The sequence below is a fragment of the Photobacterium japonica genome, assembly GCF_050337005.1.
Classification (GTDB): Bacteria; Pseudomonadota; Gammaproteobacteria; order Enterobacterales; family Vibrionaceae; genus Photobacterium; species Photobacterium japonica.
Genome location: NZ_JAKJSN010000044.1, coordinates 1 through 51,820, shown reverse-complemented (window position 1 = coordinate 51,820; position 51,820 = coordinate 1). Strand labels below are relative to the sequence as shown.

48 protein-coding genes and 1 riboswitch are annotated in these 51,820 nt (G+C 47.6%); of the genes, 27 read left to right on the top strand and 21 right to left on the bottom strand.

The annotated features are described in order from the left end of the window. The first annotated feature begins 180 nt into the window (after positions 1–180). The gene (locus L4C36_RS16870) at positions 181–969 is read left to right on the top strand and encodes an EAL domain-containing protein (RefSeq protein ID WP_428478973.1); all 789 of its coding nucleotides are present in this window, start codon (positions 181–183) and stop codon (positions 967–969) included. 88 nt (positions 970–1,057) lie between these two features. On the opposite strand, the gene L4C36_RS16865 is transcribed toward L4C36_RS16870, so the two are convergent. Then, on the bottom strand, positions 1,058–2,443 hold the full coding sequence (locus L4C36_RS16865) for a class II fumarate hydratase (protein WP_428478969.1): 1,386 nt from the start codon (positions 2,441–2,443) through the stop codon (positions 1,058–1,060). A 356-nt stretch (positions 2,444–2,799) separates the two neighbouring features. Between L4C36_RS16865 and L4C36_RS16860 the strand changes: the two genes are divergently transcribed. Continuing rightward, the gene (locus tag L4C36_RS16860; RefSeq protein ID WP_428478968.1) at positions 2,800–3,075 is read left to right on the top strand and encodes a PepSY domain-containing protein; all 276 of its coding nucleotides are present in this window, start codon (positions 2,800–2,802) and stop codon (positions 3,073–3,075) included. A 116-nt stretch (positions 3,076–3,191) separates the two neighbouring features. Here L4C36_RS16860 and L4C36_RS16855 read toward each other — a convergent pair whose 3' ends face one another. Beyond that, positions 3,192–4,622: an alpha-amylase family glycosyl hydrolase gene (locus tag L4C36_RS16855; RefSeq protein WP_428478967.1), complete on the bottom strand. Its 1,431-nt coding sequence runs from the start codon at positions 4,620–4,622 to the stop codon at positions 3,192–3,194. Positions 4,623–4,998: 376 nt separating this feature from the next. Here L4C36_RS16855 and glgC point away from each other — a divergent pair, with 376 nt between their 5' ends. Further along, entirely contained in the window at positions 4,999–6,222 is a 1,224-nt protein-coding gene (glgC, locus tag L4C36_RS16850) for a glucose-1-phosphate adenylyltransferase (RefSeq protein WP_428478966.1), read from the top strand. Continuing rightward, entirely contained in the window at positions 6,206–7,726 is a 1,521-nt protein-coding gene (gene glgA / locus L4C36_RS16845) for a glycogen synthase GlgA (protein ID WP_428478965.1), read from the top strand. Before glgC ends, glgA begins: the two co-directional genes overlap by 17 nt. Before the next feature lie 162 nt (positions 7,727–7,888). Here glgA and L4C36_RS16840 read toward each other — a convergent pair whose 3' ends face one another. Both L4C36_RS16840 and L4C36_RS16835 read right to left on the bottom strand, forming a co-directional pair. Next, positions 7,889–9,334, bottom strand: a complete 1,446-nt coding sequence (locus tag L4C36_RS16840; RefSeq protein WP_428478964.1) for an MltF family protein — start codon at positions 9,332–9,334, stop codon at positions 7,889–7,891. A 58-nt stretch (positions 9,335–9,392) separates the two neighbouring features. Further along, complete coding sequence (locus L4C36_RS16835) at positions 9,393–10,502, bottom strand: sensor domain-containing diguanylate cyclase (RefSeq protein WP_428478963.1); 1,110 nt, start codon at positions 10,500–10,502, stop codon at positions 9,393–9,395. Positions 10,503–10,816: 314 nt separating this feature from the next. Here L4C36_RS16835 and nrdD point away from each other — a divergent pair, with 314 nt between their 5' ends. The 5 genes from nrdD to L4C36_RS16810 all read left to right on the top strand — a co-directional run bounded on the left by nrdD (position 10,817) and on the right by L4C36_RS16810 (position 18,718). After that, positions 10,817–12,943 (top strand): anaerobic ribonucleoside-triphosphate reductase, encoded by a 2,127-nt coding sequence (gene nrdD / locus L4C36_RS16830; protein ID WP_428478962.1) that lies wholly within the window; start codon positions 10,817–10,819, stop codon positions 12,941–12,943. A 69-nt stretch (positions 12,944–13,012) separates the two neighbouring features. Then, positions 13,013–13,480: an anaerobic ribonucleoside-triphosphate reductase-activating protein gene (gene nrdG, locus L4C36_RS16825; protein ID WP_428478961.1), complete on the top strand. Its 468-nt coding sequence runs from the start codon at positions 13,013–13,015 to the stop codon at positions 13,478–13,480. A gap of 765 nt (positions 13,481–14,245) precedes the next feature. Then, entirely contained in the window at positions 14,246–16,249 is a 2,004-nt protein-coding gene (locus L4C36_RS16820) for an EAL domain-containing protein (protein WP_428478960.1), read from the top strand. 185 nt (positions 16,250–16,434) lie between these two features. Further along, on the top strand, positions 16,435–18,420 hold the full coding sequence (locus L4C36_RS16815) for an EAL domain-containing protein (RefSeq protein WP_428478959.1): 1,986 nt from the start codon (positions 16,435–16,437) through the stop codon (positions 18,418–18,420). Positions 18,421–18,454: 34 nt separating this feature from the next. Further along, on the top strand, positions 18,455–18,718 hold the full coding sequence (locus tag L4C36_RS16810) for a DUF2960 domain-containing protein (RefSeq protein WP_428478958.1): 264 nt from the start codon (positions 18,455–18,457) through the stop codon (positions 18,716–18,718). A 76-nt stretch (positions 18,719–18,794) separates the two neighbouring features. On the opposite strand, the gene L4C36_RS16805 is transcribed toward L4C36_RS16810, so the two are convergent. From L4C36_RS16805 to L4C36_RS16795, 3 genes are all read right to left on the bottom strand, one after another. Beyond that, on the bottom strand, positions 18,795–19,220 hold the full coding sequence (locus tag L4C36_RS16805) for a globin (protein ID WP_428478957.1): 426 nt from the start codon (positions 19,218–19,220) through the stop codon (positions 18,795–18,797). A gap of 246 nt (positions 19,221–19,466) precedes the next feature. After that, on the bottom strand, positions 19,467–20,366 hold the full coding sequence (gene rarD, locus L4C36_RS16800; RefSeq protein ID WP_428478956.1) for an EamA family transporter RarD: 900 nt from the start codon (positions 20,364–20,366) through the stop codon (positions 19,467–19,469). Positions 20,367–20,486: 120 nt separating this feature from the next. Further along, positions 20,487–21,083, bottom strand: coding sequence for a class I SAM-dependent methyltransferase (locus tag L4C36_RS16795; RefSeq protein ID WP_428478955.1), 597 nt, complete (start codon positions 21,081–21,083; stop codon positions 20,487–20,489). 243 nt (positions 21,084–21,326) lie between these two features. Here L4C36_RS16795 and L4C36_RS16790 point away from each other — a divergent pair, with 243 nt between their 5' ends. From L4C36_RS16790 to L4C36_RS16775, 4 genes are all read left to right on the top strand, one after another. Beyond that, positions 21,327–21,680, top strand: a complete 354-nt coding sequence (locus L4C36_RS16790; RefSeq protein ID WP_428478954.1) for a DUF2750 domain-containing protein — start codon at positions 21,327–21,329, stop codon at positions 21,678–21,680. 273 nt (positions 21,681–21,953) lie between these two features. Then, complete coding sequence (locus L4C36_RS16785) at positions 21,954–22,202, top strand: hypothetical protein (RefSeq protein WP_428478953.1); 249 nt, start codon at positions 21,954–21,956, stop codon at positions 22,200–22,202. Between the two features lie 152 nt (positions 22,203–22,354). After that, complete coding sequence (locus tag L4C36_RS16780) at positions 22,355–22,945, top strand: TetR/AcrR family transcriptional regulator (protein WP_428478952.1); 591 nt, start codon at positions 22,355–22,357, stop codon at positions 22,943–22,945. A 153-nt stretch (positions 22,946–23,098) separates the two neighbouring features. After that, complete coding sequence (locus tag L4C36_RS16775; protein WP_428478951.1) at positions 23,099–23,947, top strand: alpha/beta hydrolase; 849 nt, start codon at positions 23,099–23,101, stop codon at positions 23,945–23,947. A 143-nt stretch (positions 23,948–24,090) separates the two neighbouring features. Here L4C36_RS16775 and L4C36_RS16770 read toward each other — a convergent pair whose 3' ends face one another. After that, positions 24,091–24,852 carry a 1-acylglycerol-3-phosphate O-acyltransferase gene (locus L4C36_RS16770; RefSeq protein ID WP_428478950.1) on the bottom strand — a complete coding sequence of 254 codons (762 nt, stop codon included), beginning with the start codon at positions 24,850–24,852 and terminating at the stop codon, positions 24,091–24,093. Between the two features lie 244 nt (positions 24,853–25,096). On the opposite strand from L4C36_RS16770, the gene L4C36_RS16765 reads away from it, so the two are divergent. From L4C36_RS16765 to L4C36_RS16755, 3 genes are all read left to right on the top strand, one after another. Then, complete coding sequence (locus tag L4C36_RS16765) at positions 25,097–26,788, top strand: amidohydrolase (RefSeq protein ID WP_428478949.1); 1,692 nt, start codon at positions 25,097–25,099, stop codon at positions 26,786–26,788. A gap of 539 nt (positions 26,789–27,327) precedes the next feature. Continuing rightward, positions 27,328–27,870: an NlpC/P60 family protein gene (locus L4C36_RS16760; RefSeq protein WP_428478948.1), complete on the top strand. Its 543-nt coding sequence runs from the start codon at positions 27,328–27,330 to the stop codon at positions 27,868–27,870. Between the two features lie 65 nt (positions 27,871–27,935). After that, complete coding sequence (locus L4C36_RS16755; RefSeq protein ID WP_428478947.1) at positions 27,936–28,454, top strand: aminoacyl-tRNA deacylase; 519 nt, start codon at positions 27,936–27,938, stop codon at positions 28,452–28,454. Positions 28,455–28,587: 133 nt separating this feature from the next. On the opposite strand, the gene L4C36_RS16750 is transcribed toward L4C36_RS16755, so the two are convergent. From L4C36_RS16750 to L4C36_RS16730, 5 genes are all read right to left on the bottom strand, one after another. Next, positions 28,588–29,133, bottom strand: coding sequence for a protein disulfide oxidoreductase (locus L4C36_RS16750; protein ID WP_428478946.1), 546 nt, complete (start codon positions 29,131–29,133; stop codon positions 28,588–28,590). A 9-nt stretch (positions 29,134–29,142) separates the two neighbouring features. Then, on the bottom strand, positions 29,143–31,212 hold the full coding sequence (locus L4C36_RS16745) for a protein-disulfide reductase DsbD family protein (RefSeq protein WP_428478972.1): 2,070 nt from the start codon (positions 31,210–31,212) through the stop codon (positions 29,143–29,145). Between the two features lie 145 nt (positions 31,213–31,357). Then, positions 31,358–31,780, bottom strand: coding sequence for a hypothetical protein (locus tag L4C36_RS16740; RefSeq protein ID WP_428478945.1), 423 nt, complete (start codon positions 31,778–31,780; stop codon positions 31,358–31,360). Between the two features lie 366 nt (positions 31,781–32,146). After that, positions 32,147–33,094, bottom strand: a complete 948-nt coding sequence (ylqF, locus tag L4C36_RS16735) for a ribosome biogenesis GTPase YlqF (RefSeq protein WP_428478944.1) — start codon at positions 33,092–33,094, stop codon at positions 32,147–32,149. Positions 33,095–33,356: 262 nt separating this feature from the next. Further along, the gene (locus tag L4C36_RS16730; RefSeq protein ID WP_428478943.1) at positions 33,357–33,527 is read right to left on the bottom strand and encodes a hypothetical protein; all 171 of its coding nucleotides are present in this window, start codon (positions 33,525–33,527) and stop codon (positions 33,357–33,359) included. 153 nt (positions 33,528–33,680) lie between these two features. Between L4C36_RS16730 and L4C36_RS16725 the strand changes: the two genes are divergently transcribed. From L4C36_RS16725 to thiE, 8 genes are all read left to right on the top strand, one after another. Next, positions 33,681–34,064, top strand: a complete 384-nt coding sequence (locus L4C36_RS16725; protein ID WP_428478942.1) for a VanZ family protein — start codon at positions 33,681–33,683, stop codon at positions 34,062–34,064. Positions 34,065–34,142: 78 nt separating this feature from the next. After that, positions 34,143–34,240, top strand: a riboswitch (TPP riboswitch). A 72-nt stretch (positions 34,241–34,312) separates the two neighbouring features. Then, complete coding sequence (thiD, locus tag L4C36_RS16720) at positions 34,313–35,164, top strand: bifunctional hydroxymethylpyrimidine kinase/phosphomethylpyrimidine kinase (RefSeq protein WP_428478941.1); 852 nt, start codon at positions 34,313–34,315, stop codon at positions 35,162–35,164. Between the two features lie 19 nt (positions 35,165–35,183). Continuing rightward, on the top strand, positions 35,184–35,996 hold the full coding sequence (locus L4C36_RS16715) for an ABC transporter ATP-binding protein (RefSeq protein ID WP_428478940.1): 813 nt from the start codon (positions 35,184–35,186) through the stop codon (positions 35,994–35,996). Beyond that, a complete protein-coding gene (locus L4C36_RS16710) occupies positions 35,989–36,816 on the top strand; it encodes an ABC transporter permease (protein ID WP_428478971.1) in 828 nt (275 codons plus the stop codon). Before L4C36_RS16715 ends, L4C36_RS16710 begins: the two co-directional genes overlap by 8 nt. Positions 36,817–36,865: 49 nt before the next feature. Further along, on the top strand, positions 36,866–37,840 hold the full coding sequence (locus L4C36_RS16705; RefSeq protein ID WP_428478939.1) for an ABC transporter substrate-binding protein: 975 nt from the start codon (positions 36,866–36,868) through the stop codon (positions 37,838–37,840). A gap of 30 nt (positions 37,841–37,870) precedes the next feature. Continuing rightward, entirely contained in the window at positions 37,871–38,542 is a 672-nt protein-coding gene (locus L4C36_RS16700; RefSeq protein ID WP_428478938.1) for a TenA family protein, read from the top strand. Positions 38,543–38,544: 2 nt separating this feature from the next. Further along, positions 38,545–39,354, top strand: coding sequence for a hydroxyethylthiazole kinase (gene thiM, locus L4C36_RS16695; protein ID WP_428478937.1), 810 nt, complete (start codon positions 38,545–38,547; stop codon positions 39,352–39,354). Between the two features lie 13 nt (positions 39,355–39,367). Next, positions 39,368–39,997 (top strand): thiamine phosphate synthase, encoded by a 630-nt coding sequence (thiE, locus tag L4C36_RS16690; protein WP_428478970.1) that lies wholly within the window; start codon positions 39,368–39,370, stop codon positions 39,995–39,997. A 103-nt stretch (positions 39,998–40,100) separates the two neighbouring features. Here thiE and L4C36_RS16685 read toward each other — a convergent pair whose 3' ends face one another. From L4C36_RS16685 to L4C36_RS16660, 6 genes are all read right to left on the bottom strand, one after another. After that, positions 40,101–40,832 carry an HAD-IIB family hydrolase gene (locus L4C36_RS16685; protein WP_428478936.1) on the bottom strand — a complete coding sequence of 244 codons (732 nt, stop codon included), beginning with the start codon at positions 40,830–40,832 and terminating at the stop codon, positions 40,101–40,103. A gap of 109 nt (positions 40,833–40,941) precedes the next feature. After that, positions 40,942–41,739 (bottom strand): RecX family transcriptional regulator, encoded by a 798-nt coding sequence (locus L4C36_RS16680; RefSeq protein WP_428478935.1) that lies wholly within the window; start codon positions 41,737–41,739, stop codon positions 40,942–40,944. Between the two features lie 144 nt (positions 41,740–41,883). Beyond that, positions 41,884–42,651 carry a ribonuclease H1 domain-containing protein gene (locus L4C36_RS16675; protein ID WP_428478934.1) on the bottom strand — a complete coding sequence of 256 codons (768 nt, stop codon included), beginning with the start codon at positions 42,649–42,651 and terminating at the stop codon, positions 41,884–41,886. A 285-nt stretch (positions 42,652–42,936) separates the two neighbouring features. Then, complete coding sequence (locus L4C36_RS16670) at positions 42,937–43,377, bottom strand: hypothetical protein (RefSeq protein ID WP_428478933.1); 441 nt, start codon at positions 43,375–43,377, stop codon at positions 42,937–42,939. A 155-nt stretch (positions 43,378–43,532) separates the two neighbouring features. After that, positions 43,533–44,189, bottom strand: a complete 657-nt coding sequence (locus L4C36_RS16665; protein WP_428478932.1) for an NAD(P)H-dependent oxidoreductase — start codon at positions 44,187–44,189, stop codon at positions 43,533–43,535. A 188-nt stretch (positions 44,190–44,377) separates the two neighbouring features. Further along, positions 44,378–44,641 (bottom strand): hypothetical protein, encoded by a 264-nt coding sequence (locus tag L4C36_RS16660; protein ID WP_428478931.1) that lies wholly within the window; start codon positions 44,639–44,641, stop codon positions 44,378–44,380. Between the two features lie 336 nt (positions 44,642–44,977). Between L4C36_RS16660 and L4C36_RS16655 the strand changes: the two genes are divergently transcribed. Beyond that, positions 44,978–45,346, top strand: a complete 369-nt coding sequence (locus tag L4C36_RS16655) for a hypothetical protein (RefSeq protein ID WP_428478930.1) — start codon at positions 44,978–44,980, stop codon at positions 45,344–45,346. A gap of 141 nt (positions 45,347–45,487) precedes the next feature. On the opposite strand, the gene pflB is transcribed toward L4C36_RS16655, so the two are convergent. Continuing rightward, entirely contained in the window at positions 45,488–47,785 is a 2,298-nt protein-coding gene (gene pflB / locus L4C36_RS16650; protein ID WP_428478929.1) for a formate C-acetyltransferase, read from the bottom strand. A 488-nt stretch (positions 47,786–48,273) separates the two neighbouring features. Here pflB and L4C36_RS16645 point away from each other — a divergent pair, with 488 nt between their 5' ends. After that, on the top strand, positions 48,274–49,917 hold the full coding sequence (locus tag L4C36_RS16645) for a phosphoethanolamine transferase (RefSeq protein WP_428478928.1): 1,644 nt from the start codon (positions 48,274–48,276) through the stop codon (positions 49,915–49,917). Positions 49,918–49,986: 69 nt separating this feature from the next. Here L4C36_RS16645 and L4C36_RS16640 read toward each other — a convergent pair whose 3' ends face one another. Next, positions 49,987–50,247 (bottom strand): hypothetical protein, encoded by a 261-nt coding sequence (locus L4C36_RS16640; protein WP_428478927.1) that lies wholly within the window; start codon positions 50,245–50,247, stop codon positions 49,987–49,989. Between the two features lie 496 nt (positions 50,248–50,743). On the opposite strand from L4C36_RS16640, the gene L4C36_RS16635 reads away from it, so the two are divergent. Beyond that, a complete protein-coding gene (locus L4C36_RS16635) occupies positions 50,744–51,667 on the top strand; it encodes an arginase family protein (protein WP_428478926.1) in 924 nt (307 codons plus the stop codon). Positions 51,668–51,820 lie beyond the last annotated feature (153 nt).

The window sequence follows — 51,820 nt, the reverse complement described above, 5'->3', positions numbered from 1 at the left end:
GTCATATTAAACGCATTGAATAATGTTTTTGTTGTGTAAAATGTGATGTGTTTTTGAATTGGCGTTATTATCCCTTTTGTACAAAAGAATAGCGTTTATTTTGATTAGTTAGTAACCAAGGGAATTGGATCTCGCGTGCAAAAAATATTAAGGACGAGGCAAGAGTTAGAGCACTATGTGATGTGCCTTGAGGACGAGTCATGTTGTGCTCAATACCATCATTTATTGCTAAAAAGCGCTTTTCAGCCGATCGTGACGCCAACCGGCGAGCGATATGCGTATGAAGCGTTAGTGCGTATGTATACGCAAGACGGTGAATTAGTGAATACCGGTGATGTGATCAATCTTTGTCAAAATGTCGAACCGCATTTAATCAATATCGATCGCTTAGCGCGTGTTATTCATTTAAGAAACTTTGCCCGTTTCCTGCCTGACTCGAAGTTGTTCATTAATATGACCCCGGTGGCGATTATCGACAGTTTGAGCCCTGCCTTTGAGCAATCCTTACTGATTCCCCGCATTCTTGAATTAGGTTTGTCTCCTGATCATATTTTTATCGAGGTTCTCGAGCATTATTGTGGTGACGATATCAACCTAGTCAATGCCATTCGCACCATGCACCAAGAAGGGCTGCAAATTGCGATTGATGATTATGGAACGCATGCCTCATCGGAGTTTCGTACTCGTGCCGTAAAACCGGGACTGATTAAAATTGATCAATCCCTGCTGCAACAGCACCTTGATGGCAACTCGGTGCCCATTTTTGATGCGATACAGGTGGCACGTGACATCAATGCCAAGGTTTTGATCGAAGGGGTGGAGAACAAGCGAGCGTTTCAGGCCGCGGTCGCGTTAGGCGCCGATTTACTGCAAGGGTATTATACCGGTCGCCCAGAACTGGTTTGCCCGCCTAAACCGTTATCCCCCCCGCGAGCGGCTCCCGAGGCCCTGCTGACGACTTTCCCTTAACGGCGAGCTGACCATGTTTTGGTCAATCATGGCGCTGATTCACTCATTTTATATTTGTGTGTTCCTCTGTTTTCTATTTCGCTACTCGCTACTTCGCCACACCACCTTGTGTCAGGTGGTAGGGGTTAAGCAATTCGGTCAGTTGTTCGTGTGTCATGTCGGTTTCTTCAGCGGCTACCTCAATAATATTGCGTTGTTCGGCATACGCTTTTTTCGCAATACTGGCAGCCTTGGCGTAGCCAATAATAGGATTTAATGCGGTGACCAGTATCGGATTTCTCGCCAGTGCATTCTGTAAGGTGGCTTCTTGAACGGTGAACGTTGCTAGGGCTTTATCGCTCAGTACGGTCAGGCCATTGGCCAGCAATTCAATACTCTGCAAAATGTTATGGGCAATTAACGGTAGCATCACATTTAATTGAAAGTTCCCTGACTGACCAGCCACGGTAATCGTGGTGTCGTTGCCGATCACCTGCGCTGCGATCATGGCGGTGGACTCCGGAATCACCGGGTTCACTTTCCCCGGCATGATGGATGATCCTGGCTGTAATGCCTCCAGCTCAATTTCGCGCAATCCCGCCAAAGGCCCCGAATTCATCCAACGTAAGTCATTGGATATTTTCATGAGTGCGACAGCGGTGGTTTTCAATTGGCCTGACAGGGCAACGATGGCATCTTGGCTGCTGAGGTTATAGAAGAAATTGTCGCTAACGGTAAACGCCACTTCGGTGGAGATGGAAATATTATTGGCGAAAATGACGGCAAACTCCGGTGCGGTGTTGACTCCCGTTCCGACCGCCGTGCCCCCTTGTGCCAGCGCTGTCACGGCTTCCAAGGAGTGTTCGATACCACGTCGTGCTTTAATCAATTGTGTTTGCCAGCCTGCCAATTCTTGCCCAACGGTGATAGGCATGGCATCCATCAGGTGCGTCCGGCCGGTTTTAACCGTATCGCCAATGTCAGCAATGCGTGTATTGAGTACGTCAACGGTATGGTCGATGGCGGGAAAGAGCAGGGTATGGCAGGCCAAGGCACTGCTGACTTGTATCGCCGTGGGGATCACATCATTGCTGCTTTGCCCTCGATTCACATCATCATTCGCATCCACTTTTGTGCCTAACAGGATGCTGGCGAGTGTGGCGATCACTTCATTAGCGTTCATGTTGGAACTGGTGCCTGAGCCGGTTTGAAAGGTATCAACAGGGAATTGGTCGAGGTGATTCCCTTCAATGATCGTTTGGCAACTGTCGATGATGGCGTGGGCAGTATCATGCTCGATGAGTCCCAACTCGAGGTTACTGCGGGCGGCGGCTTGTTTGATAAATCCCAGCGCTTGAATAAACCGCGGGGGTAAGGGAATACCACTGAGCGGGAAGTTGTCGATCGCACGTTGGGTTTGCGCGCGAAATAAGGCATTTTGGGGCACATTGACTGTCCCCATGCTGTCTGTTTCGGTGCGAAATTTAGAGGTCATGGTCTCTCCCTATTGTTTCCCCGATTATCTCCCTATCAGGGAGAAGGGGGTGTCTAACGCATGCGAATACCTACATCATAGGTGAGGATGTTGGCTGAAAAGGTGAAAGGAGCCAAAATACTGCGCGATCTCGGTCATTTCTCTGCTGAAATCTAATCAATGGCGCATAGCGACACCCTATCATGGGTTAGAATAAGGCGATTGCGTGATGTAATTCACAATCCATAGTGTACTAATTGCAGATAATACAAGGTATCAGTGTTAGGGATGGTGCTTTAAAATCTGTATGCGTAACACAGAGGCGACCGGGTAAGCGGGAAGCGATTCTCAAGTAAGATCAAAAGGCAGGTGAATGTATGATGCAAAAACTAAAATTAATGCCTGTGCTGCTGGTGGCAAGTACGGTGGGTTTCCCTGCATGGGCTGATCCGGTGGAACCGACAATGCAGGAATTGACGGTTCCCAAAGCCTTGCGTTTATTGCAAAGTCAGGGGTATCACGATTTTCGCAAGATCAAAGTCGAACGTGATGAACATGAAATTGAAATCGAAGCTCGCAATGCCGATGGGCATGAAGTGGAGGTCGAGTTAGATTTGTTCAGCGGCAAAGTGCTGGCGGTCGAACGCGATTGAACCAGCGTGATGCAACAAGCATCATTACACACAGCAATTACGGTATAAGTATGTTGTGGTTTAAGCCGCTATGCTGAATAAGCCTCGCGGTATGAACGCGAGGCACCATTATTGCGTTAGCGTAGAGCCGCTGGTTTCCCGTAACTCGCCACGTTAATCAACATGACGCAGTCTTTCCCTGCAAGCGTGATGCTGCCTGCTACGGTATCGCTACCAACGCGCGCTTCATCAACGGTTGCACCTGTGCCTGAAAGGGGAGCGAGCGCATTGCGGTAGTGTTGCCCTTCGGGTAGCGGCAGCGTTATTGCGCTCTCACCGCGATTGATTGCCACAATCCCCTGTTCGCCTCGGCTAAATAGAATATAGTCCTCGCCCGCCGCTAAGAGTGTCATGGGGTAAGGGTGCATTTGGTTGTGGAAGGCAATCATGCACTGCAGTTCGGGATTTTTCCAACTGTCCATCCAGCGTGGTGCACCAGCTTTATCCTCAATGCCACTGGTATCAAGATCGCTGTATATCAACGGCACACCGCCATCTCGTCCAAGAATATAACAATATGCCAGCCGCTCGTGTTGCTCTGTCATCACCTGATTGATGAACACCGCATTGTTGGGGATATCATGCGTGATAGCAAAGGTAATAGCGCGATCAAACGCCAGTGCCTCACCCACGGAATAGGCATGATCCAAACTGGTCATCGGGACGTTTTTTTCAAACACATTAAACAGTGAATGAAACAATGGAAAATCGTACGCGCCGAGCCGAGTGTCTGTCAGATACGGATCCAGATAGAGAGCATACTCAGCTTTGCTAACCCCGCCATCGGTAATAATTTCTCCAAACACATGCATCCCTTCACAAATCGCCGGTGTCCAGACCGCTTGAATGTGTGCCAGTGTTAAGTGCTTGGCGGCATCAATTCTAAATCCCTTCACGCCTAACGCTTTCAGCGCGCGCAGGTAATCTTGTTGTTTTTTTACTACGTTATCGTGGCTATTCAGGGTCGGTAGACCGGGATCGCTTTTACCACCACTGAGGCGACCGTGTTGTACCTCCCACGGATTGTCCCAGTCTTCGATGGGAAACGCCTCGACAAAGTCGCTATCGGTGAATAGCGGCTGTGAAAGATCGCCAAACAGCGTGAGGGGCTCGTAGTACCCACGGCGATCACTGTAATCCTTGAGTACGTCTTTGGACGGATACGTGAGGTCGGTGCGGATGGCTGATTCATTAGCCATGTGATTGAACACGATGTCGGCGTACACATCGATACCACACGCTTGCAGGGTGTTAATCATGCGTGTGAAATCGGCCGTGTTACCGAGCTGGTTATCAATGACGCGGTAATCTTGGGGTTGATAGCGTTGCCACCACGGTGTGCCCTCTGGGCGGTGTAGTGACTTCATGGGCGGGGAAACCAGTACTGCTTTAAATCCGGCTTGATAGAGCGCCAACGCGTGTTCCGTGACACGGGTGTAGGGCCAGTCAAAGGCATGAAGAATGACATTGGTGGCCGGTGGCGTCAGTGAGAGAGAAACAGTTGTCATCATGAGATCCTAGCTATGCACTGCGGCCAGTTTACTGACAGATGTTCAGGAAGTACTCAGCTTTTTGATGTGGTCGTAGGGCGTAGATCAAGGGGGGAGGGGACGGCGTAGTCACTCACCCTAAACGCGTAATATGTCGCGGTGGGGAGGAGATTATCGCCGTATTTTGTGAGAGCAGTTATTTGTGACTGAATTTAATATTCTCTTAACAAATGTATGTGTTTGCACCGAGTGTGATCCCTGTCGAGTAATTGCTGATCACTCAAAATGGGTATTTTTGTAAAAAATTAACGAAGTTTTAAGGAAATACCATTCTCAAAGAGTATTWGTTTATGGTATATATGTATTCAGTTGCTTACTAACAAGGAGTCACACCATGGCTGGTGTTTTAGGAATGATTTTGGCAGGCGGAGAAGGTTCTCGTCTACGCCCTTTAACGGATTCAAGAACGAAACCCGCGGTGCCATTTGGTGGTAGTTACCGGTTAATTGATTTTGCATTGAATAACTTTCTGAATGCAGATTTGATGAAAATTTATGTGCTAACCCAGTTTAAATCGCAATCTCTGTATTTGCACATGAAGAAAGGGTGGACTATTTCCGGCATTTCAGGGCGTTTTATTGACCCTGTTCCGGCACAAATGCGCATGGGTAAGCGTTGGTATGATGGTACGGCTGATGCCATTTATCAGAACCTGCGTTTTGTGGAATTGGAAGAACCTGATCAAGTGTGTATTTTCGGCAGTGACCACATCTACAAAATGGATGTGAAGCAGATGCTGGACTACCACTTAGAAAAAGAAGCTGACCTGACCGTATCTGCGCTGCGCATGCCGCTGCATGAAGCGAGTGCCTTTGGGGTGATTGAAGTCGATGAGCAAGGTTGCATGATCGGCTTTGAAGAAAAACCGGCCAATCCGAAATCGATTCCGGGTGAACCGGATTTCGCGCTTGTCTCTATGGGCAACTATATCTTTGAAACAGGCGTTTTGCGTGACGAATTGGAAGCTGACGCCGTGAATGAAGCGTCGAGCCATGACTTTGGTAAAGACATCATTCCTAAGCTGTTCCCACAAGGAAAAGTGTTTGTTTATGACTTCACAACCAATGTGATCCGTGGTGAGAAATCGACCGGTTACTGGCGCGATGTCGGTACGATTGAATCTTACTGGCAGGCTCACATGGATCTTCTGTCTGAAGATGCGCCGTTCTCGCTGTATAACCGTCAATGGCAGCTTCACACGTACTACCCGCCGCTTCCACCTGCGACCATCCTCGATAGCGACACCTGCAAAGTGGATATCAACAATTGTATGATCTCTGCGGGCAGTTATATCCGTGGTGCGACAATACATAAATCGGTGTTGGGCTTTAGAACCAACGTTGAACAGTGTACAACGATCACTGAATCGATCATTTTAGGCGATGTGAAAATTGGGGCGAATTGTTCGATTCGTCGCGCTATCATCGATAAAAATGTGCAGATTGCACCGGGTACCGTTATTGGTGAAAACCTTGAAGCAGATAAGCAAAAATATCATGTTTCAGACGAAGGAATTGTCGTTATTCCAAAAGGAGCGAAAATTGGTTACGAGGAATAAGCCGAACAGTCAGCCACTGCGTATTTTGTTTGTGGCGTCTGAGGTGGATGGTTTTGTGAAAACAGGTGGATTGGCGGATGTCGCCAAATCCCTGCCTGCAGCATTGCATGAGATGGGGCACGATGTGCGCATCGTGATGCCACTGTACCGACAAATTGCACAGCGTGAAGACGGTGAAAGCGTGCTTTCGACCGAGCTGCATGTCCCTACGCAACCACAAGCAATACCGTATCAGGTTAAAACACTGGCAAGCGGTAATATCCCTGTGTATGCCGTGGACGCGCCACAGTATTTCGACCGTTCTGACATTTATGCAGAAAATAACCAAGGTTATGCCGACAACGGTGAGCGTTTTGCCTTTTTCAGTGCTGCCGCACTGGACCTGTGTGAAAAAGTCGGTTTCCAACCGGATGTGGTGCATTGTAATGACTGGCATACTGGCTTGGTGCCGTTCTTACTGCGAACCCGTTATGAAGACAATGCGTTTTTTGCGCAAACGCAAAGCGTGATTACTATTCACAATGCGGTGTTCCAAGGGATTTTCAATTACGACCAGTACAGTTTGATCCCTGAGCTTATTCAACAGCGTTATGTGCAGATCGAAGCGGATCCTGCCCATATCAGCATGCTGAAAGCTGGCGTGGCGTATGCGGATAAAGTGAATGCCGTTAGCCCGAACTACGCCAAAGAATTGGTGACTGAGTTGGGTGCGCATGGCATGTCGCAAGATTTCCAGCAGCGTGCGAGTGATCTGTATGGGATTGTGAACGGTTGTGATTATGGTGACTGGAACCCAGAAACAGATCCGTACATCAAGCAAAATTTCAAAGCCAACAAAGTGAGCCTCGCCCGTGGCAAAAAAGCGTGTAAGCGTGATTTGCAACAGCAGGTGAATTTGCCACAAGCCGATGTGCCACTCTATGGGATGGTATGCCGTTTGACGGAACAAAAAGGCATTCATTATTTATTGCCGATTTTGCAAGACTTCTTGCTTAACGATGTGCAGGTGGTGATTGTGGGCAGTGGTGATCCAACGTTAGCGGCTGCGCTGCGCGAGATCAGCGAGGTATACTGCGATAAATTTGCGTTTGTAGAAGCTTACAACAATCCGTTGGCACACTGTGTCGAAGCGGGTGCAGATTTCTTCCTGATGCCGTCTGAATTTGAGCCATGCGGTTTAAATCAAATTTACAGTTTGGCCTATGGCACACTGCCGATTGTGCGCAGTGTGGGTGGCCTGAAAGACACCGTGATTGATTACGATGTAACGCCACAAGTGGCAACCGGCTTTATGTTTGATGCCCCAACGCCTGAGGCTTTGTTGATTAAACTGCAGCGTAGCTTATTGCTTTACTGTCAGAAACCACAAGAGTTTAAGCGTTTGCAGCAAAATGCCATGGCATGCCGCTTTGAATGGTCTGAAGCCGCAGAGCAGTATGTACGCATGTATGTAGGCGAAGAACAAACCGCGCACGTTGTCGAAACTGACAGTGAGCAGGTGTGATGGTTTGAAGCGGTAAATATTGTCAGTGAATAATAATGGCGCGCTATCTGAATCAGACTGCGCGCTTATAAGCTAGGTATCGTGCTTTTTGACCCTCAATACGTTGGTGTTGAGGGTTTTTTATTGCCACCGTTTATGCGGCAGAAAGCAGGAGCAGGTATTTTAGCGGCTGATCATGTACTGCAAGCTACTGGCTTTTTGTGCCATTTGTTGGCTGGCGGCATTTTGCAGTGAGAATATTTGTTTGTAGATCGTATAGTAACGATTGATATTCCCGACGTACGTGATGGGCTCCATACCGACTTCTTCTTTCACGATCACTTCCACATTGTTGAACCACTTCGTGGGATCAAACCCTCGCTCCTCTGCGACGCCACGCAGTCGCCTAATGCGATTGGGCCCCGCGTTGTAACTGGCGAGTGCAAAATAAAGCTGATTAAGTGCATCGGTTTCGTCATCTGCTACATAATGCGATCGGATATAGTCCATGTATTTCACGCCCGCATGAATATTGTTGTCGATATTTCTGCTGATATTTGGAATGTTGATATACGGCTCTGCCGCCGTTTGTGGTAGTACTTGCATGATACCGACGGCCCCCGCGTGCGAACGCTTTGATTGATCAAATTGTGATTCCTGAAAGGCTTGTGCCGCGATAATCAGCCAGTTCATGTCATACATCTCTGAGTAATGCATGAATTTGGACTCGAGTTGCTTGAATTTCTTGATGTTGCTTGGGCTGACAACGCGTTGAAACCAGGTTTTGCTGTTGAGATAGCGATTGAAAATGATGTTGCCATTCAAGGTGCCACGGCGGTTTTTTTCAATAAAGGCATCCACAAGGGCGGCCAATTTTGGGCTTTTCTGGCGAAAACACCACCCGATAGCACTATGTTGACGCACTGGAAATTCGTAATGAATTTGCAGATCATGCGTGACCAAATCCCAAAACTCCGCTTTGTGCGAGTCCAGCACCGTCATGGGCACTAATCCTTCTTGGATCATTTTGAGCAACTCGTAGTCTTGCAGGGTTTCTTCCAGAAAATGGACATACATGGGTTCCTTGCCCGCTTCGGTGAGCTGATGATTGATGCGGCGAACACTTTGGTAATAACTCGAACTGGCGCGCACCCACACGCTTTTTTCGGAGAGTTGATCGATGCTAGTGATGGGATCCATCATCGCGTGGGTGATGAAGAGTTCTTGAATATCGCTGATGATGGGGGAGCTGAAGGTGACTTGCTGTTTGCGTTTGGCTGTAATTGTTAAGTTGGCTGCCGCAATATCCCCCAAGCCAGCGTTCAGTGAGGGGATCAAACGGTCTCTGGGAACGGGGATGATTTGAATGCGAAGATGCTGCTGGGTTTTGGCCAGTACAAATTGTTCAAAAAGAAGCAGCATTTCTGATGTCATGCCTTTGGGCTGGCCGTGATCGAGGTAGTAAAACCCGAGATCGGCAGAGACCAGTATGCGGATCACGCCTTTTTCTTCCATGATCGATAAATCACCGGTGTACGTTTCCGGCGGAACAGGGGCGACTTCAAAAGCGTGGCCGAAACCACTCCAAACCATGAAGAATAATATGCAATAGCGCCACATCGTTCGCATAGATCCTACTCATTCGCGTAATGCCATTGAGTATAGGTGATGAGACAAGACGAGACGGTTATTGGGCGTAAAAGGCGTTACGGCCCTGCGCTTTGGCAAGATATAAGTGATTATCAGCCCGTTCAATCAGTTGGCTGGACCACCGATCATCATGCATGGTCGCAATGCCTTGGCTCACCGTTACCCGAGGGCTGACCGTGGAATGTGGATGAGAAAGGTTAGCTTCTGCCAATTGGGATTGAATGCGTGTTGCTACTCTTTTGGCTCCGTGTAAATCGGTTCCAGGCAGCAAGACAATGAATTCTTCACCGCCGTAGCGCGACACACTGTCGGTTGGGCGTAAAATACTGGATTTTAAGCGGTGTGCGACCTGTTTTAAGCACACGTCACCTTGAACGTGGCCGAGGTTATCGTTGTATAGCTTGAAAAAATCGATATCTATCATGATCACGGAAAGCGGTTTTTTCTCACGTTTGCTCGCACGAAATTGTTTCTCTAATTCATACTCAAAAAAACGTCGGTTGTTGATGCCAGTGAGCTGATCCAGTGAGACCAGCTTATTTAATTGGTTGAGCAGGAGTTGTTTGTCGTGTTCTTTGGTGATGCTGTTCACAAACCAGTGATAGAGCGTTTTACGGCCGGTATATAACACCAATAGCGTAATCACAAACTGCTGGCAAGCGAGCGACAGTGATTCTCCAGCGCTGAGGTAGGTGATGTAACTGCTGATGGTTAATACCGGTAAAACGGTGATAAGAGTGGTTCTGGCTGAGGCATAAAAGCCCAGTAGACTCATCATGATCATGAGTTCTGCCAGTAGCTCTGCGCTTGTCAGCGTAAGACTAACGAGCGAGACGTGATAAATCACCGCCGTCCAGGTCAGGCTGAAAAGGCCGGTAAAGATAATAAGGAGTGGTTGCCAGTGCGTGAAGGGTTGGGGGTGTTTACGTGAAAAGAGGACACCACAGGCACACAACAAGGCATGGCAGCTATAAAGCAGATAGCTACTGGTGCGATAGTGCGTATGTGACTCGATGTAATTCAACAGCATAGTGGCCAACATGACCCCCATGATGAGCAGTGAAATCCCCGATACCCAGCGCACGCCATAACTTAATCGCAGGTAAGATGCATACTCTAATCGGGCTTGTCGTGTATCAAATTCCATCTGCTTCTTCTTCTTTAAACCGTGCAGCAGGTAGTGTACATGAAGATAAAATTGCAAGGGAAAAATTTGTGTTTTCTTTGATTCTCGTAGAATAAATCGGTTGACTTTGAAGGGGTATAGAACTCACTTTTTTTGAAAAGTGAGAGCGTGTTGGAAACATCGGTCGCAAGGTGTACGGCCTTGGTGAAAGATTGATTTAGATCAATGTTTCCTTTTTCGATTTCTCGCCTAATACCCCGCATCTAGTACCACTCTCACTGTTATACCCTATATGTTGTGTTTTTAGTGACAGTGTCATTTTTTAGGAGCGTTGTGTGAACCCTGTTGTGATTAAGCGTGATGGATGCCGTGTCCCATTCAATACTAAGCGTATTAAAGAAGCTGTATTGGGTGCAGCCGAATCGGTAGAAGCGATGAATGACACGTATGCCGAGTCTGTGGCAGAGCAAGTGTTATCTCAGTTTGCTGGCCAAGATCAGGTTGAGATCCATGCTATCCAAGACGCCGTTGAAAATCACCTAATGACGGGTCCACACAAAGCCGTTGCGCGTGCGTACATTGAGTACCGCCATGACCGTGACATTCAGCGTGAAAAAGCGAGTGCGCTAAGTGCTGAAATCACCGGTTTGGTGGAGCAGAGCAATGCTGACCTATTGAATGAGAATGCGAACAAAGACAGCAAGGTGATCCCGACTCAGCGCGATCTTCTTGCCGGTATTGTGTCTAAGCACTACGCAAAACATCACATGTTGCCACGTGACATTGTTCAGGCGCATGAAAGCGGTGAGATCCATTATCACGATCTTGACTACTCACCGTTCTTCCCAATGTTCAACTGCATGATTGTTGACTTGGAAAACATGCTGACCAATGGTTTCCGCATGGGTAATGCTGAAATTGACACACCGAAGTCTATTCAAACCGCGACGGCTGTAACGGCACAAATCGTTGCACAGGTGGCAAGCCACACTTATGGCGGTACAACGCTAAACCGTTTGGATGAAGTGCTCGCCCCGTACGTGACGGTTAGCCACCAGAAGCACCTTGCGACGGCAATGGAGTGGGCGATTCCTAATCCAGAAGATTACGCGAAAAAGCTGACGGAAAAAGAAGTGTACGATGCATTCCAATCACTGGAATATGAAATCAACACACTGTTCTCAAGCAATGGCCAAACGCCGTTCCTGAGTGTGAATTTCGGCTTGGGCACGAGCTGGGAATCGAAGCTGATCCAAAAGTCAATTTTCCAAAACCGTATTAAAGGTTTGGGCAAGAATAAGAAGACAGCTGTTTTCCCTAAACTGCTGTTCTCGATCAAAGATGGCATCAACCATAAGCCTTCTGATCCTAACTACGACATCAAGCAGCTTGCGCTTGAGTGTGCGACCAAGCGTATGTATCCCGATATCCTGAACTACGAGAAAGTGGTTGAAGTGACAGGATCATTCAAAGCGCCAATGGGTTGCCGTAGCTTCCTGGGCCGTTGGACCGATGAAAACGGCAATGAAGTACACGAAGGCCGTAACAACTTGGGCGTAGTGAGCTTGAACCTGCCACGCATTGCGATTGAAGCCAAGGGTGATGAAGCGAAGTTCTTCGAGATCTTGGATGAGCGTACCAAGCTGGTTCGTCGTGCATTGGAAACACGTATTGATCGTCTGCGTGGCGTTAAAGCGTGTGTTGCTCCGATTCTGTACACAGAAGGTGCGTTGGGTGTACGTCTTAACCCAAATGATGAAGTGCTTGATATCTTCAAAAATGGTCGCGCCTCTATTTCAATGGGTTACATCGGTATCCACGAAACCATTAATGCACTGTATGCACAAGATGGTGAGCATATCTATGACAGCGAAACCCTTCGCCAGAAAGGTATCGCCATTGTTAAGCGTTTGAAAGATGCTGTTGATCAGTGGAAAGAAGACACCGGTTGGGGTTACAGCTTGTACAGCACGCCGTCAGAAAATTTATGTACGCGTTTCTGCTCGCTGGATACCAAAGCTTTTGGTGTGTTAGACAATGTGACGGACAAAGGTTACTACACCAACAGCTACCACCTTGATGTAGAAAAGAAAGTGAATCCTTACGATAAGATTGACTTTGAAATGCCATACCCAGAACTGGCAAGCGGTGGTTTCATCTGTTACGGTGAGTTCCCTAACATGCAGCGTAACGTTGAAGCGCTAGAAAATGTGTGGGACTACAGTTACAGCCGTGTGCCTTACTACGGCACGAATACACCGATTGATGAGTGTTATGGCTGCGGTTTCACCGGTGAGTTTGACTGTACCAGCAAAGGCTTTACGTGCCCGAAATGTGGCAACCATGATCCTAAGAAGGTGTCAGTAACCCGTCGTGTTTGTGGTTACTTGGGGTCGCCGGATGCGCGTCCATTTAACTCGGGCAAGCAAGAAGAAGTGATTCGCCGCGTCAAACACATGTAATCACACACTAAGTGAATTGTCATAAAAGTGCCGATCTTGATCGGCACTTTTTGTTTTGGAGTTAAGTGCATGAATTATCATAACTACTATCAGGTTGATGTGGTGAATGGCCCAGGGACGCGCTGCACCTTGTTTGTGTCTGGCTGTGAGCATAACTGCCTAGGCTGTTACAACAAGTCTACCCTGAACCCCACCTCTGGGCATTTATTCACACAAGAGATGGAAGATCAAATCATTGCTGATTTGAACGATCCCCGCATTAAACGCCGAGGCTTGTCGTTGTCAGGCGGTGATCCGCTACATCCTGCGAACGTGTCGACAGTGCTTAAGTTGGTTAAACGTGTGCGTGATGAGTGTGAAGGAAAGGATATCTGGCTGTGGTCTGGCTATAAGTTAGGAGACTTGACCGATGCGCAACAAGCCGTGATTGAATGCGTGGATGTGCTGATTGATGGGAAATTTGAGCAAGATTTACATGATCCTGAGTTATTGTGGCGTGGCAGCAGTAATCAAATTATTCATCAATTCACGTTGTAATCAGCGGCGCCCAGCCGACTATTTTCCATAGTTATCCACTGTTTCTGTGTATAACTATGGGAGAAATAGGTGAGTTATTTCTAACATTCCTCTGACAAGGCATCAGAAGGCTTCTCTTCAAGCATGCTGAAATAAATACTTACACTTTTATTCCTCGTGGGTTGTCGATTGTTTTATCGTCTATTCTCTGCTGTTGAGCGTCAATTTCCTTCTTGTTTCTGCCATTCATTGCGATTTTTGATCATAAGGCATAAATTCCAAGTTAACGATAAAAATCATTTATCGTTAACGTCTGTGTTTTGAATGAATAAGTAAAAATCGACACGTCGTCCATGAATTATTACTAGCAAAATAAAAATCAGGGTGTTGATGTAGCATGAATTTGTTATGCTTAGCCGGCTATCGTGTTCTGCGATGGATAGATTGACAGACATAGAGTGATAAACTTCATTATTACGCCAAAATATTCCCGTGCATTTCACGGTACATTTCTTATGTCTGTAATCTGATAGCTTTAATTAATTGAAATAGAACCGCATGCCTGTTTTTTGACGCTATGTGGTTGATATTATTTGACGTTTTAGTTTAGTAATAATATGAAATATATTGCATTGAATATAAATGAATGATGAATAACTGTTTATATTTAAGTGGATGCATTGGTGCTCTTGCATGACGTCAAGCGTATTATTTGGTTGGAAGTGAACTTTGAATTCTATTAAGCCGTTATTGAAAAAGTTGATACCTGTTCGCGCGGGATACCATATGTATCTGCGTGATATATCCGCTATTGCAATTCTGTTGTTGCCGCTGACGTTGGCGAATGCGCTTGCGGTGCTGCTAGGACATGGTTTTCGCTATGGCGAGTTTCCGGAAATCGCGGGCATGTTCTTCCGCTTGTCGGATATGCTGATCAATATTTATCCACTCTCGTTGTGCGTGGTGACGAGCTATTACCTCTCCCATAAAACGAACGTGAATAGCGCCATTTTCATCATTTATTCGGTGGCGTTGTTATATATTTTCTCTATCGCGAATGAAAGTTTATCTGCCGCTTATCATTTGCCGAACAATCCGCTGGTGGCGATGCTGAGTGCGTTTGTCACATTGGCATACTGTACGCGGATCAATTTGCAAACGTTAGAACCGCAAGCGGTGAACTTCGCACCGACGTTATTTAAACACGTCATACACTTCTTTATGTTTAGCGCATTGGCCCTTGCGTTATCCACATTGAGTTTGCAGTTGGTGCAGGTTATTTCAGCGCAAATAAAAGCGGTGCAGCCTGATCCATTGACGTTCAGTGGCGGCCTGATGTATCAGAGCATCCTTGGCTTATTAGGGGCGATTGGCATTAACGGCCACAACCTATTATTTTCTGTTAAGCAAATGCTGTATGCCGTGACACAAGATAATCTGGCCGCATGGCAAGCGGGGGAAGCTTCGCTGAATGTGATCAGCCAGGGGTTCTATGATGCCTTCTTGTCGATGGGTGGCTCGGGTAACAGTATCAGTTTGCTGCTGTGTATTTTGCTGTTTTCCAAAGAACGTAATCACATCATGCTGGCCATTGCGGCAATGCCGATGGTGATGTTTAACATCAATGAAGTATTGCTGTTTGGTTTACCGATCATTTTTAACCCGATTTTGATTGTCCCCTTTGTCTTGGTACCGCTTGTTAGCTTCGTGATTGCGTATTTGTCGATGTCTTATGGCTTAGTGAGTCCGGTTACGACGATTGTTGACTGGATGACACCACCGCTCTTGAGCGGATACATTGCGATGGACAACAGCCTTGAAGGTACATTGCTGCAATTGGTGATCATTGTGGTGGGTATCTTCATCTATCGCCCGTTCTATTTGGCGTTTGCGGGGCAGGGGTTATCATCGATTAAATCGGTGGCGCAGTTCTCAAGCGTTGAGCGCATGACGTTCAGAAACTTGCTGAGCAGTATTCGAGCCTCGGCAGAGTCGAGCATCAGCAAGGCGACAGCGCAACAACGCATGGTGAACATGCTGCGTGAAGGGGACTTGGTGATGCACTATCAATTGCTGCATAACTTAGCGGAGCCTCATAAAGTAGAATTTGAAGCCTTGCTGCGTTATCGCGATCCAAGCGGTAAAGTGTATTTTCCAACCTTCATTCAGGATTTCCAATTACTGGACGCGATGCCCATTTTGGATAAAGCCGTGCTTGAGCAAGTGCTGACAGATATGCAAAATATGCCGTTGGATCATGTTCGTCGTGTGGCGATTAATATGTCAGTGGCCTCAATTTCTGAAGCGGATTTTGTCATGCATTTTAAATCCCGTCTGACGCATTACAATATTGCACCGACGTCGTTAGCGATTGAAATCACCGAAGAGGCGATTTTGAGTGACAGTGTGCATTTGCGTAAAACCATGGAAGAGCTGCAAGCTATCGGTACCATGGTGGTGATGGATGACTTTGGTGCCGGTTATGCGTCTTTTCCGCACTTGTTGAAGTATCCGTTTGATAAAATCAAACTTGATCGCTCATTGCTGGTCGATGCCACGACGCAAAAAGGCAAAGGTTTGTATCACCTAGTGGCACAAATCGGTCAAATCGCCCAGTGCACAGTGGTCGCGGAAGGGGTGGAAGACGAGCATGAAATGGCCTTTGTCGCTCAATGCGGTGTGGATGTGATTCAGGGATACTATATCGCGCGTCCACAGCCTTTAGTGGATGTATTAGCGTTGGTAAAAGAAAAATATGTTAAAAATGAAACAATTGCACAGTCTGCCTAGGCATTGTAAATTAATATAGTGTATTGAGGTGACACGAGATGACATCCTATCGCCATGGGGTATAGGGTGTCATCTGTGTGAGCGTTATAGGGAATGTAAAATGTTCAGGATGAAAGTGTGTGACTCAACTGTTATCTAGGTTGTCAACAAACCCATATATAGTAGCGATCAGTAATGTGTTTATTATGGCCTTACCGATCTCGCTATTAGCGGCATTTTTTAACTTGCTGGCGATTTTTTTTGCCAGCGTTGGGTATGGCACACTCAGCCTGACCTTAGGGTATGCAGGAAACATGACTGCGCACATGTTTCCTGTGCTACTGAATATTTATCTCGCGACGTATTATGCTAATCAGCGGCGACTGCCTAAGGCCGCCGCGATATCGTGCTCATTAGTGGCCTTCTTTATTATCTCCCAGCAGTGGGGATTGATCGCCTCGGAGATCATGCTGCCGAATAATTTTGCGTTGTCCTTGGCCTCTGCGTTTGTTGTTTGCATCATCATTCATCATCTCAAGAAAGTCCGTTTACTCAATCTTTCCAGTTATAACAATGTCATCGACACATCCGCCAATATGTTGGTGGCGTGTATGATAGCACTGGGTGCGTTATTGGTTTTTTGCTACTTCATTGAGTTACTGTTCAGTCAGTACATTTCGCCGTATTTAACCCTCCCTGAACTGGATCCGACCTCGTTTTACGATGGCTTGCTGTATGAGTTGATTCGCGGACTATTCTGGAGTGTGGGCGTGAATGGCCATAATGTACTCCACATGTTCAAAACAGAATTGTATGAACTGAGCATGGCTAACATGGCGGATTGGCGTAATTTTGGCACCGATCTCAACATTATCAGCACGAACTTTTATGATTTCTTTACCGGGATAGGGGGAAGTGGCAATACGCTTTCGCTGGTGTTGTGCATGTTGTTCTTTGCCAAGAGCAAGGGCTACCAACTCTTGGCGCGGACGGTATTGATTTTGACTATTTTCAATATTAACGAGCCCGTATTGTTTGGCGTGCCTATCATCTTTAATCCGATCATGATTTTACCGTTCTTAGCCGTGCCTTTGGTGAGCTTTACGCTGGCGTATGCGGCGATGGCGTACGGCATTATTCCGCCATTGAGCGAAGTACACAGTTGGATCACCCCCCCGATCATCAGCGGCTACATGGGATCCGGCGGATCATATGCTGTGGCAGGTTTTCAAGTGTTTTTGATTGGGGTAGGGATGCTGATGTATTACCCTTTCTTCAAGATGATGGATCAGCGTTCTACGGGTATTGATCTGACGGACATGTTCAAAAACCGTTTCTTTACCAGTAGTGAAATTGAAGTGCGCACTAAACTCACCAGTTTCATTCCTTCCATGCAAAGTAACTTTGAAGCCCAAAAGGAAGTGGAAGCCCTGCAAAGCAATGGTTCATTCTTGCTCTATTATCAACCACAGATGGATATTACTACGGGGAAGGTGGTGGCTTTAGAAGCGCTAGTGCGCCATCAAAGCCATAATGGAAAAATTTCACCTCCGACGTTCTTGCCATCATTTAATCAACTCGGACTCATGCCTGATTTAGACTTTTGGGTGTTGGAACATGCGATTGCTGACGCTGAATTGCTCTCGTTAGCGCCTGATTTTTGTTTGTCGATTAATGTATCGTCTGAAACCGTATTAACCAAAGGGTTCGTCAAATCCTTAAAGCGGGTGATTGATAACAGCGCGTTTGATTACGCACAGATTGAAATTGAAATCACGGAAGATTTGTTGATTAAAGAAGAGCAGCGCACAGCAGCGATAATCAATGAAATTAAACAGTTAGGCGTCTCTGTTGCGCTGGATGATTTCGGGACGGGCTACTCGTCACTGGCGTATTTGTCGCGTTTTGATTTCGATAAGATAAAAATCGACCGTTCTTTAGTGACCGCATTGGATACCGAGCGGGGCAAAAGCTTGTTTGAAGTGGTGGTGCAGCTAGGGCAAATTACCCAAGCTAAAATTGTGGTAGAAGGGGTGGAAACAGAGGCCGAATTGGCGTTTGTGAATAGCCGTGGTATACGGTATGTGCAGGGCTATTATTTTTACCGTCCGATGTCGGTGGCGCAGTTAATGAATGCGGAGATAGTGTGTGATAGCCAGAATGTCCTTTCATCTGACGCTGATCTAAGGTAAATTCGCCCCCCTAAATCGTGCTGTTGGAGGCGTTATGTCGCGCACTATTCTTTATACGTATAAAACAGAAGAGAAGACGCTGTCGTTTTCCTATTCTCAATATCGTTCTATTCAGGAAGCCGTGGCGGCAGCCGAAGGGATTGATCTTACTCAGTACCTAAAAATGGAACAGCAGGTCGAGATGGTATCATCCGGCAGCAAAGCGGTTCGTGATTTCCGCGATAGCCATTTCCGTAAGCTGGGCTTTAGTAAAATCACCTTAGCGCAGAAGGAAAACCGCGGCGTTGGTGAGAAGTAAGCATCGGGCTTTCTCACTAAGACACGGCGGAACCAAAATACGAAACCCTGTCACGTTGTGACAGGGTTTTTTATTGTCAGTGGTTCGTCGACGTTGGACTGTGTGGCTCACAGGCGGCTTTCATTAACGCGAGCCCTCGTTGAAAACAGGCGCGCCACGCTGTGTCGACATCCGCATTAAACAGGGGATCGCTGATCGCCACCGTTTCCAGCAAACTGTCTAACCAGATATCAAAATCGATAGGCGATACATTTAAGCCACCACGGCCATGTCGCTCTGCATAGGTGTTAAATAATTCACGGCTTTCTTTTGACGAGGTGGAGAGCATCAGCAGCACAATGGAGAGCTTGAGCATTTTTATTTGTTTGCCCATATCTGTGCTCGCAAACATGCGGCGGAACTTCTCATCTTTCTGCCAGAAAATGTCATAAAACGTATAAAAAAATTGTTTGTCTTTTGTGCAGCGTTGATAGCTATCATTAAACACTTGCTGTGTATCCATACGGCAACGTTCCTTCCTAACCCTTCAGTTGTTTTACAGTGATTTTTCCGTGTTTTTTATTGTGTTTTATAGTGGTTGTTTGAGGACTGTTGTTTGATCGTGAGAGATCATTTATGCACTAAGTATGGTGCGAGACAAGAAGCATGCAATGGAAATGATGCCAATGGCGAGAAGCGCGTGAGGAAGTTGTGATAGGTATCCCCCAGCAGCGCCTACTGCTGAGGGATTGACCGTGATACGGCCGTTTTACACCGGACGTATACGACGGCGGTGGAACATGTTGCTGATGGCCTCAAGGCTGCACAGGATAAGTCCGAGCCAGATAAAGCCAAAACTGATGGCTTTCACGTCATCAAACACTTCACCAAACAAGAAAATCGCCAGTATGAACTGGAGAGTAGGTTCGATGTATTGCATTAACCCGACCATGGTGAGACTGGTACGGCTGATGGCCAAGGCGAAGAAAATCAACGGTGCCAGTGTGATAGGGGCTGAACCGATATACAGAAGCAAGGTGGAGGTATCTGCACCGAGTGCAGTACTGGTGCCCGCAAAGCCCGTCATGAGTACATAGATTAACGCAAACGGTGCGAGCAAAGCGGCTTCTAGCGTTACTGAGGTTAACGCATCATATTTGATGAACTTCTTACACAAGCCATAGAGCGCGAAGAAACTGCCCATGATCAGGGAAATCCACGGCAGTTCACCATAACTCCATACCTGATAAGCGATGCCCATTGCCGCAAGCACCACGGCCGCTTTTTGTGCGGCAGACAATTTTTCTTTCAGAAACAATACGCCTAATGCGATAGCAAACAGCGGGTTAATGAAAAAGCCCAGGCTGGCTGCGAGCACTTGATCATGTGTCATCGCCCATGTGAAGGCATACCAAGATACGCACATGATCAAACCGGCTAACGCCGTCATGATCAACGAACGTTTGTCTTGCCAGACGGTGGAAAAACTAGGCATTGGTCGACGTAGGATCACCATGACGGCAAACATAAACGGCACTGAAAAAATAATGCGTAATGCTAATAAGTCATTGATATTGGCTTGGGGCAAAAATTGGTAATAAAGCGGTAAAAGACCCCAAAGCATAAAAGAGAACGCGGCCAGAGCATTGCCGACACGGTGCGTTTGCATAGATGAAAACCTAACAAAAGAGAGGAAGAATTAGGCAGTATTTTGTCACGAATATTTCGCGGCAAGAACAGAAATCTATGCTTTACCCATAATATTTTTGTGGCTTATTTGTTGTGTTTATTACTTTTTCATTGCGATGATGGTATGAACCAGCCAAAGACGTTTTTTTCCTGTTAAATTGGCCGAATATTCTTGCTTTTTCTTCCAAGATATAATGTAAAAGGAGGCGAGGAGTCGCTCTAATTCGGCTTGGCTATGCGTTAGGATGGGCAGGCTTTCTTGTGGCTCGAGTGTTTCAGCACCCAAGAAATGGCCGCAAAAAATCCCGTTGATTTGTAAGCTGTGCTCGATGCGAGCCCAGAGCGTTTTAAAGTCCTGCGGTGTGCAAAAAAACAGGCAGGCACTGGCATTGATCAGGTGTGCTTTGGGGAATTGATATTCAGCAAAACTGCTGATTTGAATATCCAGGTTCGGGTTTGCGCCTAGCAGCGGGTGTTCAGAGAGTAGATTGAGGCGGGGGACGTCATTGTCGAAGGCAAATACCCGATACCCTTGCTCCAATAAGTACAGGGTGTCTCGTCCGGTGCCACAGGCACAATCGACGGCGACGCGGTGCGTCAAATCCTCACCTAAGAAGGTATGGGCTTCCACCAAATGTGAACGGGGTGTCAGCACGGGTTGATTATTAAAGTGCGTTAGCCAATCGGCGGTTGCCATAGACACCTCTTAGTGGATGAAAACGTTTCAGATGAAATATCACGTATGAAGACAACGAAGGCCAAAAACAGTTTGGTGGACTGTGAGCCCGCGATAACAAATCAAGTATAGCGAATGGTTTTTCATTAAAACGTCATCCTCTCAGGGAAGTATAATTAGCATAGGTATACCTGATGTAAACTCTGGTATTATAGGCCGACATCAAGCTGTTGATGTCATATATAAAAGACAAGAGAGAATAGAATGACTAAGTTAACCACAGATATTAAAGCGAACTGTGATCTGTTTGTTGCAGAGACAAAAGAAACCCTACAGGTTTGGGGCCTTTGTAATGAAGAGGGTGACTGGCTTTCTGTTGACTCAAGTGAGTTTGAAGCATCAGAAGTGATGCCATTCTGGTCAAACCAAGCAGATGCAGCATTGCATTGTGTTGATGAGTGGGCTGAATTTGTCTCTGTGATGATCCCATTGGATGTGTTCGTTGAAGATTGGATGATCACATTGTCTGAAGATGGCGTACTGGTTGGCCTTAACTGGACAACTGAACTACTTGGTTCAGAGTTAGAGCCATCTGACGTGGCGAAACTATACCTGTAATTTTTACCGGTTTAGCGCTGCAAAGAAAGGCTACGAGGCATAACTGCCCGTAGCCTTTCTTGTTATTCGTCGATATTCACCTCGCGGTTTCCCCCTCTTTGTTCCGCCTTCCGCTGCGCTGTGTAAGCGTCATGACTCCTGTGAAGGTCCTCTCTTCTCTGCTATTTTGTTGCCACCACCACCGTATGACGATCAGCTATACTTTTGCTAGAACGGCGTTGTCGAGCGCGATAACCACGCGGAATAATCAAGTGAAGTAATGGGAGGTGGCGTATGGTGCTGTCAGAATGTCGCCAGCTAATGGCTGATCAAGCCATCGTGGAAGCGAAGTTGGTGCACGATTTTCTTAGCGCGGGCTGGAGTGTGCATTTCATTGATCACGAAGGTAATGATTACCCCATTACCGATACCTACGGCATTCCTTGCAGTTACGATTCATTGAAGCAAGCGCAAGATATGGTGCAGCAAGTGGGTAAGTGTCCAATCACCATTGATAGTTTATTCCGCTTTGCAGAGCGTTAACGTTAAGATAATGGGGGCTGCAAGGTGAGTGATAGTCTGGCCTCGATCTGAAACGCGGGCAGTGGTCGGAGTTGAATTAAAAAGTACGGTCGTGCTAAAACTGTATGAGATGAAGAATACTGATCCCGAATGCGTGATCACCCAAAGGTGCGATGAACAAAAAACAGCATACCCGCGAGCACATTTTAACCACGGCCTTTGCCCTTGCAAGCCAAGACGGGCTCGATAGTTTAACTATTGGTGAATTGGCGAAGGCAGCAGGGTTATCCAAGAGTGGGGTATTTGCCCATTTTCACTCTAAAGATAACCTACAGCTTGCCGTTTTGGCATTTGCTGGTCAGCAGTTCGTTGAGCGGGTGATTCAACCGGCCCGACAGGTTGAGCACAACAGCATAGAAGCCAAATTGCGTCAGTTACTGTCGCTATGGCTCGCATGGAATCGTTCATTTCAAGGCAGTTGCATGTTTCTTGATGCGTGGAAAGACGGCGCACAAAGTGATGATCCAATTCAGCAAGGTTTGGCGAATTTGACGCACCGTTGGTTGATGTATCTTCACCATCAAATTGAAAAGGCCAAAGCCAGCGGGGAGTTCTCGGCGCAATTGGATAATTGGCAGTGTGTCTACCAGTTGTACGGTGTGTATTTGAGCAGCCATTTGTTCCGCTCCTTGGCGCTTGAAACGGAAGACCACCAGCGGTTTTGGTGGGGTATCGATGACTTATTACAGCAATGGCGAGCGTAAGATCGCTGCTGTAGCACCGTGCCGCGTAGCACTACACAGCAAAGCATAGCACTATGCAATAGCACTCAGTGCGATTGGCTTACTACAAAAAAGCACGATCGTTCTTTTTTGTGCGGTGAATTTTATTTATGTTTTTGGTTTAGAGAGGTAAGGATGAGTAGCAAGATTTACTTCCAGAAAGACGCAACATTTAATGTCCGTAAAACAATGGTCAACCTATCGACCCGTTTACATCACCGCCTTGCTCCTCAGCATGCCAAGAAGATCGCAATGAAAGTGTTGCTGACGCCTGAACGAAGCCATCGTCAGGTTGATGCGCCCGACGGTTTGGTTCGTCAACCCATCATGACCTCAGAAGGCACTATGATGACGTACCGCCTCGGAGAGGGGCCAACATGGGTATTAGGGCAYGGTTGGTCAGGGTCTGCGACACAATTTTTGCCGTTAATGGCACACATTGCAGCTGCAGGGTACACCGCATTAGCCTTTGATAACCCTGCCCACGGCGAAAGTGAAGGGCTGTACGGCCACTTACCGGGGTTTATTCGTGCATTGGATGATGTGCTTGAAGCACAGACGCAGATCGCAGGGGTCGTAGCACACAGTATGGGGGGCGCCATGGTATTGGAAAGTGCGCATGCTTGTTTGCAGGGTAAGCCGGTACTACTGGTGGCACCTGTGCTGAACTATACCGATAATCTGGTCTCTGCGGTGCAGCATTCTGGGTATTCCATGAAGCTGTTTAATGCGGTGGTGGAGGACATTGCCCAAGCGTACCAATGCCCATTGAATTCGATTGATCCGGTGGCGAAATTGCATCAATGGCAAGGCAAAGTGGTGATTGTGCATGATCGCCAAGACCGATTTGCGGCTTTTACCGAATCAGAAACGGCTTCGGCGTTGAATCACGTCACACTGATTGCGACAGAAGGACTCGGCCATGGGCGTATTTTGCAAAGTGAACAATTGCGTCAAGGCTTCGATCTGTTGTTGGCGTCGTGATGCTTTCTGTCTGAAGCGGTATGACGAACAAAAAAACGTGTGTTGTACGCGATGCATAACACGCGTTTTTTCTTTTTAGCGTATCGCGCTGGTGGTCGACGGTAGTGCTGAGGCGGGAATGACAACGACGGTTGGTTATACCCTCATCCGTTAACCTGTGCATTCTGTGTGGCAAGGGCGTGTTCGCGTTGTGCCACTTCTTCATCTAATTCGGCAATTTTCGCCGCCATCAGCTGATGGCAGTGTTCCGCTAATGCTCGTGCATCTTTCAGCGTATAGCCTGACACATCAATCGGGTCGAGCATTTCCGTGATCACAATGCCGTTGTTTCGCTTGGATAGCGCTATCTTATGGTGAATAGAGCTGACACAGACCGGTACAATAGGTACACCTGCTGCAATGGCCATACGAAATGCCCCCGTTTTGAAAGGCAGCAATCCACGGCCTTTACTGCGCGTACCTTCTGGATACATCCAAATAGACAAATCACGTTCATGAATGGCGGTGACAACTTGCTGGATGGTGTCACGGGCTTTGGATTTATTTTCTCGGTCAATCAAGATATTGCCGGTGATCCAGTACAGTTGTCCAAAAAATGGGATCCAAAGTAGGCTCTTTTTCCCGATAGACACTGTGCGGGGGGGCAACATGCCGGGTGAGGTGACGAAATCAAACACGTTCTGGTGGTTGGATATGTAGACGGCACGCGGCACGGTTTGGGCTTTTTCTAATCCGCGTTGGATCAGAGTGACTCCAACCAGTTTATGAAGTTGGTTGAACCAGCGGCAGAAAAAGTAGACATGCTTGGGATCGCGGGGTTTGAAGACGCTGCAATAGATCAGAGCAAAAAGGCTCATCACTATCATAAAAACAGCAGCCAGTAAAAGTCGAATAAACGTCAGCACGCGCACTCCTTAGCATATGGAACAAGAGGATGTTTATTATGTGTTTTTTTGATCAGCGTGACCAGCCTAATACTGTTACTTTGAGGGGGAAAAGGCAATAAGTGTCAGTTGTTGGTCGAAAATGACGTTCTTGATAAGGTAAAGTGTTGTAGATTCACAAAAAACAGGGTATTCATAAATCTCATTTCTGTTTTGAGAGTCACCTATTATACGCTAGCGGTGACATTCTGCTTATGGGTGAACAATGACATCAAAATTACGCCATTTACTGCTTGGAATGCTGCTGGCTGGGTTGTGTGCAAAACCAGCTATAGCACGGTCATCATTAGATATGATGATCACGGGCGGACAGGTTTACACCATGCCACCAGATACCGTCATTGGCATTACTGATGGTAAATTCAGTTACTTGGGGCCATCAGAAGACGCGCAGTCATTAGTGACCGCGACAACTGAGCACATCGACGCCCAAGGCAGTGCGATTTATCCTGGCTTCATTGATTTACATACTCACCTTTTTGATACGATTGGGTTTGAAAAGGTGGCCTGTAAGTTGGATTTGGCTGCGGAAACGGTATCTATTGGAGCATGTCGCCAAACGGCAGCAACGCTTTCGCAAGGACAATGGTTAATTGGGTTTGCGCAAGGTTTGTTAACCATCGATTTAGATGGTTTGACACCAAGAGAATGGCTTGATGCCCATTTTACACAAACCCCAGTGGTGATTAGTGAGCCACATTCCTCGGTGATTTGGATGAATTCAGTGGCGTTAAGTCTGATGAAGATCACCAAGCACAGTGTGGATCCTATAGGTGGAAAAATTATTCGCACGGCTGAAAATATCGCTAGCGGTATAGTATTGGGTTCATTGTCAGAGCTAGTGTTAGAAGAAGCGTTAAAAACCTATCCGCTAGACATGCCGAAGGTCTTGTCGCGTTTTGGCACTTTGTCGCTGGAACTACAACGCTTGGGCATCACCAGTATTGGTGAGTCAGGTGGATTTTGGTGCGGGGGAGGGATGAAATTCTGGGAAGAGATCTCACAGCAGTATAACCAAGGGTTACGATTGTCGGTGCGACCCCGCTTATCGCCGTTTAAAGGTGTGAATGATCAGCTGGCGCAACTCAGGCATATGTACCGTAATGATTTAAACGCGCGTTATCTGCTTAATCAGGTAAAAATCAATGTTGATGGTCAGTATCGCTTAGGGACTGCTCGGTTGAGCTATCCTTACCATGAACCCGCTGTTAAGTCGGAGCCGAATGGCCTTTTCTATTTTACACCCACAGAATTGAACTCATGGCTTATGCGCTTGAAAGAAATTGGTTTTAGCGCGTATATCCACGCTGAAGGGGATTCTGCAGTAGAAGCGTCGCTATATTCGATTCAAAATGCGCGTCGTAATAGCGATGATCAACGCTTTACGGTGACAGGTATGCAGTTCATTAAGCCAGTGCAATATCCACTGTTCAATGAGTTGGGTGTGACGGTCAACTTTTTGTTCAATGCCGCGGAAGACGCTGAACTTGCACATAGTGCAACGAATCATGCCAAGGTGGTCAGCGTGAAAGCGCTGGAGAAGTTTTCAACCAGTATCGCATTAAGCAGCGGGGGGATTGGAGCTCAATATGTTTCGCCTCTTGAGCGTATTAGTGAAAACTTACAGCAGCCAGAACGCTATGCGCTGAATGATATCCATAAGGCGATCGAGAGCTACACGATTGAACCGGCTAAATCGCTCGGGATTGAATCGGTCACTGGCAGTATTGTGATTGGCAAGTCGGCGGATTTAGCATTTGTCGATAAGGATTTAACGAAACTGAATGCAGAACAGATCGCAAAATCCACCGTTTTAATGACCATGTTACAAGGGGAGATTACCTTTGTGCATGAGAAAATGAAATCGGTCAATCAAACTACTAATTCCTTGTTTTGACCGAGTTTTATTGGCAATAAGAAGGAGAGCGTGAAGCCTGTCGCAGTTGTTTCTTGCTTGGAAAAAAACAACTGGATAACACCACGGATACAGGCGATAACTACCCTCAGTAGATACAGTCATTAACCCATAGGTTGTGTTTTCGTATCTATTTCTTCTGTTGTGTGGAGTTTATGGGCTAGCATTTTTTGCTAGCCTTTTTTTTGTTTTTCGCTGCATAACCTTTCTCATTTACTCCTTTTCTCATCCTTTCATTATTCCTTTACCGCTACTACCTTACCGTAATCTTAGCGCTGCATTTTTGCGCGTTCGGATTATGTGATGCAGGCTATTTTTTGTGGTTCAGCGTCATAACGAGACAAATAAAAGGGTGTGTTTTTTCATATGAAGGGCTGGAAAAAACAGGATGTGCATATTTTGCCATCAATGTGCCTTTTCTTGTGAGGATTACATGGTTGATAGGGTCTAAACTTGATAGAATCCACAATTATCCACCATAAATAATTGTCATTTCGATTGCAGTAAAGGAAGCGTGAGCGGTGAAAATAGCAGTATATACGATGTTAGTGGCAGGCTTGGTCACAGGTTGCAGTTCTGCCCCGGATCATGATCAATCAAACTCCCAGACACTGGAATCACAGAAGCACTCAGCAAACCACCGCACCAGTGGTAACGATCCCCGCTATACCTATATACCGATGGACGTGCCACTGTCATCAACCCCGACGTTTGATACGGTCTATCGTCAGTGGCAAGGCACGCCGTATAAATTAGGCGGCACCAGCCGTAAAGGCATTGATTGTTCAGCATTTGTACAAGTGGGCTTTTCTGATGTCCTGAAAATGCAATTGCCGCGCACGACGTCTGAGCAAGTGCGTAAAGGCAAATGGGTGGATATAAAAGCACTCAAAAAAGGGGATTTGGTCTTCTTTAAAACGGGTCGTAACCTGCGCCATGTGGGGATCTATGTCGGTGATGAACAGTTCCTGCATGCATCAACCTCACAGGGTGTCATGATCTCTAGTCTGAACAATCCATACTGGCAACGCACCTATTGGCAAGCCCGTCGTATTACCCCGTAGGTGAGATGCTGATCTCGATAGACCGCTATACTCTAGGAGCACCAAAACGTAAACGAGGTGATCCTATGGCTATCGCAATGACTGTCGAGCAGTTCCTGGACAATAACAATATCGATTTTAATCTCACCCAGCATAAGCACACTGACACATCTTTTAGTTCCGCTATTGCGTCTCACGTTCCGACGGCGCAAGTCGCTAAAGCGGTAGTGCTAAAAGATCAGCAAGGCGAATTTTTAATGGCGGTCGTGCCCTCTAACCGACGCGTGATGATTGATAAAATCAGTCGCATGCTCGGCAAACCGTATTTCTTGGTCGGGGAGCATGAGTTATCGCAGCTCTTTCAAGACTGTGAACCGGGTGCGGTGCCCTCATTAGGACCTGCTTATCAGGTGGATATGCTGGTGGATGACATGTTGCTCGAACAAGACGAGTTGTACATTGAGTCCGGTGACCACAAGCACTTGATCCATGTGGATCAAACGCAGTTCCAAAAGATCATGAAAGACGTACCGCACCAAAACATTAGCGGCTATCGCATGATGTATTCACAAGGGCATGAAGGGCGACACTGGGAGTGGGAGTGAATCACGTCGCAGTGTTTATCGATTGATGATCGTACTAGACAGACTGTACAAGACTACTTCGAGACAGGTCTAAAAAAATAGCCCACGGCATGATGCCGTGGGCTATGTCTATATTGGGCGGAGTGTGTGGCGGTTATTGCAGTCTTAGCCACAATCCAGGCAGGCTGGTAAAGCCGGTGGTCACACTGGCGACCTTGCCTTTCTCTATGATCACCACCGTGGGTACTGCCGTGAATCCCCACGCTTTCATGATATTACCTCGTTGATCATTGATCGTTGTAAAGCGGTAATCATGATGATCCAGATAGGCAGCTAACCGGCGATCATCGCCAGAGTTTAACGCCACAGTGATCACGCGATAGTCATCCGCCAACCAGTTAACGGCGGGACTCACAAAGCGGCATACAGAACACCATGATCCCCAGAAATACAGCATGACGGGTTCATCTTGGCTGAGAGCGGCTAAATCCATCTGCTCACCAAGTAACGTTTGCAGGTGTGGTGTTGGTAGCGTGTCCGTCGGCAGATTGCGACTGCGCCACATGTCCACCCCCATACTGACAACAGTCACCAATATCAGCATCCATACTGCTTCTTTCAACCAGCGTTTCCAACGGGGTGAAGAAGGGGGATTCGCACCCGTTTGTGCCGATGCGTGTTTATCTTGAGATGTCGTCATCAGCTTGCCTTACTGTGTGGCGGACTGTGCAGCTGATGATAGCGCATTGAGCACATCATCATTGGTCAGGATCACCGGTAGGGGGATGCCTTTCGGTGCTTTCGGACCATAGACGATATTAAACGGTACCCCGTAACGGCCATTTGAGCGTAGGTAGCCGGTGATGTAATCTGACGGTTTGGTCCAGTCACCACGCATAAGCACGATGTTGTCGCCGGCAAGTTGGCTGTGTACCGGATCTTGCAATAGCACACTGACTTTATTGACCTTACAGGTGATACACCAATCGGCCGTGACATCCACCACCACGGTTTTGCCTGCTTTCACATAGTCATCAATCGCTTCTACATCCAGCGGCTGCCATGCATGATCTTGCGGGAGTGGCGTTGACCAGTTATCGGCGGTCATGCTGCCCGCGATCAAACCACCACCGCTACCCAGTACCACCATGGCGAGTGCGAAGATCACCGGTTTACGGCCTTTCGTTTTGCCCAATCGCCATAGCAACACGGTTAGCATGAGTGCACCAATAATGGCTACCACAGGCGTGCTGAGGAAGTTGGTCATCAAGCTCAGTAACCACACGCTGGTCGCAAGCATCATGAAGCCAAACAGGGTTTTGACTTTGTCCATCCACCCCCCCGGCTTAGGCAGCATTTGTGCCAAGCGTGGGAAGAGGGCAATCACCAACCACGGCGCTGCCATACCGATGGCCAGCGCAGTGAAGATAGCGATCAAGGTCAGCATATCGGCGCCCAAGGCAAAGGCCACGGCGGTACCTAAGAATGGCGCGCTGCACGGCGTTGCCAGTAGGGTCGCGAACATGCCTTGCACAAAGTGACCGACGTAAGACTCATCCCCTTGGGTGGCCAACCAGGTATTGGTATTGCTCGACAGGCGGATCTCAAACAGCCCCAGCATGTTGGCCGCGAAAAGGGCGGTGATCACCACCATCGCACCAATGAAAAACGGACTCTGGAACTGAATGCCCCAGCCGAGCGCTTGCCCTGATACTTTCAGTGCGATCAGGAAGCCTGCCAGTAGCCAGAATGAAGTCACAATGCCAGCTGCCGACGACAAAAACTGCAAGCGAATTTGTTTTCGTGCCAACCCTTCTGCCGCAATCACGCTACTCAGTTTCATCCCCAAAACAGGAAGCACACAAGGCATGATATTCAGGATTAAGCCACCCAGCAGGGCAAAGCCGATGATTTCCCATAAGTTAGTGCTGCTATCTACGGGGATCGCAAGGGGTTGATGGCTGGCAACCGCCGTTTCTTCGACCGCAAAACCGTTATCACTGATGGTGATATTCAAGGTTTCATTGTTCAGTTTTGGTGTGCCAAACCAGCTGTTTACCGGCATTGTTGCGATCAGCGTGTTGCCATTAATGTCGACAGTCGGCTTTAAGAATGAAGCGTCTTTCACGTTCTGGGTGTCGCCATCGACAAACACATCCGGCTGCTGCCAGCCTAAGCTGTTGGTAGCAACCAGCGTGAGCTCACGACTTTTTTCATCCCAACTGGCGGCATCAATGGTGACGGACGGTTGCGCTTGTGGGACGTGGCTCATGCCTTGGTTGTACAAGTGCATGGCTTCTTCGTTATAACGTACCGCGTTCGGTTGGAAGTTTAGCGTGATCTCGTAGTCGGTCAGCACACAGATATTGGTACACGACGACATGGTTAATTTGCCGGACACAAAAACCGGCTTCTCCATGTCTTCAATGTGCAAAGTCATGGGGAAATTAATGTGGTGCTTATAGCCAAGGGTTTCTACGCCTAAGAACTCATAGCGTTTTGGCATCGGCCAATGCCAGTCGACATCGCTGACATTGCTGGACAATGCCCAATCAATCGAGGGGGCAACACCACCTTCGCCCGGGCTGCGCCAGTAGGTTTTCCAATCATCATTCAGTTGGACTTCAAGCAACCCTTCGACTGTTTTAGCGGCCGGATCGGTTTGCCCTGTGAGCATAAAGCGCACTTGAATAGGCGGGTGGTCTGGGTTATTTAACCACCCCGTAGAGGCGTTGTTTGCCCATGCATTTAACGACATGAACAGGCTCATGAATGCCATGATTAGCACAACGAAAGTACGGGTGGTTGAGACACGGCGAGCTTCGATGCGGCCGTGTGGATACAGGTGATTCACTGTGGTGACTCCAAAAATAAAAACGTTACAGAACGCGCTTACGCGATGGCCAGAATGGACTCAGCCGGTTTCATTCCCGGAAAACACAAAAAGTCAGGTGACGCCGCTGCGTCGGAATAATCGGTTCAGTGAGAACCGGTACCAGTAACCCTGCGCCGGCAAAGACAGCAAAGGTAAGGACGATAAACAGTAAATTGATGATGCCGTGTTCAAGTTGGGGCGAGTGCCACGGTAGCAGGTGGTCAGTCAGCGAACAGGCGTTGCTGATGTCGCTGTTGGCTATGCGGGTGAGGGCATCATTTTGTTGCGCTTCGGCGTGCAACGCGTCGATCTGCATGGCAAGAAACGCGACGATAGGGTTTGATTGTGCCAACGCCGGTGTATTGCCGGTGATAAAGGTCGCGTTAAGCGTATCAACCGCGTTGACGGTCGGTGATGCCGAGCAGGTCGTTGTTAGTCGTGTATTTTGACTGGTGCACACAAACATCGCCATGGCGATTAACCATAGGGCGTATTTGGCTCGTTGGCGGCGTGTGTCAGTGGCATACATGAAAAACGTTTTTAGACCTTACTTCAGTCAGCGTGTTGGGTATCAACAGGCTGAAAATAAACATGCTTGAACGAAATCAGACCGGCCGTAGCACGAAAAGTTTCCCTATCACCCTAAATTCCCTCAAGATGCGATCTTCAACGAAAGGGTATTGGGCGTTCACTTGAGTATGGGCTATTTTCGTTGTTTTTTTGCAGGGCTGCAAGGGTGAAAAAGCCACCTGCCGCTCAGTGCAGGTGGCTCCAGATTGCATGACGACGATGCCGTTTTTGCAATGCGCCTGTTTTTACGCAGACACGGTCGTGAAAATTAGCGCTTGTTACGCAAGTAACGCTTACGACGCTCTTCTTTTACGCGAATTTTTTCTTCGGCTTTGCGCTCGCTTTCTACAGCCACATCGATCAACTCTTGGGTGATCATTTCTGGGCGTTCCATCGTGATTTGACCCAGCGTACCGTTACGCAGTTCATTGATCAGAATTTCAGAGGCTTTGTGCAGATCCACGCGACCACCTGATTTCAGACAACCACGCTTGCGACCGATTTCTTCCATCATTTCGATTTCAGATTCTGGTAGCTCGTCAATGTCGTAACGGGCTTTCAAGCGCTCAGGGTAGGCTTGTGCCAAGTATTCAACGGTAAAGAAAGCCACATCGATGTAATCCATCGCGGTATCTTTCACTGCGCCCGTTGCGGCAAGGCGGAAACCACTGTGTGGGTTTTCCACTTTTGGCCACAAAATTCCAGGGGTATCAGACAGTACGATCCCGTTTTGCAGGTTAATACGCTGCTGCTGACGGGTAACGGCTGGCTGGTTACCGGTAATCGCCACTGAACGACCCGCAAGGGTGTTGATAATGGTCGATTTACCCACGTTCGGGATACCCATGATCATGGTGCGAATATGCTTGCCCATGTCTTCACGGTGTGGCGCCAATTTGCGGCACAGCTCAGTGATTTTATTCACTTCGTTAATGTTTTCAGTGGTGATGGCAATGGCTTTTACGCCTTGCTCTTTTTCAAGGTGATTGATCCACATCTCCGTCATTTCCGGATCCGCCAAGTCACGCTTGTTCAGCACTTTAACGACAGGCTTGTTGTTCTTTTCACGAAAGGTTTTGATCAGTGGGTTTTCGCTACTGAAAGGGATACGGGCATCAAGCACTTCAATGATCACATCGATCTTTGGAAGTACTTCCTCAATCTCTTTACGCGCTTTGTGCATGTGGCCCGGGAACCACTGGATGGTGTTACTCATAGGGAAGCTCTATTTTCTTTTCCGGCGTGCGAGCACCTTGGGTAAGCGCAACCGGTGGAATTCATGTCGGTTATTTGCAGCAGTCGCCTGCATCACCAACGATTACGGTTTGTGAGGAAGTGTAACGTACTTCTTGATATACATAAATCTTTTCACGCCGTTGCTGTGGAAGCGGCAGAAGGTAAACGGAGATGCGCGTATTTACTGTGCGTTAATGATAGCCAGCCACGTTAGCGAATCGGGTTGCCGTTGTCGTGCCTGTTCATGTGCGAGGGGGTCGGTCATCGTCCTTGTCTACATTTTCATGCCATTGCTTGATGCGGCCCTCTGCCGCCATATCATGGATGGCATCAATAAGGGCTTTGTCACGTTTTGCAAAATACAGGTCTTCTTCGGCTTTGCCGCGTAACTTCATGCGTTCTGAAAAGTCCATAACTCCTCCTTGCTGGCACTCAAAGGGCTTACTATAAGCGTAGACAAGCGGTATACCGTTTGAGAGTGAAATAGGTGACAGCTTGATCTTGGTCATCTTGTGATTACGTGAAGGGCATAGTAAGTTATGCACCCTTTTTTATATTGAGCTCTTATGATAATGATTTTCCGTTTAATGCAACGCTACTGGGTGGCAATTACCGTTTTAACACTGTTGGCTATCACGCTGTTATCCCTGTCGCCCATGCCCAGTTTGCCAACGGTGCCGGGAACGGATAAAACCCACCATTTTATTGCTTATGCGGCGTTAATGTTCCCAGCGGCGTTTGTCAGACCGCGATACTGGATCGCATTGGGTGGCGTGTTTTGGTTGTGGAGTGGGGCGATAGAGCTGATTCAACCGTATGTGAACCGTTATGGGGAGTGGTTAGACATGGCCGCGAATGGTGGCGGTATTGTGTGTGGCATTTCATTGGCGATGCTTGCCCGTTATGTGGTGAGTCATTTTACCAACACAAATGTTTCGAAAAGCATGTGAAAAAGTGTTTTGATACACATAATCAATACAATACAAGTTTGATATGTTGCTCTTTTATTAAATATTGTTACTATCGCAGCAGTGTAGTCGGGGAGCCTGATGGCTGAGATCGCTTTGCGAGACCCGTTGAACCTGATTCAGTTAACACTGGCGTAGGGAACTATCTGTCTTGCAGATGATGATCTTTCCTTTCTCATTATCCCTGTATGGGCTTGATATGTTCTAGAACGTCAGTTCAAGGGATTATCATGTCTATTTTATCGTACACTCCGCAACAACCTGTTGTCTCAACGCCGATTGTATTAACCATTGCCGGTTCAGACAGTGGCGGCGGTGCTGGCATTCAAGCTGATATTAAAGCGATTTCTGCGACGGGCGGTTATGCCTGCTCGGTCATTACGGCGATCACGGCACAAAATACGTTGGGCGTCTCTGCCATTTGTCCTATCCCGTTTGAACATGTGGAATTCCAGCTCGACGCGGTATTTTCCGATTTGAATGTGGTGGCGGTGAAAGTGGGTATGTTGGCTGATACCGATATCATCAAGGTCGTTGCCGCCAAAATTAAGCAATATCGTCCTGCCTATGTGGTGGTGGATCCTGTCATGGTGGCCACCAGCGGGGATCTGTTATTGGAAACCTCGGCCATCAGCACATTGAAGGCCGAATTGTTGCCATTGGCGGATGTGATCACCCCGAATCTGCCAGAAGCGGCGGCGCTGGTGGGTGGTCAGGTACCGGCTAACGAAGCGGACATGACGGCGATGATTGCTGACCTGCGTCAGTTAGGTGCCAAAGCGGTATTGCTAAAAGGTGGCCATCTTGAGCAAGACGAGAACAGTAACGATTTGCTGATTTTCGCCGATGCTGTGCAGCAACTGAGCGCAAAACGCGTACAAACCCGCAATACCCATGGCACAGGCTGTACCTTGTCGTCGGCGATCGCGTCTTATCTGGCACAAGGCAACGATTTATTACAAGCGGTGACGTTGGGCAAACAGTATATCTCACAGGCGATTTTGCATGCTGACGCGTTAGACATTGGTCAAGGTCATGGCCCTGTGCACCATTTCTTCCCTGGGCATAATGATGTCCGTTAACACGCCATGTGTGACGTCCATGAAGCCGTCACCGTTAGCGCCCCCTCGTGCGGTGACGGTGACGATTGAAGACGGCTATTTACGCTATCTCGACAGTGAAACGGCAACGTTGGCGGGGTTGAACATGCAGATCCCCGCTGGCCAATGGACCTGTTTATTGGGGCGCAGTGGGTGCGGGAAAAGCTCGCTGTTACGCTATTTAGCCGGGTTATTGGGTGACAACGTCGCGTGGAAGGGGCGTCTAACCACGACACCCGTGTCTGATCTGAACGGACACATCGCTTACATGGGTCAGCAAGATCTGTTAATGCCGTGGTTAACGGTACTGGATAACGTCATGTTGAGTACGCGATTTGGTGCGCCAGCATCGCATCGTTCCTCCGATTCCACCACCCATCATGCTGATCTCGCCAGTCACGCCAAAAATAAAGCCCTCACGCTATTAGCCAGTGTGGGCTTAGCCGACAAAGCGCATTATCGCCCTCAGCAACTTTCTGGCGGGATGCGTCAACGGGTGGCATTGGCGCGTACCTTGATGCAAGACAAACCCATGGTACTGATGGATGAGCCTTTTTCGGCGCTCGATGCCGTCACACGCCATAAATTGCAAAACCTCGCCTGCACGCTACTGAAAGGCAAAACCGTGGTGCTGATCACCCATGATCCGCAAGAAGCCCTGCGTCTGGCCGATGCGTTGTACATCCTGCAAGGGCAACCTGCTAGGGCGACGGCGCTTGAAGTGCCAGCGTCGACGACACCGCGTGACTACGATGCCGATTGCGCCCGCCTGCAGCAAGAGATCTTAACGCGCTTGGAGCAAGATGATGAATAACTTGACCCCATTAACGCCCGCATCCTCTGCTGTACAGTCGTCATCCTCCACAAAGGCGGCTGTTTCCGCGTCCCCGTTATCGCATCCTGTGGTGCGAGTGGCGATCAGTGCGGCGATCATCGTTGGTATCTGGCATGCCATTGTGGTGGTGTTTGCTATGCCGTCGTTCATTTTGCCGGCGCCGTTGGATGTGTTTGAACGCATGGTGCAGCGGCATGATGTGTTGTTGAAACACACTTGGGTAACCGCGCAAGAAATCCTGCTGGGTTTACTGCTGGGGTTATCCATGGGGTTGTTTTTTGCGTTGCAAATGCTGCTGTTCAAACCGCTAAAACGTTGGTTATTACCGTTATTGATCGCCAGTCAGGCTATTCCTGTGTTTGCTATCGCGCCGGTGCTGATGTTGTGGTTGGGTTACGGCATTGGATCGAAAGTGGTGATGGCCGCGTTGATCATTTTCTTCCCCGTGACGACCTGTTGCTATGACGGTTTACGCAATACCCCAACAGGGTACCTCGATTTAGTCAGCACCATGGGTGCCACGAAATGGCAACGGCTGCGTTATGTGCAGTTGCCAGCGGCATTGCCAACCTTGGCGTCGGGGATCCGTGTCGCAGTGGTGATCGCCCCGATCGGTGCAGTAGCCGGTGAATGGGTGGGGTCCAGTGAAGGGCTGGGCTACCTGATGCTCCAAGCCAATGCCCGCATGATGATTGATGAGATGTTTGCTGCGTTATTCATCCTTTCTGCATTATCGGTGTCGCTGTATTTCATCACAGACACACTGCTAAAACGCCTGATCCCTTGGCAAGCCGATTAACGCTGAGCGTCATAATTACCCTCTTACTACACCAGAATAAGGACACACAATGAAAAAGACAGGCATGCGATACGTCGCCTCGGCGGCTGCACTTCTTGTATCGCTCATGATGTCGGGTGCCGCGCTTGCGGATACCGCCGCTAAAACACAGCCGCTGACCTTGATGCTGGATTGGTTCGTGAACCCCAATCATGGCCCCATTGTGATTGCGAAAGAGAAAGGCTATTTCAACGCGAATGGCTTAGACGTCACCATTCAAGAGCCTGCTGACCCAAGCATGCCGCCTAAGCTGGTGGCGGCGAATAAACTGGATCTTGCCATTACTTACCAACCGAACTTAACCATTGATGTTGCGGCGGGTTTGCCGTTGGTGCGTGCGGCGACCTTAATCGCCACCCCGTTAAACACCCTGATGGTGTTGGAAGGCAAAGGCATCAACAGCATGGCCGATTTTAAAGGCAAGACAATCGGCATCGCGATTGCGGGCAATGAAGAAGCGACCATTGGCACCATGCTTAACAGCGGTGGTCTCAGCATGGATGACGTGAAAATCATCAACGTGGGCTGGGCGTTATCGTCATCGTTAGCCTCTGGCAAAGTGGATGCGATTTGGGGTGGTTTACGTAACTTTGAAACCAACCAATTGGCGTTAGAAGGCTACAAAGCGAAAGCCTTTTTCCCCGAAGAGCACGGTGTGCCAGCGTATGATGAACTGGTGTTTGTCGCCAATGCGAACACGTACGACAAAGCGGCGATTCAAGCGTTTAATCACGCCCTTGAGCAGGCCACCACATATATAGTGAATCACCCGGATGCGGCATGGAAAACCTTCGTTTCCTATGCCCCAGATACATTAGATAACGCACTTAACCACCGCGCATGGAAGGACACCTTGACCCGTTATGCCTTGCGTCCAGCGGCGGTGGATCTGAAACGTTACGATGACTATGCCGCGTTCATGCAGGCGCACAAGATCATTGAAACACTTCCGAAAGCGCAAGATTACGTGCCGTCTTTTCAATAACGAATACGAACGAATAAGGAACACAGTGCGATGAACCATCAAGATTTGATTGAAGCTTGCCAAAAAGATTGGACGGAATATACCCAGCATGCGTTTGTGCAACAGTTGGGGGCGGGGACGTTAGCCCAGCCGTGTTATTTGCATTACCTCAAGCAAGATTTTTTATTCCTAAAGCAGTATGCCCGCGCTTATGCGTTGGCGATTTATAAAGCGCGCACCTTAGCGGACATGCGTAAAGCCTTACCCAGTGTGCACGCGTTACTGGATTCAGAAATTGCTCACCATGTGACCTATTGTGAGCAATGGGGATTAACCGAAGCGGACATGGAAGCCGAAGCCGAGGATGTCGGCACCGTCGCTTATACCCGCTATGTATTGGATGCGGGCATGACAGGCGATATCGTCGATTTGTACACCGCGTTAGCGCCTTGTGCAATCGGCTATGCTGCCATTGGCCGTTTGTTGGCAGCTGCGCCGAGTACGGTGGTAGAAGGTAACCCGTATGCGAGTTGGGTTGCGTTGTACAGCGGCGATGAGTTCCAGCAAGGTGTCGCGAGAGGGACCGAACATCTTGATGGTTTATTACGCGATATTGAGTTAACTAGTCCGCGTGGCCAACATCTGGTCAGCGTTTTTAAAACCGCTACCCGCATGGAAGTGGCATTTTGGCAGCAAGGCTTAAATGCCCTGAAGGAAGGATAATCATGAGGATACAAGCTCATTCGCCTGCACAAACACAACTCATTTTTGATTCACTTCAGGCTGTGCGTAAGCAAAAGCCGTTGGTGGTGAATATCACCAATTATGTGGTGATGAACAATACGGCGAACGCGCTGCTGGCGATCGGCGCATCACCGATCATGGCGCATTCGCAGCAAGAAATGGCGGAGATGATGACCTTCTGCGGCGCCTTGGTGATTAATATCGGTACGCTCGATAGCCAGTGGACGCCGCGCATGGCGTATGCGGTTGAGCAGGCGAACGTGAATAAGAAGTGCGTGGTACTGGATCCTGTTGGGTGCGGGGCCAGCACCTTGCGAACCGAAACCTCTCGTCGCCTTGCGGATGCTGCAGAAACTCTGATCATTCGTGGTAATGCCTCTGAAATTATCGCGTTAGCGGGTGAAGAGGGGAAAAGTAAAGGTGTTGATGCGCTAGATAGCAGCGAAACGGCGGTGGAGTCTGCCCAGTATCTGGTTAAGGCTTACCGTTGCTCTGTTGTGATCTCTGGTGAAGTCGACTACATCGTGACAGCGCAGGGGATAACCGCATTGCACAATGGCCATGCCATGATGCCTTACGTAACGGGCATGGGGTGTACGTTGTCGGCCTTAACGGGTGCGTTTGCCGCTGTTGGCGAAACCACGGGATTGGCAGCGGCTGCCGTGATGGGCGTAGTGGGTGAAATTGCCGCCGAGCAATCCAACGGACCAGGCACGTTACAGCTTCATTTTCTTGATGCGCTGTATCAGTTAGATGAAGAAACGTTAATGCAACGTTTGAAGATGGGGTAGGACGATGACGGAAATGAATCCATACCGTCTGTATTTAGTGACGGATGATCAGCAAGATATTGATACCCTGAAAATGGTGGTGGCAGAAGCGGTCGCTGGCGGCGTCACCATGGTGCAAGTACGTGAAAAACACGGCGATGTACGTGCCTTTATTGAGCGTGCACAAGCAGTGAAAGCCATTTTGCAGGGAACCGGTGTGCCGCTGATCATCAATGATCGGGTGGATGTGGCGTTGGCGGTTGATGCCGACGGGCTGCACTTAGGACAATCTGACATGCCTGCCGATATAGCGCGCCAATTGATCGGTGAGCAAAAAATTCTCGGCTTGTCGGTAGAAAATGAGCAGCAGCTGGTGGACGCAGAAGCCATGCCTGTGGACTATTTAGGGTTGAGTGCCATTTTTGCCACGCCGACCAAAACCAATATCAAGAAAGCGTGGGGCATTGAGGGCTTGACGAAAGCCGTGGCGCAGAGTTCGTTCCCCATTGTAGCCATTGGCGGTATTAACGAAACGAATTTGGCGGCGGTTATTGCGACTGAGGTGGATGGTGTCGCATTGGTTTCCGCGATTTGCCATGCTCCGAGCCCGAAACAAGCAGCGTCGGATCTGTTGATAGCGTTATCACATCCTACGGTACACTAACCCAGTATCATCCTGCGACGCACACCATGATGGCAATGTTTGTCTGACTCTTTTACCCCAAAGTCGGTCAGCAAGCATTGCCATTCAGCGATGTCATTAGGCATTATCTGATGGCCACACCCTGCCAGTATTTTAACCCTTCGAGTACTCCTTCCGCGTGGGATGCCGTACTGGTGTAAACATGATTCAAGGCTGACAAGTGCGCCACTTCAGGGTAATGATTCGCGACTAAAATGGCATTGATACCGGGCATGGTCAGCATGGCGGTGTCGTTGGCCGAATCACCCGCAACGCAAATTTCGTGGACAGATAAACCGTGCTTTTGCATTAAGTAATGAATGGCCGTTGCCTTATTGACCCCTTTAGGAGTGATGTCTAAAAACCAATCATGTGAGTAGGTGAGATCCACATCAATCTGGTGGGAGAGTAACTGTGCGGCAACCGCATCACATTGTTGCGGGCTAAGTTTCCCTTCAAACGTGAGTTTATAGTCCCCTTGGTGCAGGGCATGGCATTCACCGAGAAACGGAATATGGCTGAGCGCCTCTTGAATGGCCGATTTGCGCCATTTAGTTTCTAATTGACGTTGCCAAAGGGCATCTGCCCCATGGTCGTGGTCATGGTGAATTTGGGTGCCCACATCGCTAATGATGCAGCGGGGAGACGGGTAGTTTTCGGTGGTGAGTCCATCGGTGATGGAAGGAAAGGTTCGGCCGGTCGCGATGACAAAGTGTAAATCGTGTTGCGTACTGAGGTAGTCAGAAAGTTCATGCACACCGCGCGATGGGCCACCATTGATTGTGCCATCAAAGTCGCATACCAGCATTTTTATCATAATCTCACTAGCCTATTTAGGGATGAAGGAAAAGTGCGTAAAATAAGTTTAGCAACATCATGTCTCCCTTTTCGTTATCCACCCCTTAATTTTATTACCCCGTGTGTATTTAATTTCCCAGCGTTTCCTTGATTTCATCAGACGAAAAGCCATGTGAATACAGGTACGCATAGGCTTTGCTTTTGTCTTTTGAGTTCGACAAGTCGAAGCGTTTTTTCTCTAAGCGTAAGCGGCAGTTTTCATAAAAATCGATAGTGCCATTCAACTCTAACTTCTCGACTTGTTCATCAAAATGAGACACATCAATCAGCTTTTGTTGTAGYTCCSGACGAATGGTCGATTTGCCTTTTAATTTACGGGCAAKCCTTTCGATTTCTTTGGTGATGTCGGTTTTATCCGCCTTGATTTGCATTTTAGATGGCAATGAAGCGGCCACAGGGTGCGCTTGAACCGCGTCACGCACATCGGATGATTTGAACCCATATTTTGTTAACGTGGCATGCAATTTATCACTGGATAATGACTCAAGCCGCATGTTCGCGAGACGGCGTTGCAGCAAGGTCATCTCGCAAATGTTGTCACGCTGCATGACGTAGGCAATCGCTTCGCTAATGGTGGCTTCGCTGATGCCTTTTTCTTTCAGCTTCGATTGAATGAATTGGCTGCCTTTCTCTGCACTGAAGGCCATTTCAGTGAAGTTAGCGGCAAATCTGTCATCAGATTTTAAATACCCGCGATCAATTAAGTCATTGATGACGGTATCAATCCATTCTTGGTTATCGGTTTTGGCGACGAGTTTTTTTCTGAGCTCATCAATGGTTCTGTCTTTGGCTTCAAGGTGATAAAACGCACTGCCGTACACATTATCGATGGTTTTGGCTTGTTTTATAGGGCGTTGATTAAACATGATGGCCTCGAAGAATGATTGATCTGTATGACCTTGACTGTAATGCAGATCAATCTTGTTTTCTATAGAATGCGGTGCTTCGCCGTATCCCGAGAATGGGAGAGGGGCAGGCGTTGCATATTAAGAACGGAATGTTGCCGTGTTTTAGCCTCTACGGCAGGCCAGTATTTCAGCGATGTCATCCGTTTCACGGTACAAGCTCAAGCCTTCTTCTTGCGCTTCAATCGCAATAATCGACATTCTATCGGCCAGTTCGTTGCCCTCAATACCCACGTGTCCATTCACATGGTAAATGGTGATGCTGGCCGCAATCTCTTGGTATAACGCATACGCGGGTTTGATGATGTCGAGGTTTTTAATTTCACCCCCGGGTCTCACCCAGCCTTTTGATTCCCAGCCTTTTGCCCACTTGGTGATGCAATCAATGGTGTACATCGAGTCACAATAAATGGCAACCGAACGGCCTTGCGCAAGTTTTGTTTTTGCCATGATTAAGGCTTGATACAAGCCATTGAGTTCCGCGGTATTGTTGGTGCCCATGGCTTGATAAATGCCATACCATAACTCGCTTAGCTGGTTTTGTTCATACACGGCCAACCCAGTGCCGGATTCGCCCGGATTCGGCTCACTGGCACCGTCGGTGAAAATCTTAATATCAAACGGCATCGCGGTGATTTGTGCTTGAGACAGCGGAGCCGCTTTCTTTTTCGTTTGAGGAGCGGCGCGACGGGATGACGTTGGAGATGATGACGGTGACGCTTTTTGGCCAAAAGCGGCTTCAGCTTCAGCTAACGTTGGGAAAGACTTATATCTCGCGCCATTGAATTTATCGACTTGTGCTTTGCAGTCTGCCCAATTGGTAAAGATGCCTGTTTTTCGACCGTGCCAGACAACGTAATATTTTTTAGCCAAACTGATCCCTTACTAAAATGATTCGGTCACACATACCTTACTCGGCGTATTTTCATTCGCCATAGCGATTACAGGATGCGTAAGTGCATGTCAGTGGTATTAAATGTTAATCGCTCGCCGATGACAAGGAAAGTGATGTGCAAAAGCGGGTAGGGGTATGAAGACGATACAAGTCGGTGAGGGGATGAGCAAGGAGGGTGATGCGAGGTGGCTGTGCCATTGCGTTATTGTGACATTGCGGCGTTGTCGCGGCGCAATACCCTCCTGTGTACTGATGATCAGACGTTATGGGGTGTCATTCAGTGTTTTTGCTGCGTTCTCGTTGTTTAAGTCCATATCAGCTGTTTCTGTGTTGCTATCATGAGCGCTGTCATCGGCATAAAAAGTGAGCATCGCATCCGGGAAGGTGGTGGAATGCGATTTAATATAAAGCCCCGCGGTCGCTACGTAACCGATGATAAGCAGGGGCATGGTAATGACTTCTGAAAAGTGAAGCAGCGTTGAAGCCACCATGATCAAGCTGCCCCATAACTGATAGGTCCCCGCGGCTTTAATCTCCTCACATCTTGCTGTCAGGGTGGTAATCCCTTCGTTATTTAATGCCAGCTCACCGTTGCAGGACTGACAGTTTGTTGTCTTATCTTTGATAAGCTTATCAATTTCTTTTAATTCAGCCGTTGACTGCGTCGCGCACAAAGGGCACAGGTAATGGAGTGACGGTTTCATTGCATTCTTCCTTGAATAGTACGTCGTGTTAATCCGTATAGGGCAAAAGCCTCTATTCGTTATAGTATTCTGTCAGATGTAAATACTCACAACCTGTTGTTTTCAAAGATCATGAATCACTCGAAAGTTTGGATGAACAGGATAAAATTTCTTTGCTACAGCACGGTGAGAACCACTTCTTTGGCAAGGCGTGATTTCGGTAAATTGGCATTGTAGTCTTCATCGGCATGGTGATAACCGATAGCTAGCGCGATGTTACACACATAGCCATCTAACTCTTCTTTGAAAATCTCACCGATAAGTTCACGATCAATCCCTTCCATGGTGGTGGAATCAATGCCCAATCGCGCTAATGTATGCAGAGTGTTACCTAGGGCAATGTAGGTTTGTGAATTGGTCCAACTGCCGTTGTAGCCATTCTCATCGGTATTGAGATCGGCAAAGACATACGATCCAAAGGCTTGCTCACGGTTTTCTGGCTGTACGCGGCCATCGGCAATACCTTTATCGACAACATAGGCATAGTTTTCGCGCGTGTAGTGCGGGTTGTGGGCAAACAGAATGATGTGTGACGCTGCTTTTGCATGCGGCTGGTTAAACTGATGCTTATTGGCGAAGGTATCGTGAAAACGTTGTTTGGCGGCGTCACTTTCAATCACAATGAATTTCCACGGTTGTGAGTTGATGGACGAAGCCGACAAACGCATCGCTTCATACAGTATATCCAGATCGGCTTGGGGAATGCGTTTTGAGGCATCGTAACGCTTGGCGGTGTAGCGGTTGTTGAGATCAGAGATAATAGGATGAGTCATGATGCTTTCCATATTTCGGTCGGGTCAACGCAAAATCATTCTTGCGTGTTGATACAACAGTGATTGTTGTTCCAGTATGAGGGAAACACTAGCAAAAAAAAGGAGAAAATCCTATGGGCAGCAAGGTATAAACAATGTTGTATAGAGTGCGCTAGCCAAGCGGTGTGGCTAGCGCGAGAGATGAATCATTAATCAATGAATTCAATGTTGCTTTTCATGACGCCTTTTAAAACCAAAATGCCACGGATCACGCCGAATGCCAGAATCAATGCCATGCCGCCAGCACAGCCTGCAAGTACATAAGTCAATATTCGTTCATCATCGAAATAAATGAGTACAGCTTCTTGATAATGATAGATGGACAATCCGGCAGCACAGAGACTGACTAGCGCCATGACGATGAGGCTTGAGGTGAATTTTTCTCGTGAAATACGTTTTACATCTGACATCATGTTAATCCAATAAAATGAAGAGAATCTAAAGGGATATGCCGTGTATATAATACAGAGTGGTGATGTATTGGTCGTCGTGTGATGGCGGTAAATATCTGTTATTCGGCGTATATTTTGCTGTGACTGCAAGTGACTAACATATTAATTGCGTGATGAGAAATTGATGTTCCAAGGTGTGATATGTCTCGGGAATCGACATGCATACAGTGAGGGGCACATTCATTCTTTTGGACGTAAAATTCAAACGCCCTCATTGCCACTTGTGTCTGAGTGGGAATGCAGGAAAGGTGTCTTATTGTGCGCGCTATGGTGATAGCTAACTTATTGAGGCGAATCGTGAAAAAAACACTTCTATTATTGTCCGTATTATTCTTATCTGCCCCTAGTATGAGCGTGGCGGCAGAACCCTCGAAAGCTAGTCAGTGTGTCTCTTATGCCACCAACATTTATATCATCTTGAAACAATCCGGCAATCCGTCAGATCAATGGTTCAATGAAGCCATTGCATGGCAAAGCAAAGGGGCACAGAAACAAGATGTAGCCGTGATGATGGTGCGCTTGGTGGATGAGTTGTTTGCGCCTGACAGTAAAGAGCGAAAGCGAGTGGGTCGCGCACTGACGGAAGATGAAATTTTGCAGAGTCTGTCAAACCGTTATAAAGATGCGGGTTGTGTATCAGAGAGTACGCCCGTCGTGAAGGGTTAAAAACTAACAGGCTTAAAGCTGACGGCTTTATAAGTGATGTTATTGAAAGTTAAAAAAATGGCTCGCCATCGCGAGCCATTTTTCGTTCTATCACCGTTTACTTGATTCGCGTATAGGGATACCGCGTAGTGAGGGGGAGCCTTAGACGCGCTCTGTAAACGTACGGGTGATCACATCTTGTTGCTGCTCACGGGTCAGTGAGTTAAAACGTACCGCATAACCAGATACACGAATGGTTAACTGCGGGTATTTCTCTGGGTTTTCCACCGCATCCATCAACATGTCACGGTTCATCACGTTCACGTTTAGGTGTTGGCCACCTTCTACGTTAATGCTGTTTTGGTCTGCTTCATGGTGGAAGTAGCCGTCCATCAGTGCTGCTAAGTTTTGCTTCTGCGTATCCACCTCTTTACCCAGTGCATTTGGCACAATGGAGAAGGTGTAAGAGATCCCATCTTTGGCAAAGGCAAACGGCAGTTTCGCGACAGATGTCAGTGAGGCTACCGCCCCTTTGGTGTCACGGCCGTGCATTGGGTTCGCACCCGGACCAAATGGCATACCTGCACGGCGGCCATCAGGGGTATTACCGGTTTTCTTACCGTACACCACGTTAGAGGTGATGGTTAAGATAGACTGCGTCGGTGTTGCGTTGCGGTACATGGTCATCTTCTGGATTTTGTTCATGAAGCGTTCGACCAAATCACAGGCAATGGCATCAACACGGTCATCGTTGTTACCGAAGGCTGGGTAGTCACCGTCAATCTTAAAGTCGATGGCAATGCCGTCTTCATCGCGGATCGGTGTCACTTTGGCATACTTGATGGCAGACAGTGAATCAGCAACGACCGACAAACCGGCAATACCGCAGGCCATGGTACGGTGTACATCGCGATCCATCAGTGCCATCAGTGACGCTTCATAGCTGTAGCGATCGTGTGAGTAGTGGATGATGTTTAATGCGGTCACGTACTGGGTGGCCAGCCAATCCAGCATTTCATCAAAGCGTGGCATCAGGGTACCGAAGTCTAAAACCTCATCCATGACTTTGCCAAACTGTGGACCCACTTGTACTTTTGATTTTTCGTCGATACCGCCGTTGATGGTGTACAACAAGGCTTTTGCCAAGTTCGCACGAGCTCCAAAGAACTGCATGTCTTTACCCACAATCTGTGGGCTCACACAACATGCAATGGCGTAGTCATCATTGTTGAAATCAGGGCGCATCAGATCATCGTTCTCATACTGAACCGATGATGTCTCAATCGACACTTTCGCGGCGTATTGCTTAAAGGTGATAGGCAATTGTTCAGACCACAAAATCGTCATGTTTGGCTCGGGTGCTGGGCCCATGGTGTGCAGCGTGTGCAGGTAACGGAAGGTGGTTTTGCTGACCAGTGTACGGCCGTCAACACCCATCCCCGCCATCGCTTCGGTTGCCCAAATTGGGTCGCCAGAAAACAGTGAATCATAATCCGGTGTACGCAGGAAACGCACCATACGCAGTTTCATGATGAAGTGGTCAATCATCTCTTGCGCGTCAGATTCGGTGATCACACCGTTGGCCAAGTCACGTTCGATATACACATCAAGGAACGTTGACGTACGACCCAGTGACATGGCTGCACCGTTTTGTGATTTCACCGCCGCCAAATAACCGAAGTAGGTAAACTGGATCGCTTCTTGTGCGGTGCGGGCAGGGGACGACATATCAATGCCGTATTTCAGACCCATAGTGCGGATATCTTCCAGTGCTTGTACCTGATCCGCTAACTCTTCACGCAAGCGCATCGTTTTTTCTAAATCCTGACCTTGCTCAAGGAAGGCTTGGGTCGAATTGATTTGCTCAAGTTTGTCCGCTTTCAGGAAGTCGATACCGTAAAGCGCAAGACGGCGGTAGTCACCGATAATACGGCCACGGCCATAAGCATCAGGCAGGCCGGTAATGATGCCGGATTTGTGGCAAGCAATGATGTCTTTGGTGTAAAGATCAAAACACGCTTTGTTGTGGGTTTTACGGTATTCCGTGAAGATTTGCTCAACACGTGGGTCAAGTTCGCGGCCGTACACTTCACATGAGTTTTTCACCATGCGAATACCGCCGTTAGCGATAATGGCACGCTTCAGTGGTTTATCTGTTTGCAAGCCAACGATGGTTTCGAGATCTTTATTAATGTAGCCCGCATCGTGAGAAATAATGGTTGAAGGCAGGTCCGTATCAAAATCTAACGGTGCATGTGTGCGGCTTTCTTCTTTAATACCTTCCAGTACGTTATTCCAAAGCGTTTTGGTCGCATCTGTGGCTTCAGCAAGGAAAGATTCGTCACCCTCATAAGGCGTGTAGTTCGTTTGAATAAAATCACGGGTATTGACGGCTGTTTGCCATGCACCAGCGGTAAAGCCTTGCCAAGCGTCTAACATTGCTGTGGTTGGAATGGTCATACCTAATTCCTCAAAATAATGGGTATTTGAAAACAGCAGGCGTGAAACAAGAAAGGCGGTATCCATTAATGCTTTCATGAATATTGAGGCTCAAATTCAGGGTGTAAAAGACCCTGCCAAAGAGGCACAACATATTGAAACGTCAATGGGAATACGTGTTTGCTTCACGTCTTTAACTTGGGAGTGATACTAAACAAAACCAATTTATGAGCAAAATGAATGGTTATCATATTAGCCATGCATTTTGTGCATTATTTGGTTTTTCTTTGTCTTGTATCAGGCGCTTGCTGGCAATGAAGAGGGCTGAATAGAGAGCGACAGTGCGTAGTTAATACAAGAATATAAGGCCAAAGAAGCGACAGATAGATGCATAGCATATAAAACAAGTGGCACTCAATTGCTTTTAATTTAATCATTTAAATTAAGACAAGTGATTTTTTGAAACAAATTGTAAATACTATAGTCATAATGAGTGAAATAATAATAGGATGGGAAAGTCCGTGTTTAATTATCCAGCAAGACCACGCGTATCTATCAATAAATTGCCGATTATTTTGGCGCTCTACTATACAGTTGTTGTGAATCTACCTATTGCCCATGAGCTATGGCAGATCATGTCAGCCATGGATTCTTATAAACTGGGCTTTGTGTTATCACTCCCCGTGTTTTTTTGTGCTGCCTTTCATGTGATATTTCAGTTATTTAACTGGCCTTATTTCACGAAGCCTTTTTTTATCTTTTTGCTGCTGACGTCCAGCCTTGTTAGTTACACTATGTATAACTACGGCATTTTTGTTGATTACGGCATGATTGAAAATGTCTTTGAAACCAATGCCGGAGAAGCAAGCAGTTACCTGAGTACATATTCCGTGATTTGGTTTGTGTTGATGGGCGTTTTACCCGCAGTGTTATTGGTGATCACCAAGCTTGAATTTCCAGGCGTTAAGTCATTTTTTGCTTGGAAGGCGGGGGGCATTATTATTTCACTGCTCGTGATTGGTGCCATTGCGGGGTTGTATTACAAAGATTACGCGTCGGTGGGGCGAAATAATCATCATTTGAAGAAAATGATCATTCCGAATGAATATGTTTGGGGTACGTACAATTACATCCGAGATACCTATTTTGTTGAACCTGCGCCTTACAAAGAAATCGGCACGGATGCAAAACAAACGGCGGCAGCGAAACAGGCCAGTAAGCCCACCTTATTGGTATTTGTGCTGGGGGAAACGGCACGTGTGTATAACTACCAGTATCATGGCTACGATAAGCCAACCAATCAGCATACTGCGCCGGACAATCCGATTTTCTTCCAAAATGTCACCTCCTGTGGCACAGCGACAGCCGTATCTGTACCTTGCATGTTCTCTAACATGAACCGTACAAATTACGATAAAGAGACGGCCTATAACCAAGATAATGTCGTCGATATCATGAAGCGCGCGGGTATTCACGCTATTTGGCGTGACCACGATGGGGGTGATAAAGGGGTTGCTCACCATATCAGAAAGATGACACAAATGCCGGATGATACCGATCCGTTGTGTAATAACGATCACTGCTATGATACGGCCATGTTAGAAGGTTTCGCTGCGGATACTCAAGGCTTAACCCAAGACAGCATCATTTTCTACCATATATCAGGCAGCCACGGGCCAACGTATTTTGAGCGTTATCCGCAATCACATCGACAGTTTGTGCCTGACTGTCAGCGTGCTGATATTGAAAATTGCACCAATGAAGCACTGGTGAATACGTACGATAACACGATTTTGTATACCGACTATTTTCTTGCACAAGCTATCGAAAACCTAAAATCGGTGTCGGATAAGTACAATGTGGGACTGATTTATCTGTCTGACCACGGTGAATCACTGGGGGAAGATGGCGTGTATTTGCACGGTATTCCGTATTCCATTGCACCCAAAGAGCAGACTCACGTGCCGATGCTGATGTGGTTCTCTGATAGCTTCAAGCAACAAAAACACCTGAATGAGCAATGCTTGCGTCAGAACGCGAAAGAGCAGCAATATTCTCACGATAACTTGTTTGATTCGCTGCTTGGCATTATGGACGTAGAGACCGATGCCTACCGCAAGAATCAAGATGTGTTCGTGAGCTGTCGCCGTTAGCGTATTATTTCTATCGGAGGCCGCCAAATGGGAGGCTTCCGAGTATAACGCAAGCGTGCCCCCCCGCTGTTAGCCGCCCAATATCGCCCTTAATGCCAATGCCTGAGGCATGTCGACTAACCGACCGAGAAGGGGATACTCTGTATTTTCAACATCCGTAGTAGGTTGAATCTGCTTGTATGCCTCTTCAACACTGAGTGCCTCAACCTGATCGCCATGCAACGCAAAACCTTGTGCGAGTAACTGTGACTTCTCACTGTCATAACTCTCGGCATGGATATCGGTGTGAATAACGACATTGCCTTTGATAAAAAACTGGAAGATCTTCATGTAGTGACTCCTCGAAGAGCGATCCGCTAGAAAGTAGGATCGCATGTACGCGATTGTGCGTATTTTGAGCACAATGCCACAACATTGCATGCGTAAGGTATAGCAAAGATATCGCAGACAATGAATGGAATAATAAAGCGGGAGCGTGCTCTACATTTTGGTGAAACTTGTGTGCAGGTAAACATGCATGCGCTGGTGGCCATGAGCCACCGTTTGATTTTATTGATACCGTGCGAATTTACGCTAGAGCATCGCGGTAGAGAGCGGTGTGAGGTGTCATTTTAACCAGCAAAACGGTGATGTAGTTCAGATGTGAGAAAGGGCGGCGGAAGGTTTCTACAGATTGTATGCGTGGGTTGATTAAAGTCATTTTATATCAGTGGCTTATTGTTTAAGTTGATGTGTCGTTATGGTGGTGTGCGGATGTGTAACTAAGGAATGTAGTTATATCCCCAACATTATACGAAATGGATTGAATGAAACGTAAGGAATACACATGAAAAAAGGCTTTGATATTATTGGAGCACCGTTTAATCAACTCGGGTGCGTAACGACTGAACAGAATACGGTTGATGGCCTTCGGGATATGGACGAGCGTTCATGGGTAGGGCTGACGGATTGGATTCAAGTCAGAACACAACGGTGGGGTTCTGATATCGTTGATGTCGGCGATGTGGTTGTCACGTCTGACGTTAAAAACCTCATTCAAAATGGTCATAAAGATAAAGCCCTTTTTAACTATGCGAATGATGTTAAATCAACGCTTTTAGCGAGTTATCAGAACAACCGAATTCCAATCACAATCGGTGGCGACCATTCTATTGCGGTAGGAACGTTACAAGCCACAATGGAATTTTACCAAAAAGAAAAAGGTAAGAAAGTCGCGGTTGTTTGGGTGGATGCACATGCAGATATTAATAATAGCCTTGACAGTAACTTACACGGAAAACCGTTGGCGCTGCTAACGAATCAGTACCCTCATAATGATTGGAATATTCCGTCTGACAGCGCAGTCAATCCCAAAGATATTTATTATATTGGTGTGCGTGATGTCATGCGGAACGAGTTTGATTTAATCAATGAACTGAACATGACCAATTATGATATGTCGTTTATTGAGAAGCATGGCTTCAATGCAGTCGTTGACGTGTTAATGGCCAAACTAGAACAAGATTACGATCACATTTATTTATCATTTGATTATGACGCCTTAGATGGCAGCATCTTCCGTGCTTGTGCAACGCCAAATGTCGGCGGTTTAACGGCGAGGGAAGCGCTGCATCTCGTGCATACCCTTTCGTCTAGCCCTAAGTTTGTCGGTGCCGATTTTGTTGAGTATATGCCAGAGCTTGACAATAACGGTATGTCTAAAGAATTCATGGTAAAACTCATCGATGCAGTATGGGGATTTCGTTCGTAAATTCATACATAAATCACCAGTTCCCCTAGGGTGTGTCCCTTAATTATGTTGCGTCCATCGCTGCTGCTATTTTCAAGCAGGACAACTTAAAAAATGTGTGATTTGGTGGGCCAAATGAGCAATTTTTAAGGCAGCCATGCGCAGAAAATAGCG

Excerpts from the sequence above, each read along its gene's own strand:
- L4C36_RS16865 (WP_428478969.1), bottom strand. The coding sequence starts at position 2,443 with ATGACCTCTAAATTTCGCACCGAAACAGACAGCATGGGGACAGTCAAT.
- L4C36_RS16715 (WP_428478940.1), top strand. The coding sequence starts at position 35,184 with ATGAAGCCGTCACCGTTAGCGCCCCCTCGTGCGGTGACGGTGACGATT.
- L4C36_RS16855 (WP_428478967.1), bottom strand. The coding sequence starts at position 4,622 with ATGACAACTGTTTCTCTCTCACTGACGCCACCGGCCACCAATGTCATT.
- L4C36_RS16870 (WP_428478973.1), top strand. The coding sequence starts at position 181 with ATGTGCCTTGAGGACGAGTCATGTTGTGCTCAATACCATCATTTATTG.
- L4C36_RS16790 (WP_428478954.1), top strand. The coding sequence starts at position 21,327 with ATGACTAAGTTAACCACAGATATTAAAGCGAACTGTGATCTGTTTGTT.
- L4C36_RS16670 (WP_428478933.1), bottom strand. The coding sequence starts at position 43,377 with ATGAAACCGTCACTCCATTACCTGTGCCCTTTGTGCGCGACGCAGTCA.
- L4C36_RS16755 (WP_428478947.1), top strand. The coding sequence starts at position 27,936 with ATGGCTATCGCAATGACTGTCGAGCAGTTCCTGGACAATAACAATATC.
- L4C36_RS16860 (WP_428478968.1), top strand. The coding sequence starts at position 2,800 with ATGATGCAAAAACTAAAATTAATGCCTGTGCTGCTGGTGGCAAGTACG.
- L4C36_RS16725 (WP_428478942.1), top strand. The coding sequence starts at position 33,681 with ATGATAATGATTTTCCGTTTAATGCAACGCTACTGGGTGGCAATTACC.
- L4C36_RS16795 (WP_428478955.1), bottom strand. The coding sequence starts at position 21,083 with ATGGCAACCGCCGATTGGCTAACGCACTTTAATAATCAACCCGTGCTG.
- L4C36_RS16820 (WP_428478960.1), top strand. The coding sequence starts at position 14,246 with ATGTATCTGCGTGATATATCCGCTATTGCAATTCTGTTGTTGCCGCTG.
- L4C36_RS16660 (WP_428478931.1), bottom strand. The coding sequence starts at position 44,641 with ATGATGTCAGATGTAAAACGTATTTCACGAGAAAAATTCACCTCAAGC.
- L4C36_RS16740 (WP_428478945.1), bottom strand. The coding sequence starts at position 31,780 with ATGGCGATGTTTGTGTGCACCAGTCAAAATACACGACTAACAACGACC.
- L4C36_RS16835 (WP_428478963.1), bottom strand. The coding sequence starts at position 10,502 with ATGGAATTTGATACACGACAAGCCCGATTAGAGTATGCATCTTACCTG.
- L4C36_RS16705 (WP_428478939.1), top strand. The coding sequence starts at position 36,866 with ATGAAAAAGACAGGCATGCGATACGTCGCCTCGGCGGCTGCACTTCTT.
- nrdG (WP_428478961.1), top strand. The coding sequence starts at position 13,013 with ATGAATTATCATAACTACTATCAGGTTGATGTGGTGAATGGCCCAGGG.
- L4C36_RS16700 (WP_428478938.1), top strand. The coding sequence starts at position 37,871 with ATGAACCATCAAGATTTGATTGAAGCTTGCCAAAAAGATTGGACGGAA.
- L4C36_RS16750 (WP_428478946.1), bottom strand. The coding sequence starts at position 29,133 with ATGACGACATCTCAAGATAAACACGCATCGGCACAAACGGGTGCGAAT.
- L4C36_RS16805 (WP_428478957.1), bottom strand. The coding sequence starts at position 19,220 with ATGGATACACAGCAAGTGTTTAATGATAGCTATCAACGCTGCACAAAA.
- L4C36_RS16730 (WP_428478943.1), bottom strand. The coding sequence starts at position 33,527 with ATGGACTTTTCAGAACGCATGAAGTTACGCGGCAAAGCCGAAGAAGAC.
- L4C36_RS16745 (WP_428478972.1), bottom strand. The coding sequence starts at position 31,212 with ATGGCATTCATGAGCCTGTTCATGTCGTTAAATGCATGGGCAAACAAC.
- L4C36_RS16780 (WP_428478952.1), top strand. The coding sequence starts at position 22,355 with ATGAACAAAAAACAGCATACCCGCGAGCACATTTTAACCACGGCCTTT.
- glgC (WP_428478966.1), top strand. The coding sequence starts at position 4,999 with ATGGCTGGTGTTTTAGGAATGATTTTGGCAGGCGGAGAAGGTTCTCGT.
- L4C36_RS16785 (WP_428478953.1), top strand. The coding sequence starts at position 21,954 with ATGGTGCTGTCAGAATGTCGCCAGCTAATGGCTGATCAAGCCATCGTG.
- pflB (WP_428478929.1), bottom strand. The coding sequence starts at position 47,785 with ATGACCATTCCAACCACAGCAATGTTAGACGCTTGGCAAGGCTTTACC.
- L4C36_RS16765 (WP_428478949.1), top strand. The coding sequence starts at position 25,097 with ATGACATCAAAATTACGCCATTTACTGCTTGGAATGCTGCTGGCTGGG.
- L4C36_RS16635 (WP_428478926.1), top strand. The coding sequence starts at position 50,744 with ATGAAAAAAGGCTTTGATATTATTGGAGCACCGTTTAATCAACTCGGG.
- thiD (WP_428478941.1), top strand. The coding sequence starts at position 34,313 with ATGTCTATTTTATCGTACACTCCGCAACAACCTGTTGTCTCAACGCCG.
- L4C36_RS16640 (WP_428478927.1), bottom strand. The coding sequence starts at position 50,247 with ATGAAGATCTTCCAGTTTTTTATCAAAGGCAATGTCGTTATTCACACC.
- L4C36_RS16840 (WP_428478964.1), bottom strand. The coding sequence starts at position 9,334 with ATGCGAACGATGTGGCGCTATTGCATATTATTCTTCATGGTTTGGAGT.
- L4C36_RS16710 (WP_428478971.1), top strand. The coding sequence starts at position 35,989 with ATGAATAACTTGACCCCATTAACGCCCGCATCCTCTGCTGTACAGTCG.
- L4C36_RS16645 (WP_428478928.1), top strand. The coding sequence starts at position 48,274 with ATGGGAAAGTCCGTGTTTAATTATCCAGCAAGACCACGCGTATCTATC.
- thiM (WP_428478937.1), top strand. The coding sequence starts at position 38,545 with ATGAGGATACAAGCTCATTCGCCTGCACAAACACAACTCATTTTTGAT.
- rarD (WP_428478956.1), bottom strand. The coding sequence starts at position 20,366 with ATGCAAACGCACCGTGTCGGCAATGCTCTGGCCGCGTTCTCTTTTATG.
- ylqF (WP_428478944.1), bottom strand. The coding sequence starts at position 33,094 with ATGAGTAACACCATCCAGTGGTTCCCGGGCCACATGCACAAAGCGCGT.
- L4C36_RS16810 (WP_428478958.1), top strand. The coding sequence starts at position 18,455 with ATGTCGCGCACTATTCTTTATACGTATAAAACAGAAGAGAAGACGCTG.
- L4C36_RS16815 (WP_428478959.1), top strand. The coding sequence starts at position 16,435 with ATGGCCTTACCGATCTCGCTATTAGCGGCATTTTTTAACTTGCTGGCG.
- L4C36_RS16665 (WP_428478932.1), bottom strand. The coding sequence starts at position 44,189 with ATGACTCATCCTATTATCTCTGATCTCAACAACCGCTACACCGCCAAG.
- L4C36_RS16685 (WP_428478936.1), bottom strand. The coding sequence starts at position 40,832 with ATGATAAAAATGCTGGTATGCGACTTTGATGGCACAATCAATGGTGGC.
- thiE (WP_428478970.1), top strand. The coding sequence starts at position 39,368 with ATGAATCCATACCGTCTGTATTTAGTGACGGATGATCAGCAAGATATT.